The following is a 57,671-nucleotide window of genomic DNA, read 5'->3' as shown; positions in this document are numbered from 1 at the left end:
ATTCCCTACGAGTTTTTCAAATAATAATGCTACGCGAAATATTCCCATGCCTTATGCGTGGGTATATCATTGCAAACACAAAGCATTTTGCTTGTGGCGACTATTTTTCGGAAGGGAGTTCGGGTATATGAAAGGAAAGTTAGTGCTGGCAATATTGGTTATGGCCAGTTTCTCATTGCAGGCAAATGAACATCATGGTTGGGGTTACGAAGGTAAGGAAGCGCCGGAAAACTGGGGGAAGTTAAGTCCTGAATTTCATATGTGTCAGGACGGACAAAATCAATCTCCAGTTGATATTCATGGAGCATTGCATAGCAATTTAGCGCCACTGGTGGTGCAGTATATTACTGAGCCTCAGAATATTATTAATAACGGCCATACTCTACAAATCAATGTTGCTAAAGGCGATACTATAGAGATAGATGGTGAGTTATTTACTTTGCAGCAATTCCATTTCCACGTTCCCAGTGAGAATGAAATCAACGGGCAACAATTTCCATTGGAAGCACATTTAGTTCATATGAATGACCAGGGTGAGCTATTGGTAGTGGCCGTAATGTTTAATGTTGGTGCCGCTAATCCAGAACTGAATAAGGCTTGGAGCCAAATTCCTGAAAAGTTAAATCAGCAGGTTGCGCTGAAGGAAGCATTAAATCTAAATGCATTGCTACCGACAGATAAACATTACTATCGATTCAGTGGTTCTTTAACCACACCACCTTGTTCTGAAGGAGTTCGCTGGTTGGTAATGAAAAATCCGCTAACTGTCTCAGCCGAACAAATCACACAATTTAAATCAGCTATTCACCATGATGCAAATAATCGTCCGATACAGCAATATCACGGTCGAGTGATTGTTGATTAAAACAATAAAAGCCCGCATCAAGCGGGCATTTAATTGGCAATCTAATAAAATCCTGATGTTGGCAAAGTTATGTGTCAACTGTAAACACACTAAAACTGACGCTACTAATAGTAGAGGAAAGAAAAATTGTTGGAATGAGTAGAAGAGTAAAGATTTCGAAAAGATAGCATCAGTTATAGTGGCTTTTTTTTGTATGTTATCGTCTTTCAAAGTAAGAGCATTCGCTGCTAGCTTTGGATTGGTGGCAAAAAGCGCAAGGAGATTGCTGTGAGTGTGAATAAGATAAGCTTACAACGGGTTTATGATGTTCAAGCACCCTATCAAGCCAACACTTTTCTCGTTGACCGCTTGTGGCCACGAGGGATCAGTAAGGCCCGTTTGGAAGGGGTGATATGGCTAAAAGAGGTTGCCCCGGATAATGCGTTGCGTCAGTGGTTTCATCAACACCTTGATTGGCCGGAATTTGTGGTGCGCTATCAGGCTCAACTCAACAACTCCACCGCATGGCAACCTTTGTTAGCAGTGCTGAAACAGCAACCTATAACCTTGTTGTATGGTAGCCGTAATGCTGAACAAAATCAGGCGATAGTCTTGCGAGATTTTTTGATTAGCAAGTGTGCGGAAAACTAATAGGCCCTGTTATTCTCAAATCAATATGAACAAAGTGAAACTCAGCCCGCAAGTCTGTTTACTTACCTACGAGCTGAGAATCTGTATTAACTCACCGACTTTTGTTCGCGCAACTCAACTGGCGGTGCTGCAATGACTTCATTTGCCTCTTTGGCTGGCGCTTCTATTGGTTCTGCTGCAACTTCACGGGCGCGTTTGCGCAGGCTGAACCAGCCCGCCACCAACAACAGAGCGACGACCGGCAAAGTGGCAATCGTCCAAGTGCCGTTTGGATAGTCGAAAGCCATCATGATTAACACACCAGCCAAGAAAAATAGCGTTAACCATGATGTCACGGGTGCACCTGGCATCTTGAAAGAGACTGGTTTTGCTGTTCCCTTTTTTATTGCCTGACGTAATTTCATTTGACAGATAATGATAAAGGCCCATGAACTGATAATCCCCAACGAGGCGATATTCAACACAATCTCAAATACTTGAGAGGGGACGAGGTAATTAAGTAGTACTCCGAAGACATAAATTCCAACCGTAACCAGTATTCCGGCATATGGCACTGACTGCGGGCTCATTTTCGACATGAATTTTGGTGCAGAGCCGCCCATGGATAGTGAGCGAAGGATTCGACCGGTAGAATAAAGGCCCGAGTTTAGGCTGGAAAGTGCAGCAGATAGCACCACAATATTCATAATGGTTCCAATATAAGGCACGCCTAAATTACTGAAGAATGTCACAAAGGGGCTTTGACCCGCCTGATAGGCATTCCAGGGCAGTAAACAGACTAATAGGACTACGGAGCCGACATAAAATAGACCAATACGTAGGATGACACTGTTGATAGCCTTGGGGAGCATCTTTTCTGGATCTTTGCACTCTCCGGCTGCGGTACCGATAAGCTCAATACCAGCGAAGGCGAATATCACACCTTGGACTAATACCAATGCTGGTAATAATCCGTGAGGGAAGAAGCCGCCATTGTCTGTTATCAGGCTCATACCCGAGGGGTACCCTGCAACACTTTGGCCGGTTCCGAGAAATACCACACCGACGACCAAAAATATTGAAATGGCGGCGACTTTGATCAGCGCGAACCAAAACTCCATTTCTGCGAACCATTTCACGCCAATCATATTCATTGTCGCAACAATCGACAGTGCTCCTAGCGCAAACAGCCATTGGGGAACATCAGAGAATGTCCCCCAGTAGTGCATATAGAGCGCGACAGCTGTGATATCGACGATCCCGGTCATCGCCCAGTTAAGGAAATACATCCATCCGGCTACATAGGATGCTTTTTCACCCAAAAACTCACGGGCATAAGAAACGAAGCTACCGCTGGTGGGGCGGTGTAGGATCAACTCGCCAAGAGCTCGGAGAATAAAAAACGAGAATACTCCACATACCAGATAAACCAGAGCGAGTGCCGGGCCTGCCATTTGCAAGCGCGCACCTGTGCCTAAAAATAAACCCGTACCGATAGACCCGCCAATCGCAATCATCTGTATATGACGTCGGCCCATACTTTTGTGATAACCAGTATCATGAGAATCTAACCAGCGCTTTTTTGCGGCCTGATGGGTCTCCGTAGAGTGTTTTCCTGACATCATAGACATTCCCTATTTTCCTGTCTGTTGTGCAATCATCGTGAATGTATTACTGCAACCGATTGCTAAAGGTTAATGCATAAATAGCGTCTTAGCGCCTTCAGTTGTTATGGTGTATATCATGAGTATTGAATTACGGGAGGGCATGCTATCGTTTCTATCGTGATGAGGCAAAAAAATATTCACTTATAAACTATTTTTTTTGCGGTATTACCAGAGTCACTAATTGAATGGCTAAGATTAATTTATAATCACAGGGCATGTTGTTATAATAACGTATTCAGCACCTCAATTGGTTAAGTTTAGAGCAGCGGGTAACCTGTTGTTTTGTAGTAGCACTTGATTATATTACTTACTTTAGTTACGAAATATTGTTTTACAATTGTTATTAATACTAGTTTTCAACTGATGTTATTTCGATACATTATGACGCTGCATAAAATGTCCACTCTTCATATTGAGGGGAAATGGCGGTTACTATTTCTATAGGTTCTTTTTAAAATTTATTATTTATTTATACGTAGTGCAGTTAATATCCTCAATAATATTTATTAAGTGATTAGATTGCAGGTGATATGCGCATGTCGCGAATAGATTGTATCGTGGATTTTATCTTATACATAGTGCGCTGACTATCACTGACCGTGATGAGAGAAACCCTTATGGGCAGGCTATAACAGTATGATTCACTGTGCTATTGATGTTAACTGGAGCCGTTCGGATTTATATGATCTGCACTAAAAAATTTGACTGACTAGCATCTAAAAGCATAACAGAGAAATCTCTCTCACCTTAAATTATTTAATTACAAAACCTCAAATTAAGTTAATTAAAATAAACTTGTCTATGTGTTCTCAAATACAGAAGTTCGACACTGCGTAGTGGTTCTTTTGTTTTAGATACAGTGGTATTTTGAACCCGTATATTTACACTTTTCTTTAATGCTGTTGTTTTTCTGTGTTAATAGTGGCTTTTTTAGTGCCAGGTTAGTCGAAATTCTCTAGAGGAATATCGAAAAAATTAAATATTGCTAACCGGTCATCACATTAGATTCGTTACCTTCCGTTCCTTAGTTGCTACCCAACAGTAGGTCTATAATGAAAAAAATAAATCAGGATACCGCGCTTACTTCCACTGAAGAGATTAATATAACAGATAAATATTCAATCAAGAGATTGATGGTAAATATAAATCAGATGAATATAAATACCATGCCGATGGCTTTATTTATGACCATTTCGGCCATTGTATTTATTTCAGCCTACGCCAGTTATTTGCCAAAAAATATGATTGGTGGTTTGGCGGTTATTATGACCATGGGTTTTGTTCTATCCCATGTCGGTCGTCATATCCCGGTATTGAAAGATATCGGCGGCCCAGCCATTTTGTGTTTAATGGTGCCTTCTGTTTTGGTCTACTTTGGCCTATTTCAAACCAATACGCTCGATACCGTTCACTTGCTAATGAAGGAAGCGAATTTACTCTACTTTGTTATCGCCAGCTTGGTTGTTGGCAGCATCCTTGGCATGAATCGGGTGGTACTTATTCAGGGGATGACACGGATGTTTATCCCGTTGGTCGTGGGGACCATCACCGCGGTAGCGACAGGGCTGCTAGTGGGTAAATTATTCGGCTTCAGCCTTTATCACACATTCTTCTTTATCATTGTTCCCATTATTGGTGGTGGAATTGGTGAAGGCATCCTGCCATTGTCATTGGCTTATTCTGCCATTTTGGGACAATCCCCGGATGTTTATGTTGCACAGCTGGCTCCGGCGGCGGTAGTCGGTAATATCTTCGCCATTATTTGCGCTGGCGTGTTGGCCCGTATTGGTATGCGTCGTAAGGATCTGAATGGCGAAGGAATGTTAATTCGCTCAGCACAGGATAATGCCATATTCACCTCACAAGAGGGGCCGAAACAAGCCGATTTCCAGCTAATGGGCGGCGGTTTATTGATGACCTGCGCTTTCTTTATTGTCGGAGGGCTGTTTGAAAAGCTGGTGCATATTCCAGGCCCGGTGCTGATGATTTTGATTGCGGTGATGTGCAAATATGCACAGGTTATTCCGTCGAAAATGGAACAGGGCGCGCACAGTTGGTATAAGTTTGTGTCTACTACACTGGTGTGGCCACTGATGATTGGCTTGGGTATGTTGTATGTGCCGCTGGAAAGTGTGGTGGCGGTGTTCTCTGTCGGGTACATTGTGGTATGTGGAGCAGTTGTGTTATCAATGGCCGCCGTCAGTTTTATCATCGCACCTTATTTAAATATGTATCCAGTAGAAGCCTCCATTGTCACCAGTTGCCACAGTGGGTTAGGGGGGACGGGGGATGTCGCTATTTTGTCAGCCTCTAACCGGATGTCATTGATGCCATTTGCCCAGATAGCCACTCGCATTGGCGGTGCCTCTACCGTGATTGGTGCCACGCTACTATTAGGCTGGATTATGTAGGCTGGATTATGTAGGCGGGATTATGTAAATAAACGCTTAGCGGCTAGGTGATAACCAACAGCATCTTTTATCGGATGCCGTTGGTTATTTTAGACAGAAATAATAAAGCCAAAGGTTACTGGCAATACTGTTTTAATACTTCCTGTTGGCTGGGTAAGAGCTTGTAGAGATAAACGGGTCGCCCAGTAGCACCATAAAGAACTTTAGTACTCAGAACTTCAGTATCAGAAAGATAAATCAAATATTTACGGCAAGAAACTCGTGAAATCCCAATAGCATTCGCCATCTGTTCAGTTGAGAACTCCCCATCCTGCATCTCTTGAATCCATTCACATACTGTACGCAATGTTTGTGCTGTTAGTCCTTTTGGTAATTTTTTGCGCTCAACAGGCGCTGAATTATTGCGCCGCAGTAATGTGTCCACATCTTCTTGGGCACAATATTCACGTTGTTCCAGCAAATTCTGTTTTTCGCGATAAGTTGAGAGCGCCTCTTCAAAACGCGAGAATTGAAATGGCTTAATTAAATAATCAACCACGCCATATTGCAGGGCTTTTTTGATGGTGTTTACATCAGTGGCAGATGAAATAACAATGACATCGGTATGTTCGCTGAATTCGCGTAATACCGGCAGCAAATCTAACCCGTTGTCTTGGCGCATAAACACATCCAGCAAAACCAGGTCAATGGGCTGTTCCGCTGCCATTAGATGCTCTCGGGCTTGCTGCAAAGTGGATACCGAGCCACAACAGTTGAAACCTGCAACCTGGCTCAGATAACACTTATTCAGCTCAGCCACCATTGCATCATCATCCACTATTAATACATTAATCATGATTTACCGCGCTGATGTTGTTTGACGAATTGTCACTAGAGGTCATGCTATTCGACGTTATATCGTAGGGAAGGCTAATAAAGAACTGTGTAAATACGCCCGCTTCCGAATCAAACTCAATACTACCACCAATACTCTCTAAACTTTGCCGAACCAGACTCAAACCAATGCCATGTTCATTGCCCTTGGTCGAAAAGCCATTATCAAAAATACGATCTTGTAACTCGGCAGCAATACCCGGCCCATCATCACTGACAACACAATGTATCCGGCCATTTTGATAATGAAAGCTAACATTAATTTCCCGCTGAACCTGATCTCCAATTGCTTCCATGGCATTCTCAATGAGGTTACCCAACACGGTAATCAAGGTGGTGGTCACTTGCTCATTATCAGTATCAGGTAAAAGGCTATCGTCACTGATTGATAATGTAATACCCAAATCACGAGCCCGATTGATTTTCCCTAACAGAAAACCGGCGATTACCGGAGATTTTACCTTGCGCAACAGAGAACCAATTTCTGCCTGATAATTATTTGATGTTTTGACAATATAGTCTTCGAGTTGCTGGTAATACTTCATATGTAATAAGCCCAGAATAACATGGAGCTTATTCATAAACTCGTGCGACTGCGCCCGCAATGCATCGGCATAATGGACCATGCCGGTTAGGCGTTGCATCAATTGGCTAACTTCTGTTTTATCTCGGAAAGTGGCAATTGCGCCGATAATATCGCCTTTCACCATCACAGGGACGGTGTTGGTCAGTAATATACTGCCATTAAAGTTTATCTCTTCATCGCGCCGTGCAATGCCGGTTTCCAGAACCTGCTGTAAATACAAACGTACCGGCCAGTATTTACTGGCATTGCTGAGTAATAAATTCTCCATCGGCCCACTTTGCTTAAACAAACGCTTCGCTTCATGATTAACCACAGTAATACGTGAGTCAGCATCAACGGCAATAACACCCTCTTTAATGGATTGCAGCATCGCGTTACGTTGTTCGAACAAATTAGATATCTCGTAGGGCTCAAAACCCAGCATAATTCTTTTAAGCGCTTTCACTAAGAACCACGTTCCCAGAGAGCCAATTAATGCGCCAAATAAAATGGTCCAAGGGATAGTCCAACGAGTTTCACTGACTACGGAGTCAATACTCGTAAGAGAAATACCAATCGCCACCACGCCAATTTGTTTCCCGTGGGGCTCATAGATAGGAATGAAAATACGCAATGCACGTTCTAATACGCCCCGGTTTATGGCGCTATTCTCTTTACCTTCTAATGCGGGTTGCAGATCATTACCAATAAAACGCTGGCCGATCATCTCAGGATTAGGATGTGAATAACGGATGCCTTTCATATCAGTAACAACAATGAATAGCAGGTCATTAGCTTGCTGAACTTCGTGGGTATAGGCCTGTATTTGCTGCCCGGCCACTGGATCACTTAATCCTTTAATTATCGTGGGCGAAAAAGATAATGCCCGCGCCACGGCAACGGCTTTGTCTTGCAAACCCTCTTGTGCCATCCGACTGAGCTGAACAAAGAACAGTGTATGGACCACCAATAGCACAGACACAATCACTCCAGAGACCATCAATGTGATTGAAGTGCTAAGCCGTAACGGCACTTTTTGCTTTCCTGCCGTTGTTGCGTTATTCATGTCATGCTCCAGAGACACTGGCCTGAGGGTCTATCAGACGTCTAGATTGATGAAATGGGTGCGGTATAACGAGTGGCAAATCAAAATATGTGAGCAGCCAAAATCGCTCTATAGTTTACGCTGTTTATTCTATAGGATGCTAAGACTTAGGGTTACTTTAGCTACTTAACTATTTATATAGTTATCAAATTTACTACCTTTGGTTGCTCCCTATGGCATGAAGGTGCATTGAGTGTTTTGCTAAAAATTAGGTTGATGAGTGATAGAGGCTGATGGCCAAATCAATTCTTTATTATTTATCCTTCCTGATGTGTTAGTGATGCTTTTTTGGGGGGGGATAAATTTTAGTATAAGGAAAAACCGCCGTTAATAATAATCGCCCACACTCCTGCGAGTTATCATTACACTATCTTTTCCTAGGACGATTATTAACTAACAGTTTGCCAGCAATATATCGCTATTATGCCGTATGAATACTCAATCACATGTTAATCTGCTACCACTAATTAAGTCATTTCGGATCTAATATGCTTAGCGCAGCCCATTAATGTCATGATACTGCAACAAAATTACTGTTCCTCCTACAGCTCAAAGATAATCAATGTATTGAAAACAACTGATATACAGTTTTCTTAACCTAGGATATCTTACTCTAAGAATTTCATGATCATTTGATAAAACCGAGAATCAAACAAGCGGCGAATTGTTATTACCATTTCATATAAATTAAAACGTAGAAGTATTTCTGGCACTTTTAATAAGTTATAGAGATAAAAAAGACAGAAAAATAAACAAAAGGTAAACGGGAGATAACTATATGCCTAAAGATGATAGCAAGAATGGAATTATCGACTACGTATCAACTGGGCATCTGCCAGATCCAGACACCGTGGTTAATTTGATACAAGAAGCCCATAAACGTTTTGGTAGTGATACTGAAGGTGTAGTTTCTACGGTTTACCCGGCATTAGAACGTATTCCTCCTCATCTCTTTGGGGTGTGTATGGTCGGCACAAACGGCACAGTGCATTCAGCCGGTGATGTGGACTATGAATTTACCATCATGAGTGTCTCCAAGCCGTTTGTCTTTGCTTTAGTCTGCCAGGCCATTGGGGCAAAAGCTGCTCGCGAAAAACTGGGGGTTAATAGCACGGGAATGGCATTTAATTCCGTCACTGCCATTGAGCGCGCAGCTGATGGGCGCACTAATCCGATGGTTAACTCCGGTGCAATTGCAACCACCAGTTTGGTGCCCGGAGCGACCAGTGATGAACAGTGGAAATTCATCTATGACGGTTTGTGCAGTTTTGCGGGCCGTGAATTGACTCTGAATGAGGAAGTCTATCAATCCGCCTGCGAAACCAACTTCCGTAACCGCGGTATTGCCAATGTGTTGGAAGGTTATGGTCGTCTGGGATGTGACCCGATGATTGCCACCGACTTATATACTCGCCAATGTTCGTTGAATGTTAGCGCCCGTGATCTGGCGGTAATGGGGGCGACTTTGGCTGATGGCGGGGTTAACCCACTGACTCGTGAACGGGTGGTGGATAACGATGTATGCCATTACGCTTTAGCCGTCATGGTCACCGCGGGGTTATACGAAACGTCCGGTGAATGGCTTTATGACATCGGCCTGCCCGGAAAAAGCGGTATTGGCGGTGGGATAGTGACAGTGTCACCTGGGAAGGGTGGGCTGGGGACTTTTGCGCCATTACTTGATAGCGCAGGCAACAGTGTCAAAGGTCAGCTGGCTGCCCGTTTCTTATCACGTAGTCTTGGGATGGACATGTTTGTTTCTGAGCCTTACACCGAAAAAAGTTGAGCTGTGAGAGTCAGGTAGAGCTCGCAAGCCGTTTATGGCTCACATCATCGTGTGCTGTAAAAACGGATTGAGCTTAAACCCTACGTTATTCAAAAAATGCCTTCAAAAGGATAGATATATTTATGGCGAATCAATCAGCTCACCGCGCAGGTGCGGAAGTTAAAGAGTCTTGGGTGCCGATGATAACCATCGCATTGGCTCAGATTCTGATGTCATTTAACGTTGCCTCCCTGCCGGTAGCGTTGGGCGGTATGGTCAAAAGTTTTAATGTGCCACCGACGACAATTGCAACCGCGATCGTCATGTACTCATTGTCCGTTGCCGGTTTCGTGATGTTGGGTGCCAAACTTAACCAACGTTTCGGGCCATTGGTGGTATTCCGCAGTACTGTTCTGCTGTTTGGTATTGCACAGGTCATGATGACATTTAGTCCGAATGTGACTGTGATGATCAGTGCGCAGGCATTAAGTGGTCTAGCAGGGGCGGCATTAGTGCCCGCACTGGTGGCACTGATTGCTGAAAACTATCGTGGTACGCAACAGGCGACCGCGCTTGGGGCTCTGGGTTCTGCCCGTGCGGGTGCAGGGGTGGCGGCATTCCTGATAGGTGGTGTGCTAGGAACTTACATCGGCTGGCGTCCGGCATTCGGTATATTGATAGCATTGTCTGCAATCATCTTTGTGTTGAGTTTCCGTTTGAAATCAGACCAAGGCCGCCCAGACGTTGGCATCGACATCATTGGTGTGATTCTGGCGGCATCAGCGATTATTTTGCTGTCGTTTGGCTTTAATAACCTCAACCGCTGGGGCTTTGGCTTGGTGCGTGATGGAGCACCTTTCGACCTGTTAGGCTTCTCGCCAGCACCCTTTATGATTGTGTTGGGTATTGTGTTAGGCCAAGCGTTTGTTGTCTGGACTCGCCGTCGGCAAGAGCAAGGTAAAACGCCACTGCTAGCACTGGAGGTCATTACCTCACCTACTGAAAAAGCAGCCGTATTTGCTATGTTCGCAGTGGTAGCGCTGGAAGCTATGTTGAACTTCTCTGTTCCACTGTATATCCAGATAGTGCAGGGCAGTACCCCCATGGCGACGGCGATTGCCATGATGCCGTTTAACTTGTCAGTATTTTTCTCGGCGATGTTGATTGTTCGTTTCTACAAGAAACTGACGCCGCGTAAAATTGGCCGTTATGGTTTCATCATTTGTACTATTGCCTTGTTATGGCTGGCGTTTGTGGTACGTAATAACTGGAGTGAATTCGCAGTACTCTTTGGTCTGGTGGTATTTGGCTTGGCTCAAGGGGCGCTGGTGACCTTACTGTTCAACGTGCTGGTCAGTGCATCACCGAAAGAGTTGGCGGGTGATGTTGGTTCATTACGTGGTACCACGAACAACCTGGCAAACGCCATTGGTACGGCGGTTGCCGGTGCTTTGCTGGTGGGTTTGTTAAGTGCCAACGTAATGCGTGGCGTGGCTGAAACCCCAATCCTGACACCTGAGATTCAGGCGCAAGTTAATATGGACAGCATTAACTTCGTGAGTAATGACCGCTTGCAAGGTGTGTTAGCGCAAACCACGGCAACCCCAGAACAAGTAGCAGAGGCGGTACGTGTTAATGAGGAAGCTCGCCTTCGCTCGCTGAAATTTGGTTTGCTGATTATGGCGTTGTTATCACTGCTGGCTATCTTCCCAGCGGGGCGATTACCTAATTACTTGCCAGGTGAATTACCGGCGGATAATTTGGATAAAAAAAGCCGTAAATAAGCTGCAATCACCATTGATGTAATACCAGAGACGGACAGTGTTATGCACTGTCCGTTTTGCATTAAATTCTACTGGGTCGGCGTTAGCACAGTAATGGATGAAAACTGCAAGTGATGCATAAATTCACGTAAAATCAGTAAGCGTGCGGCAAATTCATTATCTGCCGGGATCCCTTCTGATGCTGCGGGTCTCCCCATCATCACTGCGGCTAAGCGGTCAAACATGCGCTCCATTGATTCGAGTGACAGGGTCATTTCAGTTTGCGGCGGTAAACCTGCGAGTTGGGCGATAGTGCAGATATGGCTGTCGGCAGTAATCAGTTGTGATGCTCTGTTGACCGCAGGGCTAATACGGATAACTTCATCTTCAACCACCATAATGGCGGTTTCCATCTCATCAGCTGTCGGCGGATTGTGCCTAAAATAACCTGAGGCAATATTATTAAAGCCAACAGTAAGATGCTGTTCAGCGGCAGCCATACCTGGGTTATCAGTCACCACCGTCGTAGACTCATTGCCAATATATAATAAGGTTATTAACCGATTATCACCGAGTGCTGCGCGAATATTTTCATATTCTGTCTGAATATCATTCATATCGAACCGCCTAAAAAAGTTATCGGTCACTCACTCAAGCTCTGTGGTGCTAGTCGCCTGATTCATGCATACCGCGTGTTTTTTGAGTAGAGAGTTGCGGTACGCCCCGCATTTTTAAACAAAAATTCAAAAGACTAAATATTTTTTGATGCTGATCAAGACACATTTCCCTTGTTTAGTGTTAATGTAAATAAATCTCATTATCAACTTCATGTGCGTTTATCATTATGCGAATTTGGCACAAGTTTTTTCTGCTTTGTTGCTGTTGGTGGTTATCAAGCTCTATCGCTTGGGCTAATCCAGATTACCAGCAGTGGGTCAACGATATCCAATCCCGCCTCGATAAAACTTCCCAGTTATATCAACAGAAGAATAATGACGAAGCCCGCACTATGGTGCAAATGGCGTATTTTGAAGTTTTTGAGAACCTCGAAGGGCCAATTCGAATCAATATTTCGGCACAAAAAAGCTATCAGATGGAAGCCGCCTTTGGTGAAATCCGCCGGATGATCGGTGAGGGGAAACCTCAAGCTGAAGTTGATAATAAAATTAACTGGCTTAAAAGCGAACTGACCGGGGTGCTGCCGGTTCTGACTGATGGGCACAAACTGACGGCTGAACAGCAACATGCCACTTACGAAAATAACGATATTGCCGTGTATTGGCAGCAAAGTTTCAAGATTATCGATGACTTACTGGCTCAGGCTATCACTGAATATCAAGACGGTAACTTCGCTGCTGCCAGCCAAAGTGTGCAACAAGCCCATTATCAGGGCTTTAAAAACTCTGAAATGGAAATGTCTGTACGAGGAAATCGCTCCTCACAGCAAGCGGCGGCCATTAACCAGCAATTTACGGCATTAATTGATTTAACCAGCCAGCCGGATCAAATAACAGAGGTTGCCTATCGGGTCACCGGGTTGCTTCAAACCATTGAGGATATCCTTCCTGGGTTGCCAACCACTCGTGAACAGCAGCAAGTTACCGCCGATCAGCCAGCGGCCGGGCAATCTTCTCCTACCGCTGGCAATTCTGACGGGCAAATCAATGCTGATTGGGCCGCCGTTTCCAACAAAATAAACCAGTCAATTAATGAAGCTATTAGTCAATATCAACAAGGGCAGACCACCCCTGCGATGATGGCGGTACAGGATACCTATTTTGATTTGTTTGAAGCCAGCGGCATGGAGAACAAGGTTGGCTCACGCGATGCGGCATTTAAATCAACATTAGAAGGGCATTTCACCCGCTTAGTCAGTTTGATGAAAGCAGGCCAACCAGTCGAGCAATTACAAGCAGAGGCCCAGGCCTTACAAAAGGATCTGGCCAGTGCGGTAGAGATGCTCGGTGGTGGGGATGAAACCGATTGGAGCCTGTTTATTTACAGCCTGCTTATCATTGTCCGCGAAGGTCTGGAAGCCTTACTGATTGTGGCCGCAATCGTTGCCTATCTGGTGAAAAACAACCATCAGGATAAATTATCGCTGATTCGCCAATCTGTGGTGGTGGCTTTAATCGCCAGTGTGCTGACAGCCTTTGTCTTCCAATGGTTGTTTGCCAATTCAGGGCAAAGCCGTGAACTACTGGAAGGCTTCACCATGATGATTGCAGTGGTCATGCTGTTCTCCATGAGCTATTGGCTGCTCTCGAAGACAGAAGCGCGCCAATGGAAAGCCTATCTTGAAGGTAAATTCTCCAAATCACTCAGTAGTGGCTCCATGGTAGGGCTGTGGCTGACCAGTTTCCTGGCGGTGTACCGCGAAGGGGCTGAAACGGTCTTGTTCTATCTGGCCCTGATGGGCGACGCCAGCACAACAAGTGGTCACTTGTCGATTTTAGCCGGCTTTGGCGTTGGCTGTGTCATTTTGCTGGCGGCCTATCTGGTTATGCGCTTTACCGTAGTCAAATTGCCACTGAAACCTTTCTTCATCTTTACCGGTGGCTTTATGTACCTAATGGCATTTGTATTTGCCGGTAAGAGTGTTCTTGAGTTGATTGAAGGCAAACTGTTTGAGCCAACACTGTTGCCGGGTGTACCTGAAATTAGTTGGTTGGGGATCTATCCATATCTGGAAACCTTGATTCCTCAAGGGATACTACTGATTGCTGCGCTGGTTGCCCTTTGGGTAATGCAACGGCGTGGTCGTGCTATCCCAGCATGATGGTCCGGCATAATGCCGGTGTGAATAACGACAACGTACTTATCATTTGATACCAGAGGGTGTGCTACATGACCATGAAGAAAACGATTATTGCCAGCAGTATCATTGCCAGCATTTTTGCAGCACCTGCTGCCTTTGCCTTTAAAGAGTATCCAGCTGGCGAACCTATCAAAATTAATGATATGGAAATTGCAGCAGTCTACTTACAACCGATTGATATGGAACCTCGTGGTATGGGCTTGCCAGCGGCAAAGGCAGACATCCATCTGGAAGCTGATATCCATGCTACCGAAGGTAATAAAAATGGTTTTGGTGCCGGTGAATGGATGCCATACCTGACTATCGCTTATACCTTGGTGAATACCGACACTGGCGCTAAACAAGAAGGCACGTTCATGCCAATGGTGGCCAGCGACGGCCCACACTACGGCGCTAACATCAAAATGATGGGCGTAGGTAACTATAAAGTGACTTATCATATTAGCGAGCCGTCTAAAGCGGGTCTGCATCGCCACACAGACAGTGAGACCGGTGTTGGTCGCTGGTGGAAACCTTTTGATGTGAGCTACGACTTTAAATATACCGGCTTGAATTGATAATGATGACCGCGATGGCTAATACCGTTATCGCGGTTTTTCTTTATGGCTGAAAAGCTAAAGCATGGTTGTTATCAATCCCTGCAAAAACGTTATGGTCGTCAATAGAAGATTGTCAGTAACAACGTATTACGCAAGGCCATGATTTCTCTGCCCAAGGTGTGCTAATGAGTTATTTTTTTGTTTCCGTATTACAAGCCTTTCTACCTGTGGCGCTGTTACTAGGGCTTAGTTGGGCTGTTCGGCCCGCTCCTGCGCTAAATCGGGTCATATGGATAACAATACTCATGGCCATTGCAGGAGTGTGGGCCGGTAGCCATTACCCTAAATCTCAGCAATTGCAGCTCGTGCTGGCAGTGGTTCAGCTTGTTGCATTGCTGTTATTCCTATGCAGTCAATTGATTCTCCGCCAATCATTAGGCTATCTCTGGCAGATTCTGTTGGTATTGGGGGCCGCATTCAATTGGGGCAATAACCCAAATCTTGGGGCCTTTACCAACACCCACGTAATTAATACTGACCTGTTGCTCAATCTGGCCGCCATTGTGATGGCGTTCGCTTGGGTTGTCTTCAGCGCAGTACTGTTGTTGATGATGATTAGGCAATTGCCGCGTTGTCGCTGGCCATTACTGCTGCTGTTGACACTATTATTGATTTTACCGCTGAGTGGCGATGCGATTCTGCTGCTGATGAAGTTACAGGTACTGCCATTAACTAAATCACTACTCAGCTATGTTGCATTAGTCACCAATGGGCATGCCTGGCTAAGCTACATTTGCGCGCTACTGCTGGCGTTTACGACACTGTGCTATTTCATGCCATTGCGGCAGGCAAGCCGGGTTGTCAGTGAAAATGCAGAACCTATTGCTCACCGTAAGGCTTTGGCTGATTACCGCAATGTACGCCGTATTTTGCTCTTCTCCTTGCTGGCGTGGGTTGTAGTGGCGGGTGCCCAGCTTTACTGGGACAAAATTGCCTCTCAACCTCCTCAATTATCTGAAGCTTTGCCCGTCACACTTGCCGCTGATGGGTTGGTTCATATTCCGGTTGAACAAGTACGAGATGGCAAATTACACCGTTTTGTCTGGGTTGCTGATGATGGCAAAGCTGTTCGTTTCTTTATCATCAACCGCTACCCGGACCGGTTGCGCCTTAGCGTCGTTTTTGATGCCTGTCTGCTATGCGGTGATCAGGGCTACGTGATGGAGGGTAATCAGGTTATTTGTGTCGCCTGTGCAGTGCATATCTTTATTCCATCAATTGGCAAAGCTGGGGGATGCAATCCTATCCCATTGGAAGACTGGAAAAGCGATGATAAAGAGTTAGTGATTCCTAAAGCTTCTCTTGAGGCGGGAGTTAATTACTTCACCACCGTCGTTACGTTAGATGTGATTGACCCGGTTGATAAAAGCCACCTGACCAACCAAAAAGCCGACTACAAATACAGTTATAGCGACAAAACTTACTTCTTCTCATCTGAGGCGAATTACAACCGTTTCCGTGAACATCCGGAGCAATTTGTTACTCCAGTTACCCATGCTGAAGACAGTAGCGATACGCAGGAGAATCCATAATTATGCTGTGGCGCATGCTAAAACAGTCTTGGTTTAGGAATGTCCGGCGCAAATCGTTGGCGGTATTCACGGTGTTCCTTGCCGCAGGGTTGATTTCTTCACTGTTGGCGGTGTCAATCGACATTGGCGATAAAATGTCGCGTGAGCTCAAATCCTATGGTGCCAATATTCTGATTGAGCCCGCGGGTCAGGTTGCGCTGCCATCATTATTTGGCGAGAAAAGTAACCCGCTAACCGGGCAGGACTTTTTGGATCAGGCAGAGTTGCCCAATATTAAAGATATCTTCTGGCGCAATAATATCGTTGGTTTCGCGCCGCTGCTGAGTGGCGAGACTGAAGTCAACGGCCAGGATATCCCGCTACTGGGAACCTATTTTAATCAGCCGGTTGACGTGCCAGATGAAGAGGATTACCACACCGGGCAGCAAATTATCAGCCCTTATTGGCAGGTTAATGGGCATTGGCCACAAGAGCCAGTTAAAGCCGATGCCACTGAAGTTGAAGCATTGCTCGGTAAACAACTAGCACAACAAACCGGCTGGAAAATAGGCGATGAGTTGCATCTCAACGGCGTTTCTGGCCCGTTAACTGTGAAAATAAGCGGGGTGCTCAGCAGTGGTGGTGAAGAAGAGGGCCGCTTGGTATTGCCGCTCGCCGCTGTCCAATCGCTGCTAGGGCTGCCGGGCAAAATTCAGGCTGTGAGGGTTTCGGCCCTGACGGTGCCGGAAAACGAGTTATCGCGCAAAGCGCGTGACAATCTGGAAGCACTGAATGCCGAAGAATATGACTTGTGGTACTGCACCGCCTATGTCTCTTCAATTGCTCATCAACTTGAAGAGGCAATATCGGGTTCAGTGGTTCGCCCTATCTGGCAAGTGGCAGCTTCTGAAGGGGTAGTGATTGAGAAAATACAGTTGTTGTTGGCGGTAGTCACCTTGGCGGCACTGATTGCTGCGGCTATGGGCATCGCGTCACTGATGACCAGCACAATTATGGAACGGGCGAAAGAGATAGGTTTAATGAAAGCCTTAGGTGCGCGGCAGTGGCAAATTTTGATGCTGTTCTATCTTGAAGCCGCCACCAGCGGTCTTATTGGCGGCTTAGCCGGTTGTCTGGCCGGTTGGGGATTGGCAAAAGCTATCGGCTTAATGCTATTTGGTGCACCGCTAAGTTTTGCCTGGATGGTCGTGCCTTGTGTATTGGTGATATCGGTTTTAATTGCCGTCATTGGCACTTGGTTCCCTGCTCGGCGTATTGCCCGTCTTTATCCGGTGGAGGTGCTCTATGGCCGCTAATCATCGGGTAGTACAACATAAAGGTTTGGATGGGATGTTTTGGCGGTTGGTGCTGCGCGCCTTGCGCCTGCGGATGCAGCGGGTCAGTGTGGTGTTTGCCGCACTGACGGTTGGCGCGGCGATTGTCACGGCGATGTCGGCGGTTTACTTTGATATTAATGCCAAAATGAGCCAGGAGTTACGTACTTTTGGTGCAAACTTTTATATCGGCCCAGGACACGGCAGCACATTTGCGCAGGGGCAGTTCCAGCCAATTATTGATGCTGCACCACCAGGGCTTATCAATGCCTCAAGTCCCTACATTTATGGTATGGCGCGCACGGAGCTGGAAAAAGTCGTATTGATGGGGGTGTGGTTTGAATCTCTACAGCAACTGGTACCTTACTGGCAAGTGAGCGGTAACTGGATTGGCGTCAGTTTTGACGACCGCAACGCAATGATTGGCATCAAACTGGCCGAGCGCTTACATGTCAAAGTGGGCGACACCATCACTTTGGTCAATGAAGGTGAACGCCAACGTCTGCAAGTCAAAGGTATTGTGGAGGCAGGAGACGCCACGGATAACATGCTGATCGTCAATCTGGAATTGGCGCAGAAATGGCTCCATCAACCGGGGCGTATCAGCAATGCACTGCTGAGTGTCAGCAATGATGTAGGCCAGGTCGAAACCTTCGCCAGCCACCTTCGTGAGCAATATCCAGACCTTGAAATCAGGCCGATTCGTAAGGTTTCCGCTTCTGAGGGGCAGGTGCTTGATAAGATCAAAGGGCTGATGGGGTTGGTCTCGGTGGTTATCCTTATTTTGTCATCTTTATGTGTCAATACCACGCTAATGGCGATAGTGGGCGAGCGCTCGAAAGAGTTTGCTTTGCAAAAAGCGCTGGGTGCCAGTGGTGGGGATATTATTCGTCAAATGCTGACTGAAACCTTAATTATATCGCTGGCTGCTGCTGTCTGTGGTGCCCTGTTAGGTTATGTGTTGGCGCAGGTCTTGGGGCAGACCGTGTTTAGCGCGGCAATTGCTTTGCGTGCACCGGTATTACCGCTGACATTGATATTGTCATTGTTAGTGGCCGCAGTGGCGGCAATTGTTCCCACCCGTCGGGCTATTCATATTGAACCCGCTAAAGTCCTGAAAGGAGAGTAGCAAATGACATCGCCACTAACACGGGTGAAACCTGAATACGCCGCAGATGCGGTGATTGAAACCCGGCACTTATATAAGCGTTTTGGGCAGGTGACGGCACTTGATGACATCAATATCCGCATTAATCGTGGTGAGTTTGTCGCCATCATGGGAGCCTCGGGCTCGGGTAAAACTACATTGATGAATATCCTGACCTGCCTGGACACAGTCAGTGAGGGGCAAGTGCTGCTCGATGGCATTGATGCTGCGGGTCTGGATGAAGAAGGCCGCAGAAAGTTTAGGGCGGACAAGATAGGCTTGGTTTTTCAACAATTCCACCTTATTCCTTATCTAACCGCACTAGAAAATATCATGCTGGCGCAGCATTACCACAGTGTGGTGGATGAAGATGCCGCTCGGCAGGTATTAGAACAAGTTGGGATGACACCCCGTATGGGCCATTTACCTAGCCAGCTTTCCGGTGGCGAGCAGCAACGCGTCTGTATTGCTCGGGCTCTGGTCAATCAACCTCCCATCATATTTGCTGATGAACCTACGGGTAATCTTGATGAAGAGAATGAACAGCGGGTTTTGGACTTGCTAAACCACATTCATCGTCAGGGCAGAACGATTGTTATGGTTACCCACAATCCAGATTTAGGCTGTGTTGCTGACCGGATAATTCGGCTTCAGCACGGTAAATATCTTAATGAAGAGAGTCGTCATCATGTGGCGTAATCGATTAAAAGTAGCCGGGTTGTGCGGCTTACTGTTGTTACTCAGTGCCTGTAAACAAGAGGAAGTCGCCGTGGGTGAGGTTGCCCCTCAATTGGCGGCTTATGACCTGCAAGGTAAACCGGTTGCACTCGATAAATGGAAAGGCAAGCAAGTATACCTTAATTTCTGGTCAGCAAGCTGTGGTGGTTGTCTGGCTGAGATGGCAGCTTTAGATAAGCTGAGTCAGGAATACCAAAATGATATCGTGGTGGTTGCCATTAATACTGATCCTGAACAGGTGGATATTAATCCGGTATTAGCCCAGCGTAATATCAGTTATCCCGTGATTCGGGATCAATTGGGTATCACGCAGGAGCGCTATCAAGTCATTGGCACACCAACCTCGTTTATGATTGACCGTAATGGCAAGGTAACGCAATTGCATCAAGGTGCGCGTAATGAAAAAGATCTCGCGACGTTGTTCCAACAATGGGCCGCGGGGGCGTAATGAAAGTATTGCTGGTGGCTATGAGTGCGGTGATGTTCAGCGCAACCACTCAGGCCGCAATTAACGGCGAACATATCTACAAACAGACCTGCTCAAGCTGCCACGGGCGTATGGCTGACCGCAAAGGTTTGGATAAAGCTCCGCCCTTGATATCACTGTCTCGCGATGAAATTGTTGACGGGCTGACTGCTCGACGCGATGGTAAAATTGTTGGCCGAGGTAACAAAGCCAAAGCTCATCTGACTGACGATGATATTCAAAAGTTGGCCGATCACATTGAAAGTTTAAAAACGGCGAAACCGAAAATACCTCAGTAGCATAGCGTCAGCCGGTTGATTATTAGGCGCGAACAATGGTGATGGTAAAATATCGCTATGCTATAGCGCCTTGCTCGTTTGTGGGACTTCGCCACTTCATTTGGTCACATTAATGCTGTATTATATGTTGCATATTAAATGCATCTTTAAGTTATGTGAGGAATATCAGCATGGAAAATAGATCAGAGCTACTTTGTTATAAACAATTGCCTGTCTGGAACAGTGCTGGCGTGCCAGCGATGTTTCGCGAAAAGCATAATACTAAAGCAGGAACTTGGGCCAAACTGACCATTCTGAGTGGCGAAATGGATTTTCTGATCCTTGACGAGGCGGGCAATACCTTGGAAAGGCATTCATTCTCTGGTGAGCATCAACCGCCGTTTATTGAGCCGCAAGTCTGGCATCGTATTGCGGGTTGTTCAGATGACCTGCAATGCCAACTCAGTTTTTATTGCACTCCGGAAGATTTTTACCATAAGAAATACAATTTAACGCCGACACATTCTGAAGTGATTGCCGCAGTGAAAACCGTTAAACCGGGGAAAGCTCTGGATTTAGGCTGTGGTTCTGGGCGTAATTCACTGTATCTGAACTTATTAGGTTTTGATGTCACCGCCGTAGATAAAAATGGCGATAGCATTAGCAATTTACAGCAGATTATTGCACAAGAAGAACTGCAAAATATTACTGCCAATACTTACAACATCAATGAAGCGAGTTTAGATAATCGTTACGATTTTATTCTCTCGACTGTGGTGTTGATGTTCCTACAGCCGGAAAGAATTCCACATATTATCAATAATATGCAGGAATGTACTTTGCCCGGTGGCTACAATCTGATCATCTCCGCCATGTCGACTGATGACTTCCCTTGTACCGTGCCTTTCTCCTTCACATTAAAATCAGGTGAGCTGAGTCAGTATTATAAAGACTGGGATATCATTAAATACAACGAAGATGTTGGGCAATTACATAAAACCGATGCTCAAGGCAACCGAATAAAGCTGCGCTTTGCGACGCTATTGGCGAAAAAGCCATAATTATAGCGTTGCCCATAACTTGCTGCCTCGCGATTTTTAGCGCTCGATAAAATAACCCGCTAGCTAGCGAGGCGGTAAGTTGGGTTCATTGCGTAAACAACTGACAATATAATCGATAAACACCCGCAATTTGGCGGGTAAATAGCGCGTCGGTGGATAAAGAAGCCATAAACCGCCACTGTATGAACTGATAAATCGCCACTCTGGTAATACCTGCACGATTAGCCCCTGCTGCAACGCTGCTCTGGCGGTAAAATAAGGCAAACTGCCGATACCTATATGTTGTAATACCGCATCCAACCTAACCCCAGTGTGGTTCGCTGCATAGCGGCCTTGCACTGCCACTGTAACCGCTTTGCTACCTTGTCGGAATTTCCAGCGTGCATCTCCCGGTGTTTCTCCCAGATAAATACAGCTGTGATGGGCCAAATCGTGGGGATGTAGCGGTGCTCCATAGGTAGCGAGATATTCTGGTGTGGCGCACAATAAATGTTCAATATCCATTAATTGCCGTCCAACCATCCCCGGCGGCGGCTGGTTGGTAATTCGAATCGCTAAATCTACATGTTCATCAATTAAGTCAACGTAGCGGTCATCTAATATTAACTGCACATCTATCTTGCTGTAGCGGCGTAAAAACTCAGGTATATAAGGATGAATGACAAAACGTCCCACGGCCTTCGGCACGCTGATGCGGATAAGGCCTTCTGGCTCTTGATTATACTGACCACTAACTTCCATTACCGAGTTGGCGGCGTTGAGCATCGCATTACAGCGCGTGAAGACCTCTTTACCACTGTCACTCAGCCGCAATTTCCGAGTTGTCCGTTGCAGTAACCGGGTTGTCAGTGCTTTCTCAAGTCGGCTGACACTGCGGCTAATGGCTGAAGGTGAAACGCCGAGTTGACGAGCAACAGCTGAAAAGCTGCCAGTCTCGACCACTTTCACAAAAATAGCCATTTCACTGAGCAGAGACAGTGGGAGATTTGTGCTTACAGCGCAATAGTCCTTTGAAGATGTGACGGATTATCACACCAGATTGACATCAATATAATCATAATGGAAATGATAAAAGGATAATGAGTATGACAACCCGTCTATTTTTTGAGAACGATATGCTGGCTACGCAGGTTGATGTTTTGAGCTGTACACCTGATGGTGGGCAGTTTGCCGTCATATTGTCAGCAACTATTTTTCATCCACAAGGTGGTGGGCAGCCATCAGATACCGGCTACATAGGGGATAGTCGGGTCATTCGTGTGGTTCAGCAGCAAGAGCAATTAATCCATTATCTGGAAACGCCTATAGCATTGGGATGTCATCAGGCCCGTGTCGACAGTGAGCGCCGTTTCCTAAATACGCGGATGCATTCAGCAGGGCATCTGATTGGCAATATTGGCGAAACCTATGGCTGGCTACCGGTGAAAGCGCATCATTGGCCGGGAGAAGGGCGGGTGTCGTTTAAGCGAGCAGAAACTCCGCAGCCCATTGATATTAATGCTATTCAGTTAGCTTTAGATGAATTAACTCGCCAGGATTTGCCAAGAAAAATTTCAGTACAGGGAGATTTTCGTGCGGTCGGTTTTGGCGAGTTGCCGGCTTATGCTTGCGGCGGCACTCATGTCAGCTCATTGCAAGTGCTGGGTAAAGTTACCGTGCTGTCTATTTCTGAGAAAAAGGGAATTATGTCAGTCAATTATGCGATTGATTAATATATAGCCATATGTTGATATGGCGATTGCCTATTATTGGAATCATAACTCTACCCTTTAATACTGTTGAGAATTATTAACTAACTTCATTGATAATCATTATCACTGAGTGTAATAATATAATCCATATAGATTCGTGGAGTATGGATTGTGTCGAATGCAGCTGAAGCAATTTACCCTTTAACAACGGCGATTTCTGATGAAGTCGCCAGTTTGTTTGCTCGCACATTCGTCCACTTTTCTGAATCATTTTATGTCGATGCTGCTGATGTTCCCAAAGAAAGCATATCGCTAGAGCAGTGGTCGAATAGTTTGCCAATATTGATGCAAACGTATGAAAGCCACTACTACAGCGACACCGAACTTAATCCGAATCATAAAGCTCTGCACTCGCTGTGGGGGCAGTGGTATTTCGGTATGCTAATTCCACCTATGATTTTGCTGCTGCTGGCATTGCCTACAGCAATAGATACTCGCCCGGAAAGAGTCCGAATCAAGTTTCATACCACAGGGCGACCTGAAGCTATCTACTATCAACATCATTGGTTAGATAAATCACCGTCCTCTTTACTGGAACGACTCTATTTATTGCTCGATCATCATATTATTCCTGTTATGCGAAGAATAGAGCGCCAACCCAAAGCAAACATCCGGTTAATATGGAATAACATTGGCTATTTGATGTTTTGGTACTTGCGCGAGTTCGGTACTAAGTTGGGGGCTATTGATGGCTATGAGGATATTATCGAAAACCTATTTCTCACCTCAAGCCTGCCTGACGGGCGGGACAATCCTCTCTATCGCACTGTTATTCCACGCAATGGTGGTATGGAACGCCGTACTTGTTGCCAACGAAACAAATTGCCCGGTGTCGGCAGTTGCCTTGATTGCCCGTTAGAATCTCGCCTATAACCGGTATATGATTCAGCTTACAGAAAAGTAAGCCTTGCAGGGCATATTGGTGAATAACATGTTGGTGAATAAAGACTCAGTGGATAAAGAAAAAATTGCCCATTTAGATGCAGTGGGTCATAAGGCTCGCGCGGTTATGGAGCGGGAAGGGCTGGATGCTCTGGTGGTCACTGTCTGTGATAATTTCTATTATCTCACCGGGTTCGCTAGCTTTTTTATGTACACATTCCGCCATACCGGTGCAGCTGTCGCGATTATGTTTCGCGATGCGAGTATTCCTTCGCAAATCATCATGAATGAATTTGAGGCTGCCAGCGCACATTTCGATATGCCTAATATGGAGCTGAAAACTTTCCCTGTCTGGGTTGATGTTGATGATCCGCGTAATCCACTTAATCATCAGAAAAAGAGTGAGCGCCCTATTGGCCCACCGGTCGAGGCGGTTTTTAATTTAGTCAAATTGGCTCTAGATAATGCAGGCGTATTGGATAAGAAAATTGCGATTGAATTACATGCTATGTCCAATGGGGGAAAATGTGTTTTAGACCAAGTGGCTCCGGGGCTAAAGCTCGTTGATTCTACGCCACTGTTTAATGAAATAAGAATGATTAAAAGCTCTTGGGAAATTAAACACTTACGTAAGAGTGCTGAAATCACTGAATATGGCATTGCCAGTGCGATTAAGCATATCCGTGTAGGTTGCACCGCCGCAGAATTGACCGCAGCATTTAAAGCGGCAGTGATGAGTCATCGGGCGACGAATTTTTCTCGTTTTAATCTTATTTCTATCGGTGATAATTTCTCACCTAAAATGTTTGCTGATGAAACGCCGGCAAAGTTTGGCGATTTAATTAAGTTTGATTGCGGGGTGGATGTTGCAGGTTATGGCGCTGATCTTGCACGGACATTTGTGCTGGGTGAGCCAGACCCGCTAACACAACAGATATACGACACTATCAGAACCGGGCATGAGCATATGCTATCGATGGTCGCTCCTGGCGTGAAATTGAAAGATGTCTTTGATGCCACTATGGACGTCATTAAAAAGTCTGGTTTGCCTCATTATAATCGCGGCCATCTTGGGCATGGCGATGGTGTATTTCTGGGGCTGGAAGAGGCTCCGTTCGTCAGCACATTGGCAACGGAAACCTTTTGTCCCGGAATGGTACTCAGCTTAGAGACACCTTATTATGGTATCGGGATTGGCTCGATTATGCTGGAAGATATGATACTCATTACCGATAACGGTTTTGAGTTTTTGAGTAAACTAGACCGCGATCTGCTGCATTTCAATTAAGTTGTGTGCGACTTCTCATCTTATGCGAGCTAAGCCCATTTAAGAAAATAGACTCTGTGATTTTTTAATGGGGTCTATTTACTTCACCAATAAATAAGAAAGATGACTGAAAAAAGAGATATAAAATACACATATAAAATATAAGGTTAAGAGTGAAAAATGTTTTAACCTCTGGCTTGGATCAATTTTGTCGGCAGTGTCTAATTTTGTACGGTTTTATTTTTTTATTATAACGGGAGTGATAATTAACTCAGCCAGTAATGGTGTTTTTTTACAGACTCCAAATATAAAGAATCTTTTAGATATTCAAAATTCTAAGTAGCAGAGAATTCCATAAAACAACCCAAAAACCAAATCGTGCGGTCTTTTCACAGGATACTGTATCGCAGCATTGCCCTAGTAAAAATATTTAGTCTTTATTTTTCGCTTTTCTGAAGAATTTTCCACTAAGAATAATCTTAGTTGCATCCGGAGTAACGCCCATATCACATTTTCACCTCTATTAATCGCTGGAATAACAATATTCTATAATAATTCGACAATAGTATTTTCTTTCAACTATCCTATGTAACATGCTGTAATACATTCAAAGGACTTCATTTCATCATAATTCAACAATGAAAATGGATGTTTGCGAAGTAGCTTTTCTTGATCATCAAACAAGTTGCTGGCTTAAGGGTTATATAATGTATAACGCATTTACTACACTGCTGCGCCCGTTGCACCGGCACAGAATTACTTTATTAGCGCTATTAATTTCCGGCCTTTCAGTTAATCCTGTTTTGGCAGATACACAGTATGATTCATTAATCATTGAAGCCAGAGCTGGGAATACCGCGCCGGTCCTTGATTATTTACAAAAAGAATCCAAAGCTGGGCCGCTTAATAGCGGTCAGGTAGACGACTGGCTACAAATAGCAGGCTGGGCAGGGCGTGATCAGGAGGTGATTGACGTCTACGAAAGATATCACTCTTCAATGAATATCTCCTCGCGTGGTTTGGCCTCAGCAGCACGCGCGTATCGTAACGAAAAACGTTGGGATCAAGCTCTGGCTTTGTGGCAAAGCAGTTTAAAGAAAGACCCTACTAACCCCGACCTTATCACCGGCATGATCATGACGCAGGCTGATTCTGGGCGCGGAGGTGAGGCGCTGAAGCAAGCGACAGAGTTAACCGAGCGTGATCCTACTGCCAAAAACTATATGACTTTGTCTTACCTGAACCGCGCAACTAATCGTAATTATGATGCCTTGCAGGCTTCAAGTGAAGCGGTGCGATTGGCTCCTGAGTCTGAGGAAGTATTAAAAAATCACCTCGAGATTCTACAAAGAAACCGTATTGCCGATCCGGCATTACGACTTGCTCGTGAAAATCCGAAGCTAGTATCGGCTGAAGAATATCGCCAGTTGGAGCGAGATGCTGCCGCCGAGCAAGTTCGGATGGCGGTGCTGCCAACGCGCAGTGAAACCGAGCGTTTTTATATTGCCGACCAAGCGCTTGCTGACTATCAGGATTTGTTAACGCGCTGGAGTAAAATTCCTGAAGCACAGGCTGACTATCAGCGAGCGCGAATTGACCGGCTGGGCGCATTATTGGTTCGTCGTAATACGGCTGAATTAATTAAAGATTATGAAGCCATGGAAGCGGAAGGCTACAAAATGCCGGACTACGCTCGTCGCTGGGCCGCTTCTGCTTATATCGACCGCCGGATGCCAGAAAAAGCAGCGCCAATCCTGACCAGTCTGTATTACGCCGATGGCAAAACTTTCCGTAATAGTGATGATGTGATTGATGCTGATGATCTTTACTACGCACTGAATGAAAGTGAACAACTGGATAGAGCGCATCAATTTGCTAAGAACTATAGTGAGCAAACACCGTATCAGGTAGGGCTTTACGGTTTAAGTGGTAAAGAGCCTAATGTGGATTGGGTTGAAGCGCAGACGTTGTATATCCAATCTCTGGTTGCATTTAATGATCTGCCTGCGGCACAGAAAAAACTGACAGATTTATCCAGCACCGCGCCAGCTAATCAGGATTTAAGAATTGCCTTAGCCAGTGTCTATTTGGCTCGCGATTGGCCGCATAAAGCGGAACAAGAGTTGAAAGCGGTAGAGTCATTAGAGCCACGCAGTCTAATTTTGGAACGTGCGCAAGCTGAAACTGCCATGGACTTGCAGGAGTGGCGTCAGATGGAATTGCTCACTGATGACGTGATTGCCCGCTCGCCAGAAGATGTGCCCTCGCAAGAATTAGACCGCCAGCGTAAGGTTCATAATATGTATGAACTGCGTGTGACCGGTACCCGCACCATTTCGTCAAACAGTCCAGTCAGTGGCAACAAGGACTATGGCATTGAAACTCTGCTATATAGCCCACCGATTGCGGATAATTGGCGGGTGTTTGGTGGGGGGAGCTATGACAATGCGCAATTTGAAGAAGGGACCGGTATTAACCGGGTTATGCGTTTAGGCGGTGAATGGACTTCTCGTGACCTATGGGTCGAAGGCGAGATAAATAACCAGAACTACGGTTTTGGTAATAAAACCGGGGCGCGGTTAGCGACTTGGTATGATTTTAATGACCATTGGCGGGTTGGTGGTCAGGTTGAAAGACTGGCCAAAGACACGCCATTGCGAGCGTTGAAAAACAATATTTACGCCAACAGTGCTTCTGCTTTTGTGCTCTGGAAAGCCGATGATCGCCGTGATCTCGAATTCAATGTGACACCGTCAGATTATTCAGATGGTAACAAACGTTGGGAATATGAGCTCAATGGTCGCCAGCGTATTTGGACTGGGCCTTATCTGACTGCTGATTTCTCTCTTGGTCTGGCTGCAAGCACTAACACCAAAGAAGACGTGATTTACTACAACCCAAAGCGGGATTTCACCTACCTTCCTGCGGTCACTCTGAATCACATTATGTATCGCCGTTATAAAACAATCTGGAGCCAACAAGTGCAATTTGGTGTCGGTGGCTACTGGGAGAAAAACTACGGTAATGGTCTGGTAACTACGGCAAGTTATGGACAACGTGTCCAATGGAATGATGTCGTTGATACTGGTGTGTCCGTTATCTACGACAAGCGCCCTTATGATGGTGCTCGTGAGCATGACCTCTCGCTCGCTTTCGATTTGAATTACCGTTTCTAAGGGATCAGCGTTATGGCGAAGATATTATTTATTATCCGGATACTTGTAGTAGGAATGATAACGCTGCTGGCTTCTGTGTGTTATGCCGAGAAGCCTGTTTTCGTTCCTCCGGCTGAACGTGCATTGCCACAAAGTGAAAGACCATGGCAAAAAAATACCTTTGTGGTCATTGCTTATCATGACATTGAAGATGATGAAGCGGATCAACGTTACCTGGCTGCTCGTACCAGCGCATTGAGTGAACAATTTGCCTGGCTACGTGATAACCGCTACAACGTAATTTCTGTTGATCAGATTCTGGCAGCCCATAATGGTGGGGCACCACTGCCTGATAAAGCGGTGCTTCTGACCTTTGATGATGGCTATAGCAGCTTTTATCGCCGTGTTTATCCATTGCTAAAAGCGTATAGCTGGCACGCAGTTTTGGCTCCGGTGGGAACCTGGCTTGATACACCGCCCAATAAGAATGTTGACTTTGGCGGTTTAAGCACCCCACGAGAAAAGTTTGCTACCTGGAAGCAAATTACAGAAATGTCTCAGTCTGGCCTAGTCGAGATTGGTGCGCACACCTATGCTTCTCATTATGGGGCGTTGGCTAATCCGCAGGGTAATACCGAACCTGCCGCCGCTAACCTGATATATGACGCGAAAACCAAAACCTATGAAACAGAGGCTGCCTTTAAGCAGCGGATGGAAAAAGATGTTTCGTTGATAACCGAGCGCATTGTTAAAGCGACGGGTAAACAGCCGCGAGTGTGGGTTTGGCCATACGGTGCCGCTAACGGCACAGTGCTGAATATTTTACGTCAACACGGCTATCAATTGGCGATGACCTTGGAGCCGGGCATTGGTAACGTTAATGATCTGATGAATATTCCGCGAATTCTTATCAGTAATAACCCATCACTGAAGGACTTTGCGCTAACCATCACCACCGTGCAGGAAAAAGAGATCATGCGGGTGGCGCATGTGGATTTGGATTATCTCTATGACCCAGATCCAGTACAGGAAAAAGAGAATCTCGATAAATTGGTACAGCGTATTGCCGATTTACGGGTGACGACCGTGTTCTTGCAGGCGTTTTCTGATCCGAAAGGGGATGGCAATATTCGTCAGGTTTATTTCCCGAACCGCTGGATACCGATGCGCCAAGACTTGTTTAACCGTGTAGCTTGGCAATTGTCTTCACGTCCAGATGTTAAGGTTTATGCCTGGATGCCAGTATTGGCGTTTGAAATGGATCCATCGTTACCTCGGATTAAACGTATTGATCCGAAAACGGGCAAGACCAGTATCGATCCGGACCAATACCGTCGTTTGTCACCATTTAACCCGGAAGTTCGCCAGCGCATCATCGATATTTACCGTGATATGGCCTATAGCGCCCCTATTGACGGCGTGCTCTATCATGACGATGCGGTGATGTCTGATTTTGAAGATGCGTCCCCGGATGCTATTCGGGCATACGAAAAAGCCGGTTTCCCTGGCTCGATTGCGACCATTCGCCAAGACCCAGAGATGATGCAGCGCTGGACGCGCTACAAGAGTAAGTATCTGATTGATTTTACTAATGAGCTGACCCGTCAGGTTCGCGATGTTCGCGGCCCGCAAGTGAAATCAGCCCGTAATATGTTTGCTATGCCGATTTTGGAACCGGAAAGCGAAGCATGGTTTGCGCAGAATCTGGATGATTTCTTGGCTAACTATGATTGGGTCGCCCCAATGGCGATGCCGCTAATGGAGAAGGTACCGTTATCTGAGTCTAATGAGTGGCTTTCACGACTGGTTAATAAGGTTGCTGAGCGGCCCGGAGCACTGGATAAAACTGTATTTGAACTGCAATCGAAGGACTGGACCAAACCTGAAGACAAAAATGCCATCAGTGGTCCAATACTGGCGGGATGGATGCGTCAGTTGCAGTTAAATGGCGCGCAAAATTTTGGTTACTATCCGGATAACTTTATCACTGGCGAACCACCGCTAAAAGATGTCCGCCCTGTGCTATCTTCTGCTTGGTATCCTTTATATGATCGATAGAATTATTGCGTTACTCATCCTATGTCTGGTACTGAGCATTCCCGCGGGGATGATCCTGCTCTTTACCGGCGATGTTTTGCTGAACTTTGTCTTCTTCTATCCGCTGTTTATGTCCGGAATTTGGATAACGGGCGGTGTCTATTTCTGGCTGCGCCGTGAAAGACATTGGGCGTGGGGCGATGATGTGCCACCTCCGGAGCTGAAAGGCAATCCGCTGGTGTCTATTTTAATCCCTTGTTTTAACGAAGGGTTAAATGCGCGGGAAACCATTCACGCGGCATTGGCGCAGACTTATACCAACATTGAAGTTATCGCCATTAACGACGGTTCCAGTGATGATACAGCGCAAGTGTTAGATGCGATGTTGGTTGAAGACCCACGTCTACGTGTTATTCACCTGGCCCATAACCAAGGCAAAGCTATTGCTCTGCGAATGGGGACGGCGGCGGCTCGCAGCGAATATCTGGTGTGTATCGATGGTGATGCCTTGCTGGACAAGAATGCGGTGCCTTATCTGGTCGCACCGCTCATTGCGAATCCACGTACTGGTGCGGTGACCGGTAACCCTCGTATCCGCACGCGTTCAACCTTGATTGGCCGTGTTCAGGTGGGTGAGTTCTCCTCTATTATTGGGCTGATTAAACGGACTCAACGAGTCTATGGTCAAGTCTTCACGGTATCAGGTGTGGTCGCGGCTTTCCGTCGCCGGGCGTTGGCCGATGTGGGCTATTGGAGCCCAGACATGATCACCGAAGACATCGACATCAGTTGGAAATTGCAGATCAGGCACTGGTCGGTGTTCTTTGAACCGCGGGGTTTGTGTTGGATTTTGATGCCAGAAACCTTAGGTGGTTTATGGAAGCAGCGTTTGCGTTGGGCGCAGGGTGGGGCGGAAGTCTTCCTGAAGAATATGTTCAAGCTGTGGCGCTGGCGTAATCGTCGGATGTGGTTGCTGTTCCTTGAGTATTCACTGTCTATCACTTGGGCGTTTACTTATCTGTTCAGTATTATTCTGTTCCTGCTGGGCATGGTTATCAAATTACCACCGGGAATTCATGTGCAGACAGTCTTCCCACCGGCCTTTACCGGGATGGTATTGGCTCTGACTTGTCTGTTGCAGTTTGCTATCAGCTTGGTGATTGAACGGCGCTATGAACCTAAATTGGGAAATTCGCTGTTCTGGATTATCTGGTATCCAATGGTTTACTGGATGTTGAGTTTGTTCACCACAGTGGTTTCGTTCCCGAAAGTCATGCTCAATACTAAGCGTAAACGTGCGCGTTGGGTGAGCCCAGACCGTGGGATCGGGAGGGTTAAACCATGAGTGCACCTTTGATTCATACCGAACAGCGGACGATCCCCCGCTGGATCGATATTATTATTACGGCTTTGGCCTGGTTTGGTTTTATCTTCTTATTCGTGAAAGGCTTTTTGGATATGATCCACAGAGCGCCGAATATGGGGCCAATTCCATTCAGAGTGTATATTCTGGCGGGTCTGACGACCTTGGCATTGTATGCAGCGATTGCGGCATTTAATGCTGTGGTGCTGATTGTTTGGGCTAAATATAACCAAGTGCGTTTTCAAGTTGAACGCCGTGGGCATCGGCCACATCTTAATGACGATGAATTGGCTGACAGTATGGAGATGTCAGGTTCAATGATTGCCCAATTAAAAGCCGGTTCCTGCCTCACGTTGTATAACGATGAAAATGGGCATCTGTTGGAAGTCAAAGATGGATTACAGCTCCCCAATGTTGCACCGGTAGTCAATTTACGCCGTGGGTGATAGTTAGCTATTTCTGAATACCTGATAGTAAGTGGTTATGTGCTTATATCAGGTATTCAGTACCTGCCTTATATTCCTCCTCTAAGTGCAAACATCATCATTTTCTACTTTCTTATATTACATCCGCTTTATATATTGCTATGATTTAGCAGGACTTATCTTGGGCAATAATGCGCGGGTGATAATTATTGGTATTTCTCTGACAGTTGCTTACAACGGGAGCATGCAATGAAACAAAACCACTTTGGACAAACTATCGGAGCAGAATTAGAGCATTGGCAATCAGCGCAACGGCCTCAGCGGGAGATTTTGCCCGGGCATTTTTGTTATCTGGCGCCGGTAAATGCCGATAAACATGAAAAATGTCTCTATCAAGCATATCACTTGGTTAAAGATGCCAGCGATTGGACTTATTTTTATTGCGAACGGCCTGAAAATGAAGATGATTTCCATCAATATCTCCAAACATTAATCAATGTTAAAGATGCCTTCCATTACACCGTGGTTGATGCGCAATCAGGTCTTGCATTAGGAACGGTTGGATTACAACGAATTGATGAAAATAATGGTGTTATCGAGATAGGTTCAGTTAATTGGTCACCGCGCTTAAAACGTAATTCCGCGGGTACTGAAGCCATCTATTTATTATTACATTATGTCTTCGATAAGTTAGGTTATCGCCGGTGTGAGTGGAAATGTGATTCACTGAATGAGCCATCAAACGCGGCAGCATCGCGGTTCGGTTTTCAGTATGAAGGGCAATTCCGGCAGGCTATCGTGACAAAAGGGCGTAATAGGGATACCAATTGGTATGCCATAACAGACCGTGAGTGGCCATTAATTAAGCAGGCATTTAATGATTGGCTGGATATGGAAAACTTTGATAGTCAAGGACAGCAGAAAACACGATTACAAGAGTTAAGAATCAGTCGATAGTGATTGCAAGGCTAATTACAGCTGAAATTATCTTGTTGTATTCTTTGGTTATTATTAATACTCACCTTTACTTAAAACACAAACTAGAGCAGTAAAGGTGGAATGACCAATCAAGTTTAATACGGAGAGCTTTGCGGGGCTTAATAGTATAGCGTGGAGTAAAAAATAATCAGAGTAAAAAATGAGCAAACGCTGAAAATATATTTTTTTACATTTAGATATCGCGAAACTTAAGAGTGTCATTATACTGTAATCATCTGGCGGTATTTTTCACACGGTGCACAGCTTAGGCTGTTGTTTATCACTGCGGGGATCGCTAATGGTAGAGTCCATGATTGGGCTGTTAAGACAAGACCAAAGTTTCATGCAAGCGACTCGTTGTTACGAGGGCTTCCTCTCCGACTCTAAAATTTCAGTAGTATCGTCATTACCCATCCCTGTTATTTTTATATTCACCATACTCTTGTTCCCCTGGTTGTTGTTCTCAGCATTGTTGTTCTCAGCATTAATGTCACGTAATAACTCCCCTTGCGATACTGTATTCCCTCAACGGCCATTTTTACTCCAGGCATTTGGGCGGTTGCATAATTCGCATTTTTCATTGGCTATTATTGGCTGCAAAGGAAGCCAAAACCTCATCCGTATGTGAAACATAATCGCGCAGGCAATTTCTGCTGCGGTAGGTGAATCAAACTGAAAGGTGCCACTATGGGAAGACAGAAAGCAGTGATCAAAGCTCGTCGTGAAGCGAAACGCGTAATTAGACGTGATTCACGTAGTCATCGTCAGCGTGAGGAAGAAAACGTGACATCGTTAGTACAAATGGGCGGTGTTGAATCAATAGGTATGGCACGGGATAGCCGTGATACCTCCGTTATTCAGGCGCGTACGGAAGCTCAAGGTCATTACTTATCAGCCATAGAAAGTAAACTGCTCATCTTCGCCACCGGTGAAGCGGGGTGTGGTAAAACCTTTATCAGCGCAGCCAAGGCTGCTGAAGCATTAATTCACAAAGAAGTTGATCGCATCATTGTGACGCGGCCGGTGCTCCAGGCAGATGAGGATCTGGGTTTCCTGCCTGGTGATATCTCTGAGAAGTTCGCGCCTTACTTCCGCCCGGTGTATGACATTCTGTTGCGCCGACTCGGTTCCTCTTTCCTGCAATATTGCCTGCGGCCAGAAATTGGCAAGGTAGAGATTGCGCCTTTCGCCTATATGCGTGGGCGTACCTTTGAGAATGCGGTGGTGATCCTCGATGAGGCACAAAACGTAACCGCCAGCCAGATGAAGATGTTTCTGACCCGCCTTGGCGAAAATGTCACGGTCATCGTTAATGGTGACATCACCCAGTGTGACCTGCCACGCGGTGTGAAATCAGGCCTTAGTGATGCGCTGGAGCGTTTTGCTGAGGATGAAATGATTGGTATCATTCGCTTTGATAAACAGGACTGTGTCCGTTCTGCACTCTGTCAGCACACCTTAAATGCCTATTCATAACTCAAGATTATGAATGGATGACCCGATAAAAAAGGGCAAGCGTGATGTGCGCTTGCCCTTTGCTTATTCAAGGATATTTTTAACTTATTGCCGCTACAGCATAATTGTCATCATATAAGCTGCAAATAGCGCCAGATGAGCGGTGCCATTGAGCACGTTGGTTCTGCCAGTAGAGAATGAAATCTGCGACAGAATTAACACACTGACCATCACCACAATGTGCGGTGCTTCCAGACCAAAGTTCAACTCTTGCCCAGTCAGTACCGCAATCAAGGTTACCGCCGGAACTGTCAGAGAAATGGTCGCCAGCACTGAGCCAAAGAACAGGTTCATGGCCCGCTGTACCTGATTGGCCAACACGGCTTTCAACGCCCCCAAACCTTCAGGTGACAGGATAAGCAAGGCTATCAGGAAGCCGGTAAACTTAGCCGGAGCATTCAATTCTGTTAACAGGGCTTCCAATGGGTTGGCATCAAACTTAGTCACGGCAATGACTGCAACCAAGTGAATCAAAAGCCAAAATGTGTGCCACAGGCTGCTATGAGATGAAGGTTTACCGTGGTGAGGATCACTTGGGTCATCCCCTTCATCTTCATGTTCATAAACAAACAGACTTTGGTGCGTTTTGGTTTGGATCAGCAGGAAAACACCGTACATCGCCGCTGAAATAGCCGCGACAACCAATGATTGTGTCACACTAAAACTACCGCCAGGCAGGGTGCTTGGCAGCACTAACACAATGATAGCCAACGGGAAGATAGCCATCAGATACTGTTTGATACCGACCAGATTGACGTGTTGGGTAGCAAATTTGCGGCCACCAAGTAATAAAGACACCCCAACCAATCCGCCAATCACAATCATGATGATGGAATAGAGAGTATCGCGCATCAGTGCCGGTGCAGCATCGCCGGTCGCCATCATCGCTGAGATCAAACTAACCTCAAGCACGACAACTGACAGACTGAGGATCAACGAGCCATAGGGTTCACCCAACCGGTGTGCCAATACGTCAGCATGACGCACCACACTAAATGCACTGCTCAGAATACCGACCAGTGCAATCAGGTTAATAATGATCACGGCAGCAAAATTGCTGGTATCACCCCAGATATTAAGAATAACCAGCGCAATAATAGGCAGGATAAGGGAGTATTCGTGATGGCGGGATTTAGATCGGCCAGGATCATTTTGCGACTTCATTTCGAGCACACTCCTAATAACTTTACTGCATTAAACAGGCATTAGAGCCATTTAACGATAATTAAGTGCCATATTGCAGGCTAAGTAGCTTTAAGACTAACAAATAACAGGGAATTGTCGCAGGAAATTTACAAGGTTTTAACGGGGAAAGGTAAAAAAACAGATGTCAAAATGGACATTACAGAGTGATGTCCATTGATTTCATAGAGATTAATGTAGCTTAGTCGTCGATATTGTCCATCACTTCATGGCGTTTGTGATGATAATCTTCTTCATTCAGCCCTTCACGCCAGTAGGGAACAGCATAAAGTTGTTGGCGTTCACAGCTTTTTTCACGACGTAGATAACGGCGCAGTGCCACTACCAATCTATCTTCTCCCGCCAGCCAGAATGTAGCTTCTGCCATTGGCAACTCTAGTGCACAGAATTGGCTGATAACATCATCCGTTTTATCGGTGCTACCGATGACCCAGCTCAGTTCAACACCGGCAGGTTTAATCAGGTTGAGCACATCTTCTGGGGTATCTACACGAATAATGGCATGGCCTTGCGCGTCGGCAGGTAATGTTTCCAATAATGCCGCAATAGCCGGCAGTGACGAGGGGTCACCTACCAAATAACTGTAGGCCGCTGCGGGCAACATGGTTTCAGGGCCGCCTGGATTAGTAATCCCCATCCAATCACCGATTTTGGCATTGCGGGCAAAACTCACCGCCGGGCCAGGGTGATCATGGAGGGCAAATTCAATATCGATTTCACCCTGTTCAGGGCGGACTGCGCGCACCGAATAGGTACGAACAATCGGGCGAACATCGGCTGCAGGCCATACCGGGCCTTTGTCACTCAGCACCGGCAATTCTGGCTGGGTTTGGTGTGCCAGCGGCAGGAAAACTTTTAGATGAGCGCCAGCGCAATCTGCCGGGTAATTCTCCAGTGTTGGGCTATGAAAAGTAATTCGGCGCAAATGAGGTGAAATGTCGACAACCTTTTTTACCTGTATCAGGCGCGGCGGAGTTGGGCGATATCTGGGTTTTGCTGCAGTTGATTCTGTAGTCACAGTTTGTCCTTCTTATCTTATGGTGTTTTATTCTGCGGCATCAGCCAGCAAGGGCTGTGGCTTTTAGTGGGCGAAATTATACCATTAACCAATGTTAATGATAATTATTTGCATGAAAAGAGTGTCAGGGAAACGAAAAGGCTTCATGCCCCACCGCAGTGGGGACAGAATCAACAGGTATCAAAGAGGGATTTAGCTGATGGGTTGCACCATGGCTGTGCGCCGAAAATGCATTCTTAGCCGCAACATGGTGACCAGTGCAACAACCATGACGGCCATTGCCGCGAGCGGAAGTTGCTGTAAGTGCAGGCCAAATGCCAGCAAGGTGCCACCGAGCCAAGCCCCTAAAGCATTGCCCAAATTGAAGGCGCTCTGGTTAAAGGTGGACGCCAGATTCGGGGCGTCACGGGCTTGATCAACTACCAAGAGCTGTAGCATTGGGCATAAAGCGAAAGCCACGATACTCCAGATAAATAAGGTCAGTATTGCCGGTAAATAGAAGCCAATGGTGTAATGCAGCGCCAGCAAAATACCTATCAAGATGGTAATCAAACGGGTCATTGAGCCGACTAGATTTTTATCACCTAGACGGCCGCCCAAAACACTGCCGATGGATAACCCAACCCCGAGGATCAGCAGGACTACCGTGACACCATGCTCAGAAACTCGAGTCACTTCGCGTAGTAACGGGGCAATATAGGTGAAAACAGTAAATAAACTGGTATTGGTTAACACAGATAGCAGCAAGGCGGTTTGCACTTTCTTCTGCATGAGTGTTTTGAATTCCAATTTCGGACTGATTCTTTTCATCGGAATATGGCTGGGTAACCAGGCAATGACGGCGACGATGGCGACAATACCGATGGCGCTGACACCCCAAAATGCCGCTCGCCAGCCAAAAGCTTGCCCAATAGCGGTTCCTAAAGGGACACCCAGCACGTTAGCCAGCGTAACCCCCATAAAGACTAATGCAATTGCTCGCGCCCGGCGATTGGGTGGCACTAAATCAGTTGCGACCACTGATGCCAACCCAAAGAATGTGCCATGGCACAATGCGGCAATAATACGCGCGGCCATTAATAGGTTATAAGTTTCAGCCAAAGCACACAGAACATTGCCAATAATAAATAGAACGATTAAGCCCAAGAGTGTGGATTTGCGAGGGATGCGCGCGGTCGCGATAGCCAGAAGAGGGGCACCAATGACAACCCCCATGGCATAAACAGAAACCAACATTCCGGTTTTAGGGATACTCACCCCCAGATCATGAGCGACTTCCGGTAATAACCCCATAATGACAAACTCGCTGGTACCAATGCCAAATGTAGCAATGGTCAGCGCAATAATAGCCAGTGGCATGAATAACTCCCGAACAGCCTCTCTCGGCATGAGAGGCTGAATAACATCAATATCAACTCACTCCCTGGCATGAATATGAAGGAGATAAAGTCTGTGCAGGTGAATTTAATCGGACAATTTTATCATCGGCATAAAATGGCGTCTAACGGCAAAGTGCTATTCCGGCATTTTGCCAGCTACAGGGGATTGCCACTCTTGCTCACCCGAATCAGTTAGCAATGTAAGCTTATCAAGGCATCTCCTTTGCCGCCTTCCCATAGTTCGAAATCTATTGGATATATATTAAAAAGTAATTGAATATAGCGAATTCTATTTATTGTCTTGAATTTTGCCAATTATCAAAATACTCGGTGAGAATCTATTGCCCTGATAAATAATATTATTTTCACTTTTTCAATTAAAACGCGCTGTCCAACATCCACCCTCAGCTTTACTTAGTACAAAAAAACATAAGCAACGGTTTTTTTGTATTTGTTTGTCGTCACTATCCCTCGTAAATCTATGTATCAATCAGAATAAAACGAAAGGGGCTTAGTGTGAATTTCCAGCAGCTTAAAATTATTCGGGAATCGGCTCGTTGCAATTACAACCTGACTGAAGTCGCCAACACATTATTTACCTCACAATCAGGTGTCAGTCGGCATATTCGCGAGCTGGAAGAAGAGTTAGGTATTGAGATATTTATCAGACGCGGTAAGCGCTTGCTAGGAATGACCGAGCCGGGTAAAGAGTTACTGACGGTGGCAGAACGGATGCTAAATGATGCCAACCAAATTCGACGTTTGGCTGATGTATTCAGTAACAATGATAGCGGCCAGTTACATATCGCGACCACTCATACTCAAGCACGCTACAGTTTGCCACGCGTAATTAAAGAATTTCGCCTGCTGTATCCGCAGGTCAAACTGGTTATTAGTCAGGGGAATCCACAAGAGATTGCCGCGATGCTGCAATCCGGCGAAGCTGATATTGGTATCGCCACTGAAGTCTTGATGAGTGACGAATCTGTGGCTGCATTCCCTTATTATCGCTGGCATCACGCAATTGTGGTGCCAGAGAATCATCCGCTCACTCAAGAGAGCAATATCACACTGGAAACCTTAAGCCACTTGCCATTAATTACCTATCGCCAAGGTATTACCGGGCGTTCTCGTGTAGATAATGCTTTCAAGAATGCCGGTCTGACACCCGATATCGCATTAAGCGCGCAAGATTCTGATGTGATTAAAACTTATGTCGAGTTAGGGCTGGGGGTCGGTATTCTGGCGGATATGTCCTATGAGGCACATCGGGATAAGGGGTTAGTGCGGCTGAATGCCGAGCATCTCTTTGATGCTAATACCGTTTGGTTAGGGCTAAAACGCGGTCAGTTACAACGTAACTTTATCTGGTTCTTTATCCAGCTCTGTAATCCAACACTTTCTCTGCATGATATTAAAGAGAAAGTGTTGGCGGAGGCGGCAGATGAAGTGGTGATCGATTACCAAATTTAGTGGTACTGGCTGGCAGTTTGGGTGAAAACGTCAGTCAATATCATTATTATCAGGGATAAACCGCACCCGAACTTCTGTTCCCCCTTCATCACGCTGGCGAATGACACAATGCCCATTCAAGCTGGCAGCTCGGTCCTGCATGATAATTAAGCCATAGTGATTGGGCCGCTCACTGGCTTGACCAATGCCACAGCCATTGTCGATGATCGACATAATCACTTCGCCGGCTTCGACAGTGACATTAATCGTGGCTCCACTGGCATGCGCATGCTTATAAATATTATTGAGTGCTTCTCTGGCAATATTGACCATGTGAATAGCTTGGTGGTCGGGAACCAAGCCTGAGGGTAAATTAAAGTTGAAAGTGATAGGCAAGCCGGCCCGCTCACTGAACTCGTTGACCAAGGTTTGCAGCGCGGCTTGTAATGTCGCCTCATGCAATTTCAGACGAAATGTCGTCAGCAACTCACGCAATTGGCGGTAGGCGATATTCAGTTCATCGCGCATTTGCTGTACCAATAGTTTGCTGGGTTCAGCTAAGTCCGGCGATTGCATCTGCAAGCAGCTAATTTGTATCTTCAGGCAAGAGAGAGACTGGGCGATAGAGTCATGTAGCTCGCGGGCAATTGCCGAGCGCTCTTCCATCAGCAATAACTGTTGCTGATGTTTGGCCTGACTTTCCAAGGCCAGCGTGCTGGTCAGTTGTTCAACCAGCATGTTAACCAGTTGCTGTTGATCGGAGTTAAGCGGCGTCTCTGATGGCAGTTTTGCCAGCAGTAAACCATATTGACCGAGCTTATCACTCAAACTCCAACTCAGAGATTCACGTGAAGTGGCATGGCTTAGGGCGGCGGCTGAGCCGCTAATGGTCAATTGCGTCGGGCGATTTTGCGGTGGCAAGTATTCACCATCGGTATCGTCAGTGAGATGAGCACGATAAAGATGATTTTCATACAAACAGATCTGCACATTTTCCAGCGGCGTCAGTGCCTGTAATTGCTCAATGATCGGCACTAAACGTTCACCCAAAGGTTGGTGGGTATGCAGTTGACGACTGCTGTGATAGAGAAATGCCAGTACCTGATTCTTCTGCTGTAAATCGGCAGTTTTCTGTGCGACTCGCTGCTCTAAATCCTTGTAAATAAATGACAGTTCCTGTGACATTCGATTCAGCGCCGTCCCCAGCATCCCCATCTCGTCACGTTGATATGAGAGGGTGTAGCGCTTGCTGAAATCACCGCGGCCAATGGCATTTGCCATTGAGATTAACTGTAGCCACGGGCGTAATAAGCGGCGGCGCAAGTAATAAATAGTCGCCAACAGCAGCCCCAAAGTCAGCACAATGAACACCAACTGGATCATGGTGACTAACAGCAGGCGCTGCTCTGTTTTATGGTCAATGGCTAATACCAAAGCATCAAGCTGATGCACAAAATCTGCCACACTGGCGGAGACGTCATCAGGATGTTTAGCTTGCAGCAGTTGTGGTTTTAATGTGGTTTGCCAGTAGCGCTCAATTTGCTGATATTGGCTGGTTAAGCCTTCTCGCTGGAGTGCATGCTGTAAATCGCTGCTGGTTTTGTCCTGCTCCAGTGCTGCCAGATAAGGTAAATCATTCTTATCTAGCGGCACCATTGACAGTAGCCGGTAGCTTTGCATACGCAGTGAACCCGCTTTATTGATGGCGTGCGCGTTACCCTGAATGCTTTGTGCCATCCATGATGAAATCGTCATGCCAGCCAGCCCCAACATCCCCAACAGTATCATCAGCAAAGCTATCTGATTAACTAATGGGATTAGATAACGTTTCATAAAGTGGAATTCCTTTAACCAATAAGCGTGGCAACCTTGCCGCTTTTGAGACTCATCGGCATGAAATCTAGTGAGACTTCATGCCAGCAGCAGTCATCATCATACGGAACAGCATAGAGACTGCCAATAAAGCCAGCACGCTACCGCACCAGATAAGCAGCATCCAGCCCGCCTTCTTCCACCAAGGTGATTTTACCTGCGCCAAAGGTTGGGAGGGTGATTGTGATTTCATCATTCAGTGATAACCCTGTTCGTGATTGATTTTCCCTCTGAATACGTAATAGCTCCAGAAGGTGTAAACCAGAATGATTGGGATAATAAAGAGTGCGCCAACTAGCATAAATCCCAGACTTTGCGGTGGAGCGGCGGCTTGCCATAACGTAATTGATGGCGGAATAAGGTAAGGCCAGATGCTGATACCCAAGCCGCTGTACCCCAAGAACACCAGCAGTAGAGTCAGTAGGAAAGGGGCATAATGACCGCCATGACTGACTGACCGGAGTAAAGCCCAACTGGCCAGCAGCACTAATAATGGCACCGGTAAGAACCAGAACAGGTTGGGTAAGCTGAACCAACGCGTGGCAATTTGTGGATGTTCCAGTGGGGTCCATAGGCTAATGACGGCAATAATTAACAGCAACATCAGTGTCAGTGGGGTTGCCAGTTTATGCATGACTTGCTGGACATGGCCTTCGGTTTTCATGATGAGCCAGGTACAACCTAAAAGAGCATAAGCGGTAACCAGGCCCAAGCCACAAAACAGGGCAAAGGGCGTAAACCAATCAAATTGACCGCCACTGTAACTGCGGCCAGTCACAGGGAAGCCGTGAATAAAAGCACCCACAACCATTCCCTGTGTAAAGGTAGCGATCACCGAACCGCCAATAAAAGCTTTATCCCAAATGTGTTGCTTTTCCGGGCTGGCTTTAAAACGAAATTCAAATGCTACACCGCGAAAAATCAGCCCGAGTAACATTAGGGTCAGTGGGATTGCCAGTGCATCCAGAATGACTGCATAAGCCAGAGGGAAAGCGCCCAACAGGGCGGCCCCACCGAGTACTAGCCAAGTTTCGTTGCCATCCCATACCGGGGCGACGCTATTCATCATCAGATCCCGATCACGGCTGTTTTTGACCAGCGGAAATAAGATCCCGATGCCCAAATCGAAACCATCCATAACTACGTACATCATGGTGCTGAAAACAATAATGACAAACCAAATCAGTGGCAGATCAATGCCCATGATGAGCTCCTTTTTTTGGCCCTTTGCGGATGAGTCGCATCATGTAGGCGTAGCCCACCCCAAATACTGAGCCATAGACCACGATAAAGATCAGCAGACTGATACTCATATGTATTTCACCGTGAGATGAAACCGCATCGCTGGTGCGTTGTAAGCCATAGACAATCCAAGGCTGGCGACCCACCTCGGTAGTAAACCAGCCCGCCAGAATAGCTATCAGCCCTGACGGCCCCATCCACAATACGAAGTGGAGGAAAGGGCGTGATTGATACAATTTGCCGCGCCAACGTAACCATAAACTCCAGAAGCCAGCCAAAATCATCAACATGCCTAACCCGACCATGATGCGGAAGGACCAAAACACAATGGTGGAATTGGGCCGGTCTTCCGGTGGGAAAGATTTCAGCGCCGGGATCTGTTTATCCAAACTGTGTGTCAGGATCAAACTTCCTAAGTAAGGAACTTTCAGCGCGAAATGAGTTTTCTCCTGCTCCATATCTGGCCAGCCAAACAGAATCAGTGGTGTAGGCTCGCCGGGCTGGTTTTCCCAGTGTCCTTCAATAGCCGCAATTTTAGCCGGTTGATATTCCAGCGTATTCAGACCATGGGCATCCCCGATAACCGCCTGAAGTGGGGCCACAATTAACGCCATCCACATCGCCATTGAGAGCATTTTTCGCATCGCGGGTGTGTCGCGCTTGCGCAGTAGATGCCAAGCCGCAGAAGCACCGACGAAGAATGCAGAGGCCAGGAAGGCGGCGGTTGACATGTGTAGCAGCCGGTAAGGGAATGACGGATTAAATATCACTTTTAACCAGTCAACCGGGACCACTTGCCCATTAATGATTTCAAAACCTTGGGGAGTTTGCATCCAGCTATTGGAGGCCAGTATCCAGAAGGTCGACATTAAGGTCCCCAATGCCACCATGCAGGTTGCAAAGAAATGCAAACCGGGGCCAACACGATTCCAGCCAAACAGCATGACACCAAGGAAACCTGCCTCAAGGAAGAATGCGGTTAACACTTCATAGGTTAATAATGGGCCGGTGATACTGCCGGCAAATTCAGAGAAGAAGCTCCAGTTGGTACCAAATTGGTAAGCCATTACCAAGCCAGAAACCACGCCCATACCAAAGTTGACGGCAAAGATTTTCGACCAGAAATGATAAAGATCGCGGTAATCCTCATTTTTGGTTTTGAGCCATAAACCTTCCAGTACCGCCAGAAAGCTGGCTAACCCAATAGTGATTGCCGGGAAGATAATGTGGAATGAAATGGTGAAAGCGAATTGGATTCTGGCCAACTCGAGAGCGGTTAAGCCAAACATAGCGACCTCGCTGCAAACATGGTACTGCCTCATTAATTTGTAAAATGAATCATGCGCACGATAGCTATTCGTTGGGGTAGCTATCGGCGATTATTTCGCGGCGTAAACTTGGCAGTTAGTTAACCATAAGTTAAAGTGGCTATAATAGTGACAATTAATTCAATCTTACCTATAACAGTTGGCCTATGACTCGATATGAACAGTTAGCACAACAAATCCGGGCGCAAATACAGTCCAAGGTTTGGCAAGCCGGTGACAAGCTGCCCTCGTTGCGGGAAAGTTGTAAGCAATCAGGTTTAAGTTTAATGACCGTGGTGCAGTCTTATCAGTTGCTGGAGAGTCAGGGTTGGATCGTGGCGCGACCGCAATCGGGATATTATGTTGCTTCGCGTCCGACCCAATTGCCGCAGCCTCAGCGGGGTAAAAAGCTGCATCTGGATGAGCAGGTAGACATTAATACCTTTATTTTTGATGTGTTACAGGCCGGAAAAGATCCGGCTATCATGCCCTTTGGCTCGGCATTTCCCGATCCTAGCTTATTACTACAGCCGCGTTTGTCGCGCGCACTGGCCGGTGTGGCGCGCAAGATATCGCCACAGAGTTCAGTGACAAACTTGCCACCGGGTAATGAAAGTTTGCGCCGCAATATCGCTCAGCGTTATGCCGCCAGTGGGATGAATGTTTCACCCGAGGAAATTGTGATTACCGCCGGCGCGATGGAATCATTGAGCCTGAGCTTACAAGCCGTCACTCAGCCCGGAGATTGGGTGGTTATCGAGTCGCCTGCATTTTATGGTGCCTTGCAGGCGATAGAGCGTTTGCGCCTAAAAGCCATTGCGATTACCACTCACCCGCAGCAGGGCATAGATTTGGATGCACTTGAACAGGTTATCAGCCAGTACCCCATCAAAGCCTGCTGGCTGATGACCCATTTTCAAAATCCATTGGGTTCTACTATGTCTTGGCCACAGAAAAAACGGCTGGTGGCGCTATTACAACAAAATAATATCTCGCTGATTGAAGATGATGTTTATGGTGAATTGTATTTCGGTGCTGAACGGCCATTGCCAGCAAAAGCCCTCGATCAACACCGGCAAATTCTACATTGTTCCTCATTTTCTAAATGCTTAGCGCCGGGGTTTCGCGTCGGATGGGTGGCGGCAGGGGAACATGCGCAGCGGATACAGCATCTGCAACTGATGAGTACCGTCTCAGCCAGTGTGCCAACCCAGTTGGCGATTGCCGATTATCTGACGCAAGGCGGCTACGATACCCACCTGCGCCGCTTGCGCCGTGTCATGGAGCAGCGGTTAAATGCACTGCGTCAGGCTGTCGCCGAACATTTCCCTAAAAATGTCAAAATCAGCCATCCTGCTGGGGGCTATTTTTTGTGGCTAGAGCTGGAACCCCCTTTTAATGCCAGTGAATTATATCAGCGAGCACTGGAGCAGGGGGTCAGCATTGCGCCGGGGCGAATGTTTACCACGGGCAACCAATTTGATCACTGTTTCCGCCTTAATGCTTCTTTTGCCTGGTCAGAACAGAGCGAAAAAGCCATTCGTATTCTGGCCTTGCTTATTACCCAATTAACCAGTGGCGCAGAACGTCGCTCTCGCTAAATCTCCCACCAATCTATGATGCTGACAGCCCCAAAAAAGGGGGCTAAGTCAGCATAATCCTCTACTGATATTTTCGCCCGCTGTTATGCATAAACAGCTTAGCCCGACACTTCCAGCCCACTATCTTAGTAGCAGAAATGCACTTAATTGATGCATTCACTGCCCATTTATAGGGCGTAGGGATTCGCCATTGTTATTTTAGTGTTGCCGAAATGTGATCTGATAGAGCAAAAATCAAAATTGGTATCGAATGCATATAATTTCGAGAAAATCTAACAAATTGCTCAATAAATCCCCTTAAATGCAGTATGAATGCGAGCTATCTGCATAATTATGCATTATAAATTATTGTTTTAATGGAATTTATACATTTTATTCACATGCTGACTGGTATGGCATGAAAGCTGCTGTACACTTTATATCAGGTGAATATATTTCATTTTTCATTGTTAACAGAGTAAGAGAATTTTGTTGGCCCTTGAAGCAAACCCTAGCCACAAGTCTCTCAACCTAATATTTACGCTGATTAAAGAGGCCAATATGGAACAGCCAATCGCGGTTACCCGACAGTCTTTTGATGAATGGATCGTACCAACCTATGCTCCAGCAGATTTTATTGTGGTGCGTGGAGAAGGTGCGACGCTGTGGGATCAGCAGGGCAAATCTTATATCGATTTTGCTGGTGGTATTGCCGTAAATGCTTTGGGGCATGGGCATCCGGCTGTTAAAGCCGCGCTGATTGAGCAAGCAGATAAAGTGTGGCATTTGGGCAATGGCTATACCAACGAGCCGGTGCTGCGTCTGGCGAAACAACTGATTGACGCCACCTTCGCGGAGAAAGTGTTTTTCTGTAACTCAGGGGCCGAGGCCAATGAAGCAGCCCTGAAACTGGCTCGTAAGTATGCGCTGGATAACTTTGCCAATAAGCCGGGGCAACAGGGCGAGAAGAACCAGATTGTCGCTTTCAGAAATGCATTTCATGGCCGGACGCTGTTTACGGTTTCTGCTGGTGGGCAGCCGAAATACTCACAGGATTTTGCACCGTTACCGGGGGGCATCAGCCATGGCATTTTTAACGACTTAGCCTCGGCACAAGCCCTTATTACCGACCAAACCTGTGCCGTCATTGTGGAGCCGATCCAAGGTGAAGGCGGCGTGCTACCCGCAGATAGAGAATTCCTGCATGGTTTGCGCGCGTTGTGCGATCGACATAATGCCTTACTGATTTTTGATGAAGTACAAACCGGTGTAGGCCGCACCGGAGAGCTATACGCCTACATGCACTATGGCGTCACGCCGGATGTGTTGACCAGCGCCAAAGCACTCGGCGGTGGGTTCCCCATTGCGGCGATGCTGACGACGACCCAATATGCCAGTGCACTGAATGTCGGTAGTCATGGGACCACTTACGGCGGTAATCCACTGGCTTGTGCCGTGGCAGGAACCGTTTTATCCCTGATTAATACACCGGAAGTGTTGACCGGGGTGAAAGACAGGCATCAGTGGTTCTTGGATGGGCTGGCTGAAATTAATGCGCGTTACAAAGTGTTTGCAGAAATTCGTGGGCGTGGGTTGCTGATTGGCTGTGTGCTCAACAGTGATTATGCCGGTAAGTCAAAAGAGATTGTTCAGGCCGCCGCCCAACATGGGTTGATTGCCTTGATTGCTGGCCCGGATGTGGTGCGTTTTGCTCCGTCGCTCATTATTTCTCAGCAGGATATTAAAGAGGGCTTGGCTCGACTTGCTCTGGGTATTGAGCAGGTCTGTCGCAAGGCTAAGTCGTAACATTTATGCAGTCAGCAAGGAACCTTGAATATGATGATCATTCGCCCGGTAGAGCGCAGTGATTTAGCTGATATTTTGGAATTAGCTGGAAAAACTGGCGTCGGCATGACCTCACTGCCACAAAATGAACCCCATCTGGCGGCTCGGATTGAGCGCGCATTAAATACCTGGCAAGGTTCCTTGGCGGCGGGTGAACAAGGTTATTTGTTCGTGCTGGAAGATAGCGAACGCGGGAAAGTGGTGGGGGTCAGCGCCATTGAAGTGGCCGTGGGAATGAATGACCCTTGGTATAATTTCCGCGTCGGGACATTGGTTCATGCTTCCAAAACGCTCAATGTGTATAAATCAGTACCCACCTTGTTTCTAAGTAACGACCACACCGGCTATAGCGAGTTATGCACGCTGTTTCTTGATCCGGAATATCGTAAGGATAAAAACGGCCCTTTCTTATCAAAAGTACGCTTCCTGTTTATTGCCGCATTTCGTCAGTATTTTTCACGCAAAGTGATCGCAGAGATGCGAGGTTACACTGATGAACAAGGTCGCTCGCCATTTTGGGAGAATGTCGGCCGCCACTTCTTTTCGATTGAATTTGCCAAAGCAGACTATCTCAGTGGCACAGGGCAGAAAGCGTTTATTGCTGAATTGATGCCCAAACACCCGCTGTATGTTGATTTCTTGGCGGAAGAAGCCCGCGCAGTGATTGGTCAGGTTCATCCTCATACGGCTCCTGCGCGTGCGGTGCTAGAGACTGAAGGCCTGCAATATCAAGGGTATGTAGATATCTTTGATGGTGGGCCAACGTTGGAGGCTAACACTGACGAAGTGCGGGCGGTGCGTGATAGCACTAAACGAAAAGTGATTATCGATGATATCGATATAGACCCCAGTGGCAGTGCCTACCTTGTGGCAAATGACAGTTATCAATATTTCCGCTCAATATTGATTAACACTCATCTATCAGACGAATTACTGCATTTAACCACTGAAAATGCTGCTGCACTGGGTGTCGTCGCCGGTGATTCGGTTCGGATAGTCAGCCTTTTTGCTCCGGAGACAAGAAAATGACTCATCCTGCACTGTTTATTGACGGGGAGTGGCGCACCGGTAAAGGTGCACATTTCGATAAGCATGATCCGATGGATCAGCAATTATTATGGCAAGCACGTGCAGCCGACAGTGCTGATGTCTCCACGGCTTGCCGCGCTGCACGGGAAGCTTTCCCTGCTTGGGCGCGTGCACCACTGGAACAACGAGCGGCAGTGGTACAGCGCTTTGCCAAACTACTTGAGCAGCATAAGCAGCAACTGGCGCGCACTATTAGTCTGGAAACGAGCAAGCCCCATTGGGAGACGTTGACCGAAGTGCAGGCGATGATTGGCAAAGTGGCTATTTCATTGCAAGCCTATCAAGCCCGAACAGGCAGCAGCCAAACCGCCATGGCCGATGGTCTGTCAGTGTTACGTCACCGGCCACATGGCGTGATGGCGGTATTTGGCCCATACAATTTCCCCGGACATTTACCCAATGGACATATTGTTCCTGCATTGTTGGCGGGTAACACCCTAGTGTTCAAACCCAGTGAACTGACACCGCTGACGGCAGAAGAAACAGTCAAATTATGGCAGTTGGCAGGTATTCCTGATGGCGTCATCAATTTAGTGCAAGGCGGGCGAGAAACCGGCGAAGCACTGGCGGCTCAAGCAGATATTGATGGCTTGCTCTTTACCGGCAGTGCCAATACCGGCTATCACCTGCACCGCCAACTGGCGGGCCAGCCAGAGAAAATTCTGGCGCTGGAGATGGGGGGGAATAATGCCTTGATTGTTGAGCAGGTAACCGACCGTGATGCTGCGGTCAACCTGGCTATTCAGTCCGCTTTTATCTCCGCCGGTCAGCGCTGCACCTGCTCGCGCCGCCTGTTAGTGAAGCGCGGTGCGGACGGCGATGCTTTTCTACAACGGTTTGTCGCCGTCGCTAAAGCGCTACGTATTGGCCGCTGGGATATGCAACCGGCTCCTTTTATGGGCGCGGTGATTTCATCACAGGCAGCAGAAAAAATGCTGGCGGCACAACAGTATTTGATGGCGCTCGGGGGGAAGCCGCTGTTAGCCATGACGCGGCCCGACAGCCAAAGTGCGGTATTGACGCCAGGTATCATTGATATTACAGGGATCAGCGATGTTCCCGATGAAGAGTATTTCGGGCCGCTGGTCAGTGTTATTCGCTACAGCGATTTTAATCAGGCATTACAGATTGCCAATCAGACTAGATTTGGCTTAGCAATTGGCCTGGTTTCAGAAGACCGCCAGCAATTTGATCAACTGCTGCTGGAAGCGCGTGCAGGCATTGTTAACTGGAACAAACCCTTGACTGGAGCCTCTAGCGCCGCGCCATTTGGTGGGATAGGGGCATCAGGCAATCATCGGCCAAGTGCATTTTATGCTGCTGATTATTGTGCCTGGCCAATGGCTTCACTTGAAAGCGAAAGCCTGACATTGCCAGCAACACTGTCGCCGGGTATCACTTTCGATCTGCCTGATAGCCATTTTTCACCTGATATCAAATAGGTCAATAAGGATAATACGATGGCAGGATATGAAGTTAACTTTGATGGATTAGTCGGGCTGACACATCACTATGCTGGATTGTCTTTTGGCAATGAAGCTTCTGCCAGGCATCAAAATAACATTTCCAATCCCCGGCTGGCGGCGAAGCAGGGCTTGCTGAAGATGAAAGCTTTAGCTGACTTGGGGTACAAACAAGGTGTTTTGCCACCACAGGAACGCCCAGCGATAAATGTTTTGCGTCAGCTCGGTTTTAGTGGCTCAGATGAGCAGGTATTGAGTGAGGTAGCGCGCAAATCTCCACGTTTGCTCTCTGCGGTAAGCTCTGCATCTTCGATGTGGACGGCCAATGCAGCCACTGTTTCCCCGTCGGCAGACAGTGCCGATGGTCGTGTTCACTTTACCGTCGCTAATTTGAATAATAAATTCCATCGGGCGATAGAAGCCGATACCACCACCGCGATATTAAAAGGTGTTTTCAATAACCACCGGCACTTTGTTCATCATGATGCTCTGCCGTCGGTCGAGCTATTCGGTGATGAGGGGGCAGCGAATCATAACCGTCTGGGCGGTGAATACGACCGCCCGGCGATTCAGGTATTCGTTTATGGCCGTAAAGGGTTGGAAAGCGGCGATGCGCCTAGCCGATATCCAGCCCGCCAGACATTGGAAGCCAGTGAAGCTGTTGCGCGGCTACACTTATTAGAGCCGGATCGCACGGTTTTTGTGCAGCAGAACCCGGCGGTGATTGACCAAGGGGTCTTCCATAATGATGTTATCGCGGTCAGCAATCAAAATGTGCTATTCCACCATCAGCATGCATTCATACCAGACATCGATGTTATTGACGATATTCGCCGCAAGCTGGGACGGATAGAGCAGCAACTGGTCTCGATTGAAGTGCCTGCCGCACAGGTGTCAGTGGCGCAAGCGGTATCGACCTATCTGTTTAACAGCCAGTTGCTAAGTAAGCCAAACGGCAAAATGTTGCTGGTTATTCCACAAGAATCACAAGAAAGCCCCGCCGTGTGGCGATATCTTTCTGAATTGATTCAACGTGGTGGGCCAATTGATGAAGTGAGGGTATTCGATTTGCGCGAAAGTATGCGCAATGGCGGGGGGCCAGCCTGTTTGCGCTTGCGAGTGGCACTAAACAGTACAGAGTTGCAGGCGGTAAACAGCAGAGTCATGCTAACGCCAGCCTTGTTTGTTGCGCTGAATAATTGGATCGACCAGCATTATCGTGATCATTTGCAATTTAAGGACTTAGCTGACCCACAGTTGTTGCAGGAAGGGCGGCAGGCACTGGATGAATTGACGAGAATACTCAATCTTGGCTCGATATACCCGTTCCAACGTAATTAGTGCTAGAAGCCATAAATAAGCAGAGGAAAGGAAGATGATGCCAGATTTCTTGTCGGTCACATTATCGGGTCATTCACCCTCTGTCAGCGCGGGGGAAACGGCAAGCCTTAAGTGGCAATGGCTGGATGAAGGGATATTGTTGCTGACGCCTCACGGCAGCTATGCGCAGTCAGTAGTGTTATCTGCGGGCATTCACGGAAATGAAACAGCGCCGATTGAGGTTTTAAATCAATTGGTATCAGACTTATTAGCTGAAAAATTATCCTTGGCAGTACGGCTATTAGTGATATTAGGCAACCCCCCTGCAATCAGAGCCGGAGAGCGCTATCTCACTGCGGATATCAACCGTATGTTTGGTCGACGCTATCAGAATTATCCATCGAGTGATGAGACATTGCGGGCTGAAATACTAGAGCAAAAAGTCTTGGCGTTCTTTGCTGCTGATTCTCAATCAACGCGGCTGCATTATGATTTGCACACGGCAATCCGTGCTTCACATCATACCCGTTTTGGGTTGCTCCCTTATCAAACCACTCCCTACTCATCGTCCATGCTACGTTGGTTACAGGATATTGAGCTGGATGCATTAGTGATGCACACGTCTGCAGGAGGCACTTTTGCTCATTTTAGTAGCGAGCATTGTCAGGCCGCCAGTTGTACGTTGGAGCTCGGTAAAGCATTGCCCTTTGGTGAGAATCAGCTTGAACAATTTAGGATGGTTATCACTGGATTACGCGCCTTAGTGAGCGGTGGACGACTACCACAGCGATCGATAGAAGAGATGAAATTTTATCGTGTGACGAAGTCACTGCTCAAGCAGCACCCAGACTTTAGATTGTGGGTAGCCGATGACACCGTGAATTTTACGCGATTTAAACAGGGTACCTTGTTGGTCGAGCAACATAATGAGTGCTACCGCGTTGAACATGAATATGAGTGGATTTTGTTTCCAAACCCGCGAGTCGCATTGGGATTACGTGCGGGGATCATGTTGGTGCAAATGAAGCAAGATGAACTGCCACAAGTATAAGTAAGGCTCTATTACTAATACCGCAAAAGATAGTTACGCGGGGTAATATCACTAGCGTGAGTTTTACTTAAGTTAAATTAAAAGTTATATATCGTTTTTAGCATACAAAAAAATGAGCTGTTAGTAATAAAAAGCTCATTTTTTATTCACCAAGTTAAATCTTTCCTCATTTTATTTTTTATAAAGAATCTATCTCTTATTGAATCTCATCTAATTAAAATTGAGTTAAAACCACACTTTTTATAAATCTATTAATGGAATTGATGTTTTCTTTTATTCTCATTGCACCAAATGTGACACTCAACTCTTTGTGGTTTGTATTTTAAATAGTCAATTAATTACTTTGAATATATAAAAAAATGCATTAGAAGTGTGATATCAACTCCATTTTACAAAACTAATCATCCAATAGAACAAAAAAGAAACAAATTGAAATGACTTTGCACTAATTTGGTGCTAATGCACTGTTTTGGTTATATGTAATTACTTAAAAATTAAATTAATCAAAGAGTTATGTAAAGTTCCATTAAAAACATTTTGTTACAATTGATTACCTATCTATACCTATATATCTTCAATTTTACCGTTTTAACTTTTCGTGCTTAATGATAATGTCTACTCGCTTTACAAAGACAGGTAACTATAAAAAATTAAAAGTTAACTTTTATGAGGCTGAAAAATTAATTCAGCCCGCGGGTTAATTTTATTAAAATTTAAAGGAAAAATAATGATGAAGCGCAGTGTGCTGGCCTTAGCGGTCACCTTAAGTATGGTTCCAACTCTGTCAAACGCAGCTGAAATTTATAATAAAGATGGCAACAAGCTGGATCTTTATGGTCGCGTAGCCGCTAAGTACCTTTTTTCAAATCATAATAACGCCGATGATACTTATGTGCGTTTTGGTTTTAAGGGTGAAACACAGATCAATAGCCAACTGACCGGTTTCGGCCAGTGGGAATATAACGTTGCAGCTAAAAACGCTGAATCTCAGGGCGATAAAGGCAACAAAACTCGTCTGGGCTTTGCGGGTTTAAAATTTGCTGAGTTCGGCTCTTTTGATTATGGCCGCAACTATGGCGTAGTTTACGACGCGCTGGCTTATACCGACATGTTGCCAGAATTCGGCGGTGACTCAATCGCCTATACTGACAACTATATGACTGGCCGTTCAACCGGTCTGGCAACTTATCGTAATTCTGACTTCTTCGGTCTGGTGAAAGGCCTGAATGTTGCAGCTCAGTATCAAGGTCGTAACGACGATGGCGATACTACCAAGAATGAGCGTGCAATTCAGAAAGCTAACGGCGACGGTTTCGGTTTGTCTGTTGACTATCAAGACATCGAAGGCAGTGGCGTTGGCTTCGTAGCAGCATACTCCTCTTCCAACCGTACTCTGGGTCAGAAAAATCTGGCTAACAGTGCTACCGGTGACAAAGCTCAGGCTTGGGCCACTGCGCTGAAATATGATGCAAACCAGGTTTATCTGGCAGCAATGTACGGCGAAACGCTGAACATGACTCCATACAAGGCACTGATTGCCAACAAAACCCAAAACGTAGAATTGGTTGCTCAGTATCAATTCGAAAATGGTCTGCGCCCGTCAATCGCCTATGTTCAGTCTAAAGGCAAAGATCTGGCCGTTGTGGGTGATGCAGATTTGCTGAAATATGCTGAAGTTGGTGTGACTTACTACATCAACAAAAACATGTTTGCCTATGTTGACTACCAGATTAACTTGCTGGACCAAGACAACAACCCACTGGGTCTGGGCACCGATGATACTGTTGCCGTTAACTTGACTTACCGTTTCTAAGTTAATTTAAGCAGTAATTATTACCCTTTTCTGTGTCGGAAATTGGTGAATTAAAAAGGCGGGGCTAACCCCGCCTTTTTTGCATTTCAAATCTGCGGATTTTCAGTCATAGCAAAGAATAGCCAAGATATTGCAAATATTAGTGTGGGTAGTGTTCGTTACCCCATTTCAGCATGGTATTAACCAACTGCTGAAGTAATTGCTGTAAATGAACAGCCCGTTCAGGCAGATAGGAATAGGGCTCAGTTTCGGACATATAGTTTAACTGTGACAACTCAAGCTGGACTGCATGCTGGTGATTCTGTGGCTGGCCATATGCGCGAGTAATATATCCACCTTTAAAGCGGCCATTTAAGACATGACTGAATGTAGTTTGATGTTCGCAACATTCGAGCAATTGCTGGCTTAACGATGGGTTACAGCTGGCTCCACTGTTGGTGCCAAAATTCAAATCGGGTAGTTGCCCATCAAATAGCCGCGGAATAACCGAGGCAATTGAGTGTGCATCTAACAGTAGTGCATAGCCAAACTTGGCTTTAAGCCGTGCCAGTTCTAACTGAAGTTGCTGGTGGTAGGGCCGCCAGATCTGTAGCAGGTAGGATTGACGTTCCTGCGCTGATGGGTTTTTACCCGCCATGAAGCAAGGACGGCCATCAAATAGTGTTTCAGGGAATAGGCCGGTAGTCGCAGTGGTATAGAGTGGCTGATCGTCCTCAGGGCGGTTTAGATCGACAACCAAACGGGAGTAATTGCCAATCACTATGCTGGCCCCGATATCACGGGCAAAGTCATAAAGGCGAGGAATATGCCAGTCAGTATCGGAAAGCGGACGAGCGGCTTCTGTCAGGCCCGCTTCAACTGTGGGCGTTAGCTGTGTTCCTGCATGTGGAATACTGATTAACAAGGGCAGTTTACCAGCCTGGAAACTCAAAGGATCAGTTAGGTTCATTGGCGAACGTCTCCTTGAAAAACAACAGTTGCAGGTAATTGACCGCCGAGCCAGTAAGCCAGTTCGGCAGGATGCGATAGTGGCCAGTGAACCCAGTTTGCCAATTTGCCTGCTTCGAGGGTGCCCTGAGAGTCCTGTAATCCAAGTGCTTGAGCGGCATGACAAGTGACACCGGCCAGAGCTTCTTCTGGTGTCATTCGGAATAATGTACATGCCATATTTAACATCAAACGCAGAGAAAGTGCCGGGGATGTGCCTGGGTTAGCATCACTGGCGAGTGCCATCGGGACGTTATATTGGCGAAACAGCTCTATTGGCGGGCATTGAGTTTCCCGCAACAGATAATAGGCTCCTGGTAGCAATACCGCGACGGTACCCGCTTTACCCATGGCCTGAACATCAGATTCAGTTGCATATTCAAGATGATCGGCTGAAAGTGCATTAAATTTAGCGGCCAGAGTACTGCCATTAAGTGCAGAAAGTTGCTCTGCATGGAGTTTGACTGGCAAGCCAGCAAGCTGCGCGGCTAAAAATACACGTTCAACTTGCGCAGGAGAAAATGCCAAGTGTTCACAAAATGCGTCTACAGCATCAGCCAGACCTTCAGCGGCAACGTGAGGAATGATGGTGTCACATACAAAATCGATATAATCATCAGCCCGACCCGAATATTCAGGGGGCAAAGCATGCGCAGCCAGACAGGTTGTTTTAACTGTAATTGGCAATAACTCACCCAATTTACGGGCAACACGCAGCATTTTTATTTCACTTTCAAGGCTTAGACCGTAACCGGATTTTATTTCAATGCAGGTCACACCTTCGGCGAGTAGGGGTTTTAGGCGAAATAAAGCTTGTTCAAGTAACTGCTGTTCGCTGGTATTTCGCGTCGCTCTGACTGTTGACACAATACCGCCACCACTAGCTGCAATCTCGGCGTAGCTCACACCATTGAGGCGCTGTTCGAACTCCGCACTGCGATCACCACCAAAAACCAGATGGGTATGGCAATCAATTAACCCCGGGGTTATCAAGCCACCTTGGTAAACGACTTCTTGTGACGCACTGACCGAGGGCAATTCGTTATGCGGCCCAATCCAGACTATTTTTCCGTCAGTGACTGCCATTGCCCCTTGCGGTATCAGGTGATATTTCCCTTCACGCATGGTCACGATATCGGCACCGTACCACAGACTGTCACAGTGAATTGTTAACACCATCTGACTCCCTAAGAATGCACAGAATTAAGTTGTATATACAATCATGGACAACCTAGCGTATAAATTCACTATCGGCAAGATAGGGATTTAAACAATTGCGTAACACTTCGCAGTTCTTGCAGAGAAAAAAAATTGATCAGGACGTCACGGTACCTTGTGCGGTAAAACGGCCATAGAGTTGATAACGGGAACCCGGATAGAGCAGTTGAGCGGCAGTCACAATTGCTTTCCCGTACCAAGTTCTGCGGCGAATCAATAAGCAGGGCTCATGTTCACTTAGTTGCAGCAACTGGCGCTCGGTTTGAGTGGGGATCACAGCTTCAACAATATGTTCACCTTCGGTTAATGGGGCAGCCTGGGTGAGGTAGCTGTAGGGCGTTATTTGATTGAAATCCTGTTTCATGTAATCGGGTGCGGTACTGGGGTTAACACAACGGTTTTCGACTTGAATAGGGGTGTCATTCTCATAATGAACAATTTGCGAGTAGAACAGTAGTTGGCCGGGTTGAATACCCAAAGCAACCGCTTCTTCAGGGCTTGCTGGACGAGCCTCTAATTGTAGGATTTTACTGCTGTGACGATGACCGCGAGCGGTAATTTCGTCAGCAATATTATGGACTTCAAGCAAGGCACTGTGTGCTTTTGCCTCGGCAACAAAGGTACCGACACCTTGCATACGGATGAGAAAACCTTCATTGGTGAGCTCACGCAGTGCGCGGTTAATGGTCATACGGCTGACCCCTAACTCGGCGACGAGCTCACTTTCTGAAGGAACGCGTTGATGTGGCTGCCAGACCCCGGTTCTAATCTGGCGAATGATAGCCAATTTAACCCGTTGATAAATTGGCGCAGGAATATCGTCCATTACAGCACTTAATTTTAAGACCGTTTGCTGTTCCGCCACGGCGTTAACCTCATCAAAT

General features: G+C 46.6%; 47 protein-coding genes. 32 read left to right on the top strand and 15 right to left on the bottom strand.

Features of this window, described 5'->3' with window-relative positions; genetic code table 11:
* Positions 1–127 precede the first annotated feature (127 nt).
* Both N0H69_RS15925 and N0H69_RS15920 read left to right on the top strand, forming a co-directional pair.
* On the top strand, positions 128–865 hold the full coding sequence (locus tag N0H69_RS15925; RefSeq protein ID WP_050151281.1) for a carbonic anhydrase: 738 nt from the start codon (positions 128–130) through the stop codon (positions 863–865).
* Positions 866–1,132: 267 nt separating this feature from the next.
* Positions 1,133–1,495 (top strand): DUF488 domain-containing protein, encoded by a 363-nt coding sequence (locus N0H69_RS15920; protein WP_050151280.1) that lies wholly within the window; start codon positions 1,133–1,135, stop codon positions 1,493–1,495.
* Positions 1,496–1,581: 86 nt separating this feature from the next.
* Here N0H69_RS15920 and ansP read toward each other — a convergent pair whose 3' ends face one another.
* Positions 1,582–3,099 carry an L-asparagine permease gene (gene ansP, locus N0H69_RS15915; RefSeq protein WP_050151382.1) on the bottom strand — a complete coding sequence of 506 codons (1,518 nt, stop codon included), beginning with the start codon at positions 3,097–3,099 and terminating at the stop codon, positions 1,582–1,584.
* A 1,094-nt stretch (positions 3,100–4,193) separates the two neighbouring features.
* Between ansP and N0H69_RS15910 the strand changes: the two genes are divergently transcribed.
* Positions 4,194–5,552 carry a 2-hydroxycarboxylate transporter family protein gene (locus N0H69_RS15910; protein WP_050107374.1) on the top strand — a complete coding sequence of 453 codons (1,359 nt, stop codon included), beginning with the start codon at positions 4,194–4,196 and terminating at the stop codon, positions 5,550–5,552.
* Between the two features lie 115 nt (positions 5,553–5,667).
* Here N0H69_RS15910 and dcuR read toward each other — a convergent pair whose 3' ends face one another.
* Positions 5,668–6,387, bottom strand: coding sequence for a two-component system response regulator DcuR (gene dcuR / locus N0H69_RS15905; RefSeq protein WP_050107373.1), 720 nt, complete (start codon positions 6,385–6,387; stop codon positions 5,668–5,670).
* Entirely contained in the window at positions 6,380–8,056 is a 1,677-nt protein-coding gene (locus N0H69_RS15900; RefSeq protein ID WP_050151279.1) for a sensor histidine kinase, read from the bottom strand. Before N0H69_RS15900 ends, dcuR begins: the two co-directional genes overlap by 8 nt.
* An 817-nt stretch (positions 8,057–8,873) precedes the next feature.
* Between N0H69_RS15900 and glsA the strand changes: the two genes are divergently transcribed.
* Positions 8,874–9,881, top strand: a complete 1,008-nt coding sequence (gene glsA, locus N0H69_RS15895) for a glutaminase A (protein ID WP_050122035.1) — start codon at positions 8,874–8,876, stop codon at positions 9,879–9,881.
* A 122-nt stretch (positions 9,882–10,003) separates the two neighbouring features.
* A complete protein-coding gene (locus N0H69_RS15890; RefSeq protein ID WP_050107370.1) occupies positions 10,004–11,644 on the top strand; it encodes an MFS transporter in 1,641 nt (546 codons plus the stop codon).
* A 68-nt stretch (positions 11,645–11,712) separates the two neighbouring features.
* Here N0H69_RS15890 and N0H69_RS15885 read toward each other — a convergent pair whose 3' ends face one another.
* Positions 11,713–12,240 (bottom strand): hypothetical protein, encoded by a 528-nt coding sequence (locus tag N0H69_RS15885; protein WP_050107369.1) that lies wholly within the window; start codon positions 12,238–12,240, stop codon positions 11,713–11,715.
* Positions 12,241–12,467: 227 nt separating this feature from the next.
* Between N0H69_RS15885 and N0H69_RS15880 the strand changes: the two genes are divergently transcribed.
* The 9 genes from N0H69_RS15880 (at position 12,468) to tehB (ending at position 21,575) form a co-directional block, all read left to right on the top strand.
* Entirely contained in the window at positions 12,468–14,402 is a 1,935-nt protein-coding gene (locus N0H69_RS15880; RefSeq protein ID WP_050146364.1) for an FTR1 family iron permease, read from the top strand.
* Between the two features lie 68 nt (positions 14,403–14,470).
* Positions 14,471–14,998: an iron transporter gene (locus N0H69_RS15875; protein WP_004390794.1), complete on the top strand. Its 528-nt coding sequence runs from the start codon at positions 14,471–14,473 to the stop codon at positions 14,996–14,998.
* A gap of 167 nt (positions 14,999–15,165) precedes the next feature.
* Positions 15,166–16,572: a Fe-S-containing protein gene (locus N0H69_RS15870; protein WP_050151659.1), complete on the top strand. Its 1,407-nt coding sequence runs from the start codon at positions 15,166–15,168 to the stop codon at positions 16,570–16,572.
* A gap of 2 nt (positions 16,573–16,574) precedes the next feature.
* On the top strand, positions 16,575–17,867 hold the full coding sequence (locus tag N0H69_RS15865; protein ID WP_050122046.1) for an ABC transporter permease: 1,293 nt from the start codon (positions 16,575–16,577) through the stop codon (positions 17,865–17,867).
* A gap of 34 nt (positions 17,868–17,901) precedes the next feature.
* Positions 17,902–19,014 carry an ABC transporter permease gene (locus N0H69_RS15860; RefSeq protein WP_172665450.1) on the top strand — a complete coding sequence of 371 codons (1,113 nt, stop codon included), beginning with the start codon at positions 17,902–17,904 and terminating at the stop codon, positions 19,012–19,014.
* 3 nt (positions 19,015–19,017) lie between these two features.
* On the top strand, positions 19,018–19,731 hold the full coding sequence (locus N0H69_RS15855; RefSeq protein ID WP_050107364.1) for an ABC transporter ATP-binding protein: 714 nt from the start codon (positions 19,018–19,020) through the stop codon (positions 19,729–19,731).
* Positions 19,721–20,218: a TlpA family protein disulfide reductase gene (locus N0H69_RS15850; RefSeq protein WP_050151662.1), complete on the top strand. Its 498-nt coding sequence runs from the start codon at positions 19,721–19,723 to the stop codon at positions 20,216–20,218. The genes N0H69_RS15855 and N0H69_RS15850 overlap by 11 nt, the downstream gene beginning before the upstream one ends.
* Complete coding sequence (locus tag N0H69_RS15845) at positions 20,218–20,535, top strand: c-type cytochrome (protein ID WP_050151664.1); 318 nt, start codon at positions 20,218–20,220, stop codon at positions 20,533–20,535. The genes N0H69_RS15850 and N0H69_RS15845 overlap by 1 nt, the downstream gene beginning before the upstream one ends.
* Positions 20,536–20,705: 170 nt before the next feature.
* Positions 20,706–21,575 carry an SAM-dependent methyltransferase TehB gene (gene tehB, locus N0H69_RS15840; RefSeq protein WP_050133887.1) on the top strand — a complete coding sequence of 290 codons (870 nt, stop codon included), beginning with the start codon at positions 20,706–20,708 and terminating at the stop codon, positions 21,573–21,575.
* A 63-nt stretch (positions 21,576–21,638) separates the two neighbouring features.
* Here the strand turns inward: tehB and N0H69_RS15835 are convergent, their stop codons facing one another.
* Complete coding sequence (locus tag N0H69_RS15835) at positions 21,639–22,535, bottom strand: LysR family transcriptional regulator (protein WP_050151665.1); 897 nt, start codon at positions 22,533–22,535, stop codon at positions 21,639–21,641.
* A 125-nt stretch (positions 22,536–22,660) separates the two neighbouring features.
* On the opposite strand from N0H69_RS15835, the gene N0H69_RS15830 reads away from it, so the two are divergent.
* The 10 genes from N0H69_RS15830 (at position 22,661) to phoH (ending at position 34,909) form a co-directional block, all read left to right on the top strand.
* Positions 22,661–23,287, top strand: a complete 627-nt coding sequence (locus tag N0H69_RS15830) for a serine-tRNA(Ala) deacylase AlaX (protein WP_050133889.1) — start codon at positions 22,661–22,663, stop codon at positions 23,285–23,287.
* A gap of 150 nt (positions 23,288–23,437) precedes the next feature.
* On the top strand, positions 23,438–24,199 hold the full coding sequence (gene fhuF / locus N0H69_RS15825; RefSeq protein WP_050133891.1) for a siderophore-iron reductase FhuF: 762 nt from the start codon (positions 23,438–23,440) through the stop codon (positions 24,197–24,199).
* A 79-nt stretch (positions 24,200–24,278) separates the two neighbouring features.
* Positions 24,279–25,496, top strand: a complete 1,218-nt coding sequence (locus N0H69_RS15820) for a M24 family metallopeptidase (RefSeq protein WP_050151741.1) — start codon at positions 24,279–24,281, stop codon at positions 25,494–25,496.
* Positions 25,497–26,182: 686 nt separating this feature from the next.
* Positions 26,183–28,651: a poly-beta-1,6 N-acetyl-D-glucosamine export porin PgaA gene (gene pgaA / locus N0H69_RS15815; protein WP_050151667.1), complete on the top strand. Its 2,469-nt coding sequence runs from the start codon at positions 26,183–26,185 to the stop codon at positions 28,649–28,651.
* 12 nt (positions 28,652–28,663) lie between these two features.
* Complete coding sequence (pgaB, locus tag N0H69_RS15810) at positions 28,664–30,688, top strand: poly-beta-1,6-N-acetyl-D-glucosamine N-deacetylase PgaB (protein WP_050107356.1); 2,025 nt, start codon at positions 28,664–28,666, stop codon at positions 30,686–30,688.
* A complete protein-coding gene (gene pgaC / locus N0H69_RS15805) occupies positions 30,678–32,012 on the top strand; it encodes a poly-beta-1,6-N-acetyl-D-glucosamine synthase (protein WP_050107355.1) in 1,335 nt (444 codons plus the stop codon). Before pgaB ends, pgaC begins: the two co-directional genes overlap by 11 nt.
* On the top strand, positions 32,009–32,476 hold the full coding sequence (gene pgaD / locus N0H69_RS15800) for a poly-beta-1,6-N-acetyl-D-glucosamine biosynthesis protein PgaD (protein WP_050107354.1): 468 nt from the start codon (positions 32,009–32,011) through the stop codon (positions 32,474–32,476). The genes pgaC and pgaD overlap by 4 nt, the downstream gene beginning before the upstream one ends.
* Positions 32,477–32,704: 228 nt before the next feature.
* Entirely contained in the window at positions 32,705–33,412 is a 708-nt protein-coding gene (locus N0H69_RS15795) for a GNAT family N-acetyltransferase (RefSeq protein ID WP_050107353.1), read from the top strand.
* A 319-nt stretch (positions 33,413–33,731) separates the two neighbouring features.
* Positions 33,732–34,061, top strand: a complete 330-nt coding sequence (locus tag N0H69_RS22200; protein ID WP_050107352.1) for a hypothetical protein — start codon at positions 33,732–33,734, stop codon at positions 34,059–34,061.
* Positions 34,062–34,120: 59 nt separating this feature from the next.
* Complete coding sequence (phoH, locus tag N0H69_RS15790; protein WP_032910125.1) at positions 34,121–34,909, top strand: phosphate starvation-inducible protein PhoH; 789 nt, start codon at positions 34,121–34,123, stop codon at positions 34,907–34,909.
* Positions 34,910–35,002: 93 nt separating this feature from the next.
* On the opposite strand, the gene chaA is transcribed toward phoH, so the two are convergent.
* The 3 genes from chaA to N0H69_RS15775 all read right to left on the bottom strand — a co-directional run bounded on the left by chaA (position 35,003) and on the right by N0H69_RS15775 (position 38,528).
* Complete coding sequence (chaA, locus tag N0H69_RS15785; protein WP_050107351.1) at positions 35,003–36,112, bottom strand: sodium-potassium/proton antiporter ChaA; 1,110 nt, start codon at positions 36,110–36,112, stop codon at positions 35,003–35,005.
* 220 nt (positions 36,113–36,332) lie between these two features.
* Positions 36,333–37,169, bottom strand: coding sequence for a siderophore-interacting protein (locus N0H69_RS15780; protein WP_050122061.1), 837 nt, complete (start codon positions 37,167–37,169; stop codon positions 36,333–36,335).
* A gap of 192 nt (positions 37,170–37,361) precedes the next feature.
* Positions 37,362–38,528, bottom strand: coding sequence for an MFS transporter (locus N0H69_RS15775; protein WP_050151669.1), 1,167 nt, complete (start codon positions 38,526–38,528; stop codon positions 37,362–37,364).
* 536 nt (positions 38,529–39,064) lie between these two features.
* Here N0H69_RS15775 and cbl point away from each other — a divergent pair.
* Positions 39,065–40,021, top strand: a complete 957-nt coding sequence (cbl, locus tag N0H69_RS15770) for an HTH-type transcriptional regulator Cbl (RefSeq protein WP_050122068.1) — start codon at positions 39,065–39,067, stop codon at positions 40,019–40,021.
* A gap of 30 nt (positions 40,022–40,051) precedes the next feature.
* On the opposite strand, the gene narX is transcribed toward cbl, so the two are convergent.
* The 4 genes from narX to N0H69_RS15750 form a co-directional block, all read right to left on the bottom strand.
* Positions 40,052–41,833 carry a nitrate/nitrite two-component system sensor histidine kinase NarX gene (gene narX, locus N0H69_RS15765; protein ID WP_050151671.1) on the bottom strand — a complete coding sequence of 594 codons (1,782 nt, stop codon included), beginning with the start codon at positions 41,831–41,833 and terminating at the stop codon, positions 40,052–40,054.
* Between the two features lie 67 nt (positions 41,834–41,900).
* On the bottom strand, positions 41,901–42,068 hold the full coding sequence (locus tag N0H69_RS15760) for a DUF2474 domain-containing protein (RefSeq protein ID WP_072077595.1): 168 nt from the start codon (positions 42,066–42,068) through the stop codon (positions 41,901–41,903).
* Entirely contained in the window at positions 42,069–43,076 is a 1,008-nt protein-coding gene (gene cydB, locus N0H69_RS15755; RefSeq protein WP_050146386.1) for a cytochrome d ubiquinol oxidase subunit II, read from the bottom strand.
* Positions 43,066–44,403 (bottom strand): cytochrome ubiquinol oxidase subunit I, encoded by a 1,338-nt coding sequence (locus tag N0H69_RS15750; RefSeq protein ID WP_134957172.1) that lies wholly within the window; start codon positions 44,401–44,403, stop codon positions 43,066–43,068. The genes cydB and N0H69_RS15750 overlap by 11 nt, the downstream gene beginning before the upstream one ends.
* A gap of 185 nt (positions 44,404–44,588) precedes the next feature.
* On the opposite strand from N0H69_RS15750, the gene N0H69_RS15745 reads away from it, so the two are divergent.
* The 7 genes from N0H69_RS15745 to N0H69_RS15715 all read left to right on the top strand — a co-directional run bounded on the left by N0H69_RS15745 (position 44,589) and on the right by N0H69_RS15715 (position 54,582).
* The gene (locus tag N0H69_RS15745) at positions 44,589–46,022 is read left to right on the top strand and encodes an aminotransferase-like domain-containing protein (protein WP_050107345.1); all 1,434 of its coding nucleotides are present in this window, start codon (positions 44,589–44,591) and stop codon (positions 46,020–46,022) included.
* A 540-nt stretch (positions 46,023–46,562) separates the two neighbouring features.
* The gene (locus tag N0H69_RS15740) at positions 46,563–47,807 is read left to right on the top strand and encodes an aspartate aminotransferase family protein (RefSeq protein ID WP_050133900.1); all 1,245 of its coding nucleotides are present in this window, start codon (positions 46,563–46,565) and stop codon (positions 47,805–47,807) included.
* Positions 47,808–47,837: 30 nt separating this feature from the next.
* The gene (gene astA / locus N0H69_RS15735; protein WP_050151674.1) at positions 47,838–48,875 is read left to right on the top strand and encodes an arginine N-succinyltransferase; all 1,038 of its coding nucleotides are present in this window, start codon (positions 47,838–47,840) and stop codon (positions 48,873–48,875) included.
* Positions 48,872–50,377, top strand: coding sequence for a succinylglutamate-semialdehyde dehydrogenase (astD, locus tag N0H69_RS15730; protein WP_050151675.1), 1,506 nt, complete (start codon positions 48,872–48,874; stop codon positions 50,375–50,377). The genes astA and astD overlap by 4 nt, the downstream gene beginning before the upstream one ends.
* An 18-nt stretch (positions 50,378–50,395) precedes the next feature.
* Positions 50,396–51,739 carry an N-succinylarginine dihydrolase gene (gene astB / locus N0H69_RS15725; RefSeq protein WP_050133904.1) on the top strand — a complete coding sequence of 448 codons (1,344 nt, stop codon included), beginning with the start codon at positions 50,396–50,398 and terminating at the stop codon, positions 51,737–51,739.
* A gap of 37 nt (positions 51,740–51,776) precedes the next feature.
* On the top strand, positions 51,777–52,769 hold the full coding sequence (gene astE, locus N0H69_RS15720; RefSeq protein WP_050151742.1) for a succinylglutamate desuccinylase: 993 nt from the start codon (positions 51,777–51,779) through the stop codon (positions 52,767–52,769).
* A gap of 727 nt (positions 52,770–53,496) precedes the next feature.
* Positions 53,497–54,582, top strand: coding sequence for a porin (locus N0H69_RS15715; RefSeq protein WP_050107340.1), 1,086 nt, complete (start codon positions 53,497–53,499; stop codon positions 54,580–54,582).
* A gap of 139 nt (positions 54,583–54,721) precedes the next feature.
* Here N0H69_RS15715 and hutG read toward each other — a convergent pair whose 3' ends face one another.
* From hutG to hutC, 3 genes are all read right to left on the bottom strand, one after another.
* Entirely contained in the window at positions 54,722–55,531 is an 810-nt protein-coding gene (gene hutG, locus N0H69_RS15710) for an N-formylglutamate deformylase (protein WP_050151676.1), read from the bottom strand.
* Positions 55,528–56,748 (bottom strand): imidazolonepropionase, encoded by a 1,221-nt coding sequence (gene hutI, locus N0H69_RS15705; RefSeq protein ID WP_050151677.1) that lies wholly within the window; start codon positions 56,746–56,748, stop codon positions 55,528–55,530. Before hutI ends, hutG begins: the two co-directional genes overlap by 4 nt.
* A gap of 136 nt (positions 56,749–56,884) precedes the next feature.
* The gene (hutC, locus tag N0H69_RS15700) at positions 56,885–57,652 is read right to left on the bottom strand and encodes a histidine utilization transcriptional repressor HutC (RefSeq protein ID WP_050107337.1); all 768 of its coding nucleotides are present in this window, start codon (positions 57,650–57,652) and stop codon (positions 56,885–56,887) included.
* Positions 57,653–57,671: the final 19 nt, after the last annotated feature.

The organism is Yersinia alsatica, assembly GCF_025133195.1.
Taxonomy (GTDB): Bacteria; Pseudomonadota; Gammaproteobacteria; order Enterobacterales; family Enterobacteriaceae; genus Yersinia; species Yersinia alsatica.
Note: the sequence above shows the minus strand (reverse complement) of the source record. Positions and strands in the feature narration are given on the sequence as shown.

Bases quoted from the DNA above. Each gene is read 5' to 3' on its own strand.
- N0H69_RS15830 (WP_050133889.1), top strand. From the start codon at position 22,661: ATGACAACCCGTCTATTTTTTGAGAACGATATGCTGGCTACGCAGGTT.
- N0H69_RS15880 (WP_050146364.1), top strand. From the start codon at position 12,468: ATGCGAATTTGGCACAAGTTTTTTCTGCTTTGTTGCTGTTGGTGGTTA.
- hutG (WP_050151676.1), bottom strand. From the start codon at position 55,531: ATGAACCTAACTGATCCTTTGAGTTTCCAGGCTGGTAAACTGCCCTTG.
- narX (WP_050151671.1), bottom strand. From the start codon at position 41,833: ATGAAACGTTATCTAATCCCATTAGTTAATCAGATAGCTTTGCTGATG.
- N0H69_RS22200 (WP_050107352.1), top strand. From the start codon at position 33,732: ATGGTAGAGTCCATGATTGGGCTGTTAAGACAAGACCAAAGTTTCATG.
- N0H69_RS15885 (WP_050107369.1), bottom strand. From the start codon at position 12,240: ATGAATGATATTCAGACAGAATATGAAAATATTCGCGCAGCACTCGGT.
- N0H69_RS15775 (WP_050151669.1), bottom strand. From the start codon at position 38,528: ATGCCACTGGCTATTATTGCGCTGACCATTGCTACATTTGGCATTGGT.
- ansP (WP_050151382.1), bottom strand. From the start codon at position 3,099: ATGATGTCAGGAAAACACTCTACGGAGACCCATCAGGCCGCAAAAAAG.
- N0H69_RS15870 (WP_050151659.1), top strand. From the start codon at position 15,166: ATGAGTTATTTTTTTGTTTCCGTATTACAAGCCTTTCTACCTGTGGCG.
- phoH (WP_032910125.1), top strand. From the start codon at position 34,121: ATGGGAAGACAGAAAGCAGTGATCAAAGCTCGTCGTGAAGCGAAACGC.
- N0H69_RS15860 (WP_172665450.1), top strand. From the start codon at position 17,902: ATGTTTTGGCGGTTGGTGCTGCGCGCCTTGCGCCTGCGGATGCAGCGG.
- pgaC (WP_050107355.1), top strand. From the start codon at position 30,678: ATGATCGATAGAATTATTGCGTTACTCATCCTATGTCTGGTACTGAGC.
- astB (WP_050133904.1), top strand. From the start codon at position 50,396: ATGGCAGGATATGAAGTTAACTTTGATGGATTAGTCGGGCTGACACAT.
- N0H69_RS15855 (WP_050107364.1), top strand. From the start codon at position 19,018: ATGACATCGCCACTAACACGGGTGAAACCTGAATACGCCGCAGATGCG.
- tehB (WP_050133887.1), top strand. From the start codon at position 20,706: ATGGAAAATAGATCAGAGCTACTTTGTTATAAACAATTGCCTGTCTGG.
- N0H69_RS15760 (WP_072077595.1), bottom strand. From the start codon at position 42,068: ATGATGAAATCACAATCACCCTCCCAACCTTTGGCGCAGGTAAAATCA.
- N0H69_RS15865 (WP_050122046.1), top strand. From the start codon at position 16,575: ATGCTGTGGCGCATGCTAAAACAGTCTTGGTTTAGGAATGTCCGGCGC.
- N0H69_RS15890 (WP_050107370.1), top strand. From the start codon at position 10,004: ATGGCGAATCAATCAGCTCACCGCGCAGGTGCGGAAGTTAAAGAGTCT.
- pgaA (WP_050151667.1), top strand. From the start codon at position 26,183: ATGTATAACGCATTTACTACACTGCTGCGCCCGTTGCACCGGCACAGA.
- N0H69_RS15925 (WP_050151281.1), top strand. From the start codon at position 128: ATGAAAGGAAAGTTAGTGCTGGCAATATTGGTTATGGCCAGTTTCTCA.
- N0H69_RS15875 (WP_004390794.1), top strand. From the start codon at position 14,471: ATGACCATGAAGAAAACGATTATTGCCAGCAGTATCATTGCCAGCATT.
- N0H69_RS15795 (WP_050107353.1), top strand. From the start codon at position 32,705: ATGAAACAAAACCACTTTGGACAAACTATCGGAGCAGAATTAGAGCAT.
- N0H69_RS15910 (WP_050107374.1), top strand. From the start codon at position 4,194: ATGAAAAAAATAAATCAGGATACCGCGCTTACTTCCACTGAAGAGATT.
- N0H69_RS15740 (WP_050133900.1), top strand. From the start codon at position 46,563: ATGGAACAGCCAATCGCGGTTACCCGACAGTCTTTTGATGAATGGATC.
- astA (WP_050151674.1), top strand. From the start codon at position 47,838: ATGATGATCATTCGCCCGGTAGAGCGCAGTGATTTAGCTGATATTTTG.
- dcuR (WP_050107373.1), bottom strand. From the start codon at position 6,387: ATGATTAATGTATTAATAGTGGATGATGATGCAATGGTGGCTGAGCTG.
- N0H69_RS15745 (WP_050107345.1), top strand. From the start codon at position 44,589: ATGACTCGATATGAACAGTTAGCACAACAAATCCGGGCGCAAATACAG.
- pgaB (WP_050107356.1), top strand. From the start codon at position 28,664: ATGGCGAAGATATTATTTATTATCCGGATACTTGTAGTAGGAATGATA.
- N0H69_RS15850 (WP_050151662.1), top strand. From the start codon at position 19,721: ATGTGGCGTAATCGATTAAAAGTAGCCGGGTTGTGCGGCTTACTGTTG.
- glsA (WP_050122035.1), top strand. From the start codon at position 8,874: ATGCCTAAAGATGATAGCAAGAATGGAATTATCGACTACGTATCAACT.
- astD (WP_050151675.1), top strand. From the start codon at position 48,872: ATGACTCATCCTGCACTGTTTATTGACGGGGAGTGGCGCACCGGTAAA.
- N0H69_RS15845 (WP_050151664.1), top strand. From the start codon at position 20,218: ATGAAAGTATTGCTGGTGGCTATGAGTGCGGTGATGTTCAGCGCAACC.
- hutI (WP_050151677.1), bottom strand. From the start codon at position 56,748: ATGGTGTTAACAATTCACTGTGACAGTCTGTGGTACGGTGCCGATATC.
- pgaD (WP_050107354.1), top strand. From the start codon at position 32,009: ATGAGTGCACCTTTGATTCATACCGAACAGCGGACGATCCCCCGCTGG.
- N0H69_RS15835 (WP_050151665.1), bottom strand. From the start codon at position 22,535: ATGGCTATTTTTGTGAAAGTGGTCGAGACTGGCAGCTTTTCAGCTGTT.
- N0H69_RS15715 (WP_050107340.1), top strand. From the start codon at position 53,497: ATGATGAAGCGCAGTGTGCTGGCCTTAGCGGTCACCTTAAGTATGGTT.
- cydB (WP_050146386.1), bottom strand. From the start codon at position 43,076: ATGGGCATTGATCTGCCACTGATTTGGTTTGTCATTATTGTTTTCAGC.
- N0H69_RS15900 (WP_050151279.1), bottom strand. From the start codon at position 8,056: ATGAATAACGCAACAACGGCAGGAAAGCAAAAAGTGCCGTTACGGCTT.
- chaA (WP_050107351.1), bottom strand. From the start codon at position 36,112: ATGAAGTCGCAAAATGATCCTGGCCGATCTAAATCCCGCCATCACGAA.
- astE (WP_050151742.1), top strand. From the start codon at position 51,777: ATGCCAGATTTCTTGTCGGTCACATTATCGGGTCATTCACCCTCTGTC.
- N0H69_RS15750 (WP_134957172.1), bottom strand. From the start codon at position 44,403: ATGTTTGGCTTAACCGCTCTCGAGTTGGCCAGAATCCAATTCGCTTTC.